The sequence below is a fragment of the Zoogloea sp. GW822-FHT05C07 genome (assembly GCF_058800215.1).
Genome location: NZ_CM179510.1, coordinates 4,019,369 through 4,076,897, shown reverse-complemented (window position 1 = coordinate 4,076,897; position 57,529 = coordinate 4,019,369). Strand labels below are relative to the sequence as shown.

The window sequence follows — 57,529 nt, the reverse complement described above, 5'->3', positions numbered from 1 at the left end:
CGGCGCCGGGGTCGTCATCGGCGAAACCGCCGAAATCGGCCACGACGTCACGCTTTACCACGGGGTCACCCTCGGCGGCACCTCCTGGCGCAAAGGCAAACGCCACCCCACCCTCTCGAGCGGTGTCGTGGTTGGAGCCGGCGCCAAGATCCTCGGCCCGATCACCATCGGAGAACGGGTCCGCGTCGGCGCCAATTCAGTGGTTGTGAAGGAAGTGCCGGCCGACCGCACGGTGGTCGGCATCCCCGGCCGCATCGTGCGCAGCGAAGGCCGCCGCGGCCCCGACGGGCTGGACCTGGACCACCACCTGGTGCCCGACCCCGTCGGCAAGGCGCTGGCCTGTCTGCTCGACCGGGTCAAGGTGCTCGAATCGCGCATGGCCGCCGCCGGGCTCGACCCGGAAGAGTGCGGCGAATGCACCGACAACTGCGACTGCAGCTCGATGATCCAGTCCGCCAAGGAAGAATGCTGAGGCCACCATGGATCTGCTCGACTTCGACGCCGGCCCGCTGTACTTCGACGACCCGATCGCCCCCGAGGTGACCGCGCTGATCAACGAGGCCTCCAACCTGTACCCGGAGCCGGAGACCGAGGCGCTGCTGCTGCGCGCCGAGGAACTGGCCCCGCGCCACCTGGAAGTCATCGTCGCGCTGTACCGCTACTACTTCTACCAGAACCGCCTGGACGCCGCCGATCTCATCGCCGACAAGGCGCTGGCGATCTCCGGCGCAGGCATCGGCTACCCGGCGGACTGGCGCGAGCTGACCATCGAGCAGGTCAAGAGCGGCCTCGAAAGCGCCGCCACCGCGGCCCGCTTCTGGCTGCTGTCGCTCAAGGCCAAGGCCGTGCTGGCCTTGCGCCAGCAACGCATCGCCGATGCCCTGGCGATGCTCGGCAAGCTCGCCGACGTGGATGAGCGCGACCGCCTCGGCGTGCGCCCCCTCATCGAGGTCGCCCAGATCCGCGCCAGCGGCAACATCGTGGCCGTCGATTTCACGGCCCATTCAATCTGAATCCCAACCGTAGCCTAGGAGCCCATCATGAGTGACGTCGATCTCACCCTGGAAGAAGCCCTCGAAGACCTTTCGTCGGCCGAGGAGTTTCTCGACTACTTCGGCGTGGAGTACGACGCCAAGACGGTCCATGTGAACCGCCTGCACATCCTCCAGCGCTACCACAACTACATCAAGGCGCAGGGCCCTGCCCCCACCGACGAAACGCCGGCGCGCGAGTTCTACACCAAGTGGCTGACCCAGGCCTACCTGGACTTCGTGCAGTCCGACGCGCTCACCGAGCGGGTCTTCGTGGTGCTGCAGAAAGCCGCCGGCACCTCCTTCGTGTCGCTGGATAGTCTGACCAATCCCAAGGTCTGACGCCGCCCGTCCAGGAGAACCATCATGCTTCCCCGCTTCGAGTACGGCCAGACCGTCCGCGTTACGCGCAACGTGCGCAACGACGGCACTTTTCCGGGCAAGGACGTCGGTGACTTCCTCATCCGCCGCGGCTCGATGGGTATTGTCCGCGACGTGGGCAGCTATCTGCAGGACCAGCTCATCTACTCGGTGTACTTCCTGCAGGAAGACATGATCGTCGGCTGCCGCGAGGAAGAACTCCTCGGCGAGGACGAGCACTGGGTGGAGAGCAAGTTCGAAGTCCGCGAGAAGGTGCGCTGCGCGATCACCCTCGCGGTCGGCGGCGAGATCCGCGCCGAACCCGGCACCAAGGGCGAGATCATGCGCGTGCTGCGTGACCTGCCCGGCGGCGTCCAGTACCACCTGCACGTGCCCGGCTGGGTGCTGCAGGTACCGGAAAGCGCCCTCGAAACCCTGCCGCTGGAAGAACAAGGCGGCGAGATCGAGGCGGTAGAGGACGAGGAGGACGTGTCATGACCACGCTTGCCGTCGCCCCCGACACCACGCTGCCCTATCTGGTCTTCAAGACCGCCCACGGCATCTACGAGAAGATGCCGGGCGAACTGTCCGAACGGGAACTGCGCCATGTGCGCCAGGTAGCCAGGAAGCAGCTCGACATCGAGTCACTGGTGCTCACCGCGCCGGAAGCCCAGGGCGTCGTCGTACCCCAGCGCACGCTGGACGACGCCTTCCAGGAGATCCGCGGGCGCTACGAATCCGAGCAGGAATTTACCGACGCGCTGGCGGCCCAGCAGCTCGACGAAGCCCTGCTGACCTCCGCGCTGCAACGGGAACTGAAGGTGGAAGCGGTGCTCGACCGCGTCTCGGCCAAGTCCGCCAACGTGGCCGAGCTGGATGTGCAGATCTTCTACCACATGCACCGCGAGCAGTTCATGCGCACCGAGAGGCGTAGCGCCTCGCACATCCTCATCACGATCAACCCGGATCTGCCGGAGAACGCCCCGGCACTGGCCCTGAAGAAGATCAACGAGATCCGCAAGCGCCTGCTGAAGGACCCGAAGCGCTTCGCCGAGCAGGCCCTGAAGCACTCGGAATGCCCGACTGCGATGAACGGCGGCACGATCGGCGACGTGGACCGCGGCAAGCTCTACCCGGCACTGGACGCCGCGCTGTTCGCCGCCAAGGCGGTAGGTGAACTGTCGGAAGTCGTGGAGTCCGAGCTGGGCTACCACATCGTCCGCTGCGACAGCATCCGCGCGGAAGGCGTGGCGCCCTACGCCGAAGTGGCGCCACGCATCCGCCTGGTCATGGAGCAGAACCGCCGCAAGCTGTGCCAGCACGGCTGGTTGAAGGAATTGCAGGAAGCCGCTGCAGCGAAAGCCAAGGAGGCCGAAGCTCTGCAGGAGCACTGAAACGAATGTAGGAATCGGAGGGGGTGAGTGGCGGCACTCATCTTCTCCAGGCTTGGAGCGCACTTTTGGGGACCCTCGGGTCCCCGCTTTTTTTGTGGCGCGGCTTTCCGTTCAAGCGGCCGGCAGCACGCGCGCCACCCAGTCGACGAAGTCCCGCGCCATGTCCGGCGTGATCTCGTGGGCGGCCGGGTAGCGGTGGGATTCAAGCGGCACGCCGAGTTCGCCGAGCCATTGGTCGCTGCGTTCGGCCCAGGCCACCGGCAGCGTGTTGTCCAGGCTGCCATGGGTAACCAACGCCTGCAGGTGCGCCAGCTCGGCCGCCGGGGCAAGCAGCGGGGCGATCTCCGGCAGGATGCGCCCGGACAGGATGCCGAAGCCGGCGACGCTGTCCGGACGGGTCAGCGCCAGGCTCGCCGACATGATGCCGCCCTGGCTGAAACCGGCCACCACGCTACGCCCGGCGGCAATGCCGAGGCGCACCTGCAGGTCGGCGACGAACAACGCCAGCTTGGCGCGGCTCACCTCCGCCGCCTCCGCGTCGATCACCGGGCCATTGGCGGTGAAGCTCACCTGGAAGGCGCAGAAAGCCGACGGGCCGAGGGGAATCGGCGAGCGGACCAGAGCCACCGCCAGCGACGCCGGCAGCAAGGCCGCCAGGCCGGCCAGGGACATCTCGTTGCTGCCGACGCCGTGCAGCAGGACCACCAGGCCCTGCGCCGGGCCGTCGGCCGGGCGCAGGCGGTAGGACAGGCTCAGGTCTTCGATCAGCGGCGGAAGGGTGATGGCTGCATTCATGCGTGTCGTTCCTGTGTGAGGTTGTTGAGGACTGTCGGCCATTACGGCGCCAGGTCGAAGACCAGCACTTCGGCGTTGCGGCCGGCCGTCAGTGCCACCGCGCTTTCATCTGCGAGCAGCGCCGCATCACCGGCCTCAAGAACCTGGCCATTGACGCTCAGCGCACCGCGGATGAGGAACACGTAGGCCTTGCGGGCCGGGTCCAGCGTCAGCGTGGCCGCTTCGGCACCGTCCAGCAAGCCGGCATACAGCCGCGCGTCGGCGTGGATCACAACCGAACCATCGGCACCATCGGGCGACGCCACCAGACGCAGGCGGCCGCGCTTCTCGGCGTCCGCAAAGGTCTTCTGCTCGTAGCCCGGCGCGATGCCCAGCTGGTTCGGTTCGATCCAAATCTGCAGGAAGTGTGTCACCGAATCCGCCGCGTGGTTGAACTCGCTGTGGCGCACGCCGCTGCCGGCACTCATGCGCTGTACGTCGCCCGGCGGAATCACCGTGCCATTGCCCATGCTGTCCTTGTGGGCCAGCGAACCGGACATCACGTAGCTGACGATCTCCATGTTCTGGTGGCCGTGGGTGCCGAAGCCGGTGCCCGGTGCGATGCGGTCCTCGTTGATGACCAGCAGGTTGCCCCAGCCCACGTGGGCGGGATCGTAGTAGCCGGCGAAAGAAAAGGAATGCTGGCTCTTCAGCCAGCCATGGTCGGCGTGGCCGCGGTCTTGGGATTTGCGCAGGGTAAGCATGGGGACCTCCTTGGTTGATGGCTCCACTTTAGCCCTCAGCAAGCCCGGAACGACTCACGCCCTTTGATGTCATCATTCAAACTATTTGAACGATGGAGGCGCCAATGCCGCAAGATCGACCCACCCCGCGGGACTTTCTGACACCCGACGCACTGGCCATGCTGCAGGCCATCGCCGACGCCGGAAGTTTTGCCGCCGCGGCCCGCGCCTGCGGGCTGGTGCCGAGTGCCCTCACCTACCGGGTACGGCGCATCGAAGATGCCCTCGACGTGCTGCTGTTCGACCGCAGCTCGCGCCAGGCCAAGCTCACCGAGGCCGGCCGCGAACTGCTGCGCGAAGGCAGCCGGCTACTGGCCGAGATCGACGCCGTCGCCAACCGGGTGCGCCGCGTCGCCACCGGCTGGGAGGCCAGCTTCACGATCGCGGTAGACAGCATCATCCACCGCACGACGCTGTTCGAACTGTGCCAGGACTTCCTTGCCCTCAATCCGCCGACCCGCCTGCGCCTGCGCGACGAGACCCTGTCGGGCACGCTGGAAGCCCTCAGCTCCGGCCAGGCCGATCTGGCCCTCGGCGTCGTCACCGAATCACCAATCGGTCCGGGCTTCCTGAGCCAGCCGCTGGGCAACCAGCGCTTCATCTTCACGGTGGCGCCCCATCATCCGCTGGCCCGCGAAACCGAACCCCTCAGCGACGCGACGATCCATCGCCACCGGGCTGTGGCGGTGGCCGACTCGGTGCGCCACGGCGACGGGTTGACCATCGGCCTGCTCGGCGGCCAGGACGTATTCACCGTGGCCAGCATGCCGGCCAAGCTGGAGGCCCAGTTGCGCGGCCTCGGCGTGGGCTTCCTGCCCGAATGCCTGGCCCGCCCCTATGTGGAAACCGGCCGCCTGGTGGCGCTGCGTGTCGAACGGGACGAAAGACGCATCATGGTCAGCTACGCATGGCGCCAGGCGCGCAGCGGGAGCAAAGGCAAGGCGCTGAGCTGGTGGCTGGAACGACTGGGCCTGGACAACACACGCCGCGCGCTGCTGGACGGCACACAGGCATTCTCCTGAAGAAGCTGAAGGCAAGTCATCCATCATGGATCGATTACCCGAATCGGTTTTATTTACACACAGTCGGAGACGAGCCGTTAAATAAATCACAACAAACTGAAATTAAACAAAATTTATATCTTGGAACAGAAAATGCTTGACGCATCATGGGACATACAGCCCTGCGCCCCTCCCCTGACACCCACAATCCAATAAGGGAATTCCAAGATGAGCCGTCCTCTTTTCGCCCAGAAGAGCATTGCCGCCACCCTTTCCGGTCTGGCCCTCGCCATGGCCTCGAGTGCCGCATTTGCCGCCCCGGTGATTGCGCCGATCAGTACGAATGCCGGCATCACCACGACCCTGATCAATTCCCTGCTGGCCCCGTCGAGCGGCATTTCCGTGGTCGGTGGCAGCGCCAGCTACCAGGGGACCAACAACGCCGGCTTCCAGCAATCCGGCACTTATAGCGGGTTCAACCTGGCGCCGTCGTCCGGTTCGACCCCGACGCTGAACCTGAACAACGGCATCGTGCTGACCTCCGGCAATGTCAATGTGCCACTCACCAACACGCTCAACAACTTCTCCGGCCAGAGCGGCAGCGGCTCGAACGCGCAATTGAGCACCCTCAGCGCCAGCGCCGGCAATTCGGACGTAACCAATGACGCCAACGTGCTGAGCTTCAATTTCAACGTTGCAGCAGGGATCACCTCGGTGTCGGCGCAATTCGTGTTCGCCACGGACGAATTCCCGACCCAGACGGTGACGGACATCTTCGGTTTCTTCGTGGATGGCGTGAATTACGCCAAGTTCAGCAACGGCCAGTTGATCGCCAACACGCCGGGCAACCCGACCAACTTCATCGACAACCCGGTCGGCGGCGGCCTGTACGACATCGAGTACAACGGCCTGACCCAGGTATTCACCGTCACGGGCCTGCTCGGCGCCGGCAATCCTGACGGCAGCCACACCATCACCATCGGCATCGCCGACACCTTCGACGACATCTTTGACAGCGCCGTCTTCATCAGCAGCCTGAGCGCCGGCAGGGCGACCGGCGGCGGCATCGGCAACGCGGTTCCCGAACCTGCCAGCCTGGCACTCGCCGGCGTCGGCCTCGCAGCAGCGGCAGCCACCCGTCGCCGCAACAAGCGCGGCTGATGCAACGGGGGTGATGCGCTTTTCCCGGCGCGACATTGCGTACGCGCCGGGCCATACACACAGCTTCAGCGGTACACAGCCTTTAGCGGGCCGGCACCATGATGTCCGCTTCGCCTTCCAGCACCACCTTGCCCTTCACCGTGGCCACGGTGTCGAACTTGGCCTTGCGCTTCTCGGGGGTGAGTTCCTTGATCGTGCAGCGCACCGTGACGGTGTCGCCGATCTTCACCGGCGCCTTGAACTTCAGGCTCTGGGACAGGTAGATGCAGCCCGGCCCCGGCAGCTTCATGCCGAACACGGTGGAGATGAAGCCGGCCGACAGCATGCCGTGGGCGATACGGCCACCGAACATGGTGGACGCCGCCAGTTCCTCATTCACGTGCACAGGGTTGAAGTCGCCGGTCACGCCCGCGAAGGCCAGGATGTCGGCCTCGGTGACGGTGCGCGCATACACGGCGCTTTGCCCGACGAACAACTCCTCGTACTTGTAGCCGTAGTATTCCTCGAAGTTCTGCTTTTCTTCGCTCATCGACTGTTCCCTTCTGTGTGTTTTGGTCTTGATTGTGGGTATGCGAACTGTTGGAAAATCGCCGGCGGCCTGACTCCTCCCCAGGCCGCCCACGTGGTTTCCAGCATACTCCAATCGTGTTACGGAATCCGCACGCAATAAGGGTTTCAGCCGCTTTCAGGCGTCTTTCAACAATCCTTGACGCTCGATGAAGGCGATGATGTCGGCAAGCCCCTGGCCGGTCTTCAAATTGCTAAAAATGAAGGGGCGCTCGCCGCGCATCTTCCTGGCATCCCGGTCCATGACGTCCAGCGACGCACCGACCAGCGGCGCCAGGTCGATCTTGTTGATGACCAGCAGGTCGCTCTTGGTGATGCCCGGCCCGCCCTTGCGCGGAATCTTGTCGCCGGCGGACACGTCGATCACGTAGATCGTCAGGTCGGACAGCTCGGGCGAGAAGGTCGCCGCCAGATTGTCGCCGCCGGACTCGACGAAGATCAGCTCCACGTCGGGGAACAGGCGGATCAGGCGATCCACCGCCTCCAGGTTGATCGAGGCGTCCTCGCGGATCGCCGTGTGCGGGCAACCGCCGGTTTCCACACCGATGATGCGCTCGGGCGTGAGGGCCTCGTTGCGCACCAGGAACTGGGCGTCCTCGGCGGTGTAGATGTCGTTGGTGACCACACACAGGTCGTACTTGTCGCGCAGGGCCTGGCACAGGGCCAGGGTCAGGGCGGTCTTGCCGGAGCCGACGGGGCCGCCGATGCCGACGCGGAGGGGTTGGCCTTTCATGGAGCGTTTCCTTCTTCTTGAGTTCTGGAGATGGGGTTCGGGGCCCGGCCGGGCTCAGCCCGCCGCGGTCAGCGCCGCCCACTGGCGGGCCAGCGCCGGATCGTCGGCCAGGAAGGCCGCCAGGTCGCGGGGGTCGGGCCAGTCCGGGTTGGAGAAATCGGAGCGGCAGTGGCGCCGGCTCATGCTCGGGTGCGGCCGCAGCAGATGTCCGTCGCAGGCCGCCTCGGCCGCCGCGGTGATGCCTTCGGCGATCAGCGCGTCGATGAAATCCGGGTCGCGGTTGAGCTTGGATGCGTAGTCCAGGCGCACGCCGGCAAAGTCCTTGCGCGGCCGGTCCCCGAGGCCGACGACACTGACGGTGACCCGCTTGTAGTCGGCCAGGTCGGGCGGCAGCTTCCGCAGTTCGGTCAGCTGGGTCGCGATCTTGTTCACCACATCGATGGAGCGCAGCTCCTGGCCGAGGGACAGGTTGCCGGCCAGCTCGTTGCGCCGGTCGATCTGCTCGGACGGCGTCACCGGACCGCAGGCGCTGCCTTCGTACTGGTTCGGGTTGATCTGCACCACCCACAGCAGGTCGGGCTTGGCGTCCCGCGGGCGGTTGATGAAGAAGTCGTTGATCGGCGGGTTCTGGGAGTACAGGCCGTCCCAGAAGAAGCGCGCTTCGCGGCGGCCCGGCTGGCTGCGGCTGTCCACCTCCAGCGGCGCGGCCACGAAGAGTTCGGGGATGCACGCGCTGGCCAGCAGTTCGTCGAGGCGGATGCCCGCCCCCGGCCGCTCCGGAAAGGTGCGGAAGGCGCTCTGGGGATGGTCGGGGTAGCCGAGCACATCCACCGCGCCGACGAAGAGGTCCAGCCCGTCCCGGCCGAAGAAGCGCTCCGCCTCGGCCGGCAGGCCGACGGTAGTGCGCAGGTCGTCCTTCATGCGGGCCTGCACCAGCGCCGACAGGTATGGCGACGGCGGCACGCTCACGTCCGGCAGCCAGTCCTGCAGCGACAGCGCGAACTGCGCAGCTTTGTTGGTGAAATACTCGCTCCACCACAGGGGCGCCTTGCCGGCCGGGTCGAGGCTGGCCTTGTTGCGGTTCCAGTAGCTCAGCACCCGGCGGGCGCCGTCGGCCCAGCTGTCGGCCTTGCTCCACGCCAGCGCCGCGGTGAGCGCCCCGCCCGAGGTGCCGGACAGACCCTGCAGGCGGAACCAGTGGTTCTCCTGCCCTTCCCTCTTGAAATGCTCGAAGGACAGGAACAGGTAGGCCAGCACACCGGCCGTGAAGGCGGTGTGGGCACCGCCGCCCTGGCAGGCGATGGCAAGACGGGGCACGTCGTCGTCACGGACAGTCACGATGCAAGGCTTCTCAGGAACGGAACAGGCGGGAATACTGCGTCTCGTGGCGGCAACTGGCAATCGCCAGCCCCGGCTGGAAGTTGGACCAGGCCTCCGGCGGGCGCTGCAGCGCGTCGGCGACCCGCTCCGGCACCTGCGCGGCCAGGGACGACAGCAGGCGCTGGCCGGCGGCCTGGCCGAGGGGCACCGCTTTCACGGCCGCCATCACCATGTTCTCCAGCCAGGCCCAGGCGTAGCCGCCCAGCGCGTCGGCCGACGGCACCTGCCAGGCCACCGCGGCGGCGGCCCAGACGGTCGGAAAGACCGGCTCTTCGAGCGTCCTGATGCGCGCAACCCAACCGGGCAACCCGGCGAAGGCCGGCAGATCGACCAGCAGGCGGACCAGCGAGTAGCCCATCTGCACCGTCTCGGCACGCAGCTCGGAGGTTTCGCGGCTGGCCAGGCAGCGGGCGTTGAGCACCGCCACCTCGCCGTCGTCACCGGCCCGCCAGGCGTCCAGCAGGACGGCCAGCAAGGGCAGCTCATAGCCGCCGAAAGCGCCCGCCAGCGCATCGCCAATCCACTCGCCGACCTGGGCCTCGCTCTTCACGGCACCGCAATCGACGACCCACTCCAGGCCCTGCGAATAGGTGTAGGCGCCCACCGGCAGCGCGGGGCTGACCAGCTGCAGCAGGCGCATCAGCGGCAGGCTCACCGGCGGTCTCCGGCGTATGGAAAGACGCTCAGCGGCACAGCACGTCGTCCTTGATCGACGCGGCAACCGCCGCCACCTCGCCGATCAGCGCATCGGACACGCCGAGGCTGGCCAGCGTCGCCGCCAGGTTCTCGACCACCGCGTCGAAGTGGCTTTCGTTCAGCCCCAGCTTGTCCACCAGGCCCTGGTGGGCGGCGCGCATGCCCTGGCCGTTATAGGCCGGGCCGCCACCGAAGGCGTAGGTCAGGAAGGCCTTCTGGTGCCCCCGCTGACGGACCATGTCGGTGTTGGCGAAGAAATGGCTGATGCGCGCATCGGCCAGCACCTTGTTGTAAAAAATGTCGACAGCCGCATCGATGGCGGCCGCGCCGCCAAGGCGTTCGTAAAGCGTGGTCATCAGGAAAGACTCCTATCGTGGTTGAAGGATGCTTGGAGCGGCTCCCAACTCTGGGTCTTGTTATTTGTACTGGTGAATCTTGGCTTCGGTGGCCCCGCGCTCGGCGTGGTGATGGCCGTGGGCGTAGGCGCCGGCTTCCGGCTCGAAGGCGGCGCTCAGGCTGCTCACCGCGGCACCGAGGCCGACCAGCATGGTCTTCAGCACATGGTCGGTCTGGATGCGCAGCCAGCCGTCACCCACCTGCACCGCCACGTGGCGGTTGCCCAGGTGGTAGGCCACGCGGGCCAGCGCGGAGGCGTCGACGCAGCGCGCCTCGAGCAACTCCTCCGGCGCCGACACCACCTCGACGATGCGCCCGTCCTGGGCCTGCAGGCGGTCGCCGCCGCGCAGGATGGTGCCGCGGGGCAGGAACAGGCCGACCTCCTCGCCGTCCGCCAGGCGGGTGCGCAGGCGGCTCTTGGTGCGGGCGTCGAAGTCGAGTTGCAGGCGCGCGGTGGGCGCGGCGTCGCCGGTGTAGATGTTTTCGATCAGCAGCATGGTTCAGAACAGGAAGTAACGTTGGGCCATCGGCAGCACGCTGGCCGGTTCGCAGGTGAGCAGTTCGCCGGCGGCGCGGACCTCGTAGGTTTCCGGATCGACGGTGATGTCGCCCTGCCAGTTGTTGTGGATCATCGCCGCCTTGGTGACGCTGCGGATGCCGCGCACAGCCTCCAGCGGCTTGGCGAGGCCGAGGCCGTCCAGCGCGCCGTTGGCCAGCGCGGCCTGGGACACGAAGGTCAGCGCCGTCTTGAGGCCGCCGCCGAAGGCGCCGAACATCGGCTTGTAATGCACCGGCTGCGGCGTCGGGATGGACGCGTTGGCATCGCCCATGGCCGCCGCGGCGATCATCCCGCCCTTCAGGATCAGGCTCGGCTTGACGCCGAAGAAGGCCGGCTTCCAGATCACCAGATCGGCCAGCTTGCCCGGCTCGATGGAGCCGACCACGTGGCTGATGCCGTGGGTGATGGCCGGGTTGATGGTGTATTTGGCGATGTAGCGCTTGGCGCGGAAGTTGTCGCTGCGCGCCGTGTCCTCTGCCAGCGCGCCGCGCTGGACCTTCATCTTGTGGGCAGTCTGCCAGGTGCGGATGATCACCTCGCCAACCCGGCCCATGGCCTGGGAGTCGGACGAGAACATGGACAGCGCGCCGATGTCGTGCAGGATGTCCTCGGCGGCGATGGTCTCGCGGCGGATGCGGCTCTCGGCGAAGGCCACGTCCTCGGCAATCGCCGGGTCGAGGTGGTGGCACACCATCAGCATGTCCAGGTGTTCGTCGATGGTGTTGACGGTATAGGGCCGGGTCGGGTTGGTGGAACTGGGCAGCACGTTGGACAGCCCGGCCAGCTTGACGATGTCCGGCGCGTGACCGCCGCCCGCCCCTTCGGTGTGGAAGGTGTGGATGCTGCGCCCCTTGAAGGCCGCGGCGGTGGTCTCGACGAAGCCGGATTCATTCAGCGTGTCGGTGTGGATCGCCACCTGGATATCCATTTCCTCGGCGACCGACAGGCAGTTGTCGATGGCTGCCGGCGTGGTGCCCCAGTCCTCGTGCAGCTTGAGGCCGATGACGCCGGCCTCGACCTGCTCGCGCAGAGGGTCGGGCAGGCTGACATTGCCCTTGCCGAGAAAACCGAGGTTCATCGGGAAGGCGTCGGCCGCCTGCAGCATGCGCGCGATGTGCCACGGCCCCGGCGTACAGGTGGTGGCGTAGGTGCCGGTGGCCGGCCCGGTGCCGCCGCCGATCATCGTGGTGACGCCGCTCATCAGCGCCTCCTCGATCTGCTGCGGGCAGATGAAATGGATGTGGGTGTCGATGCCGCCGGCGGTGACGATCATCCCCTCGCCGGCAATCACCTCCGTGGCCGCGCCGACGGCGATCGTCACGCCGGGCTGGATGTCCGGGTTGCCGGCCTTGCCGATGGCGCTGATGCGCCCGTTCTTGAGGCCGATGTCGGCCTTGACGATGCCCCAGTGGTCGAGGATCAGCGCGTTGGTGATGACGGTGTCGGCCACCTCGGCAGCCAGGCGCTGGCCCTGGCCCATGCCGTCGCGGATCACCTTGCCGCCGCCGAACTTCACCTCCTCGCCATAGATCGTGTAGTCCTTCTCCACCTCGATCCACAGCTCGGTGTCGGCCAGGCGCACCCGGTCGCCCACCGTCGGGCCGAACATTTCCGCGTAGGCGCGGCGCGAGATCTTGGCCATTTACAGGGCTCCCATCACATGAGCGTTGAAACCGAAGACCTTGCGGTCGCCCGCCAGCGCCACCAGCTCGACAGTCCGCGTCTGGCCCGGCTCGAAGCGCACCGCGGTGCCGGCCGCGATGTTGAGGCGGAAGCCCCGCGCGGCGGCGCGGTCGAAGTCCAGCGCCGCGTTGGTCTCGGCGAAGTGGTAGTGGGAGCCGACCTGGATCGGGCGGTCGCCGGTATTGGCGACGACGAGGGTCAGCGTGGCGCGGCCGACGTTGAGCTCCAGCTCGCCGTCGAGGGTGTCGATTTCACCGGGGATCATGGGCGGGCCTCAGACGATGGGTTGGTGGACGGTGACCAGCTTGGTGCCGTCGGGGAAGGTGGCTTCCACCTGGATCTCGGGGATCAGCTCGGGCACGCCTTCCATCACGTCGGCGCGGGTCAAAAGTGTGGTGCCGTAGTTCATCAGCTCGGCCACCGTGCGGCCGTCGCGGGCGCCTTCGAGGAGGGCGGCGCTGATGTAGGCCACCGCCTCCGGGTAGTTGAGCTTGAGGCCTCGGGCCTTGCGCCGCTCGGCCAGCAGGCCGGCGGTGAAGATCAACAGCTTGTCTTTTTCGCGGGGGGTCAGTTCCATTCGGGAGCCCTTTCTCGTTCGGTCGGCGCGGCCCGCTGGCCGGCGCCGGAAATGATAGTTGCACGGCCGCGGCGGCGGCCATTGCCGGAAACCGATATCACGTATGCCAGATCCGTGGCACCTCGGCCGGGCGGCCGGCCAGAGCCGGACGCAGCGCCGCCCACAGGGCCACGAACCAGGCCCGTGCCGGCTCGGCGGCCGGCCCCAGGTAGCGCGCCACCAGCAGGCCCGGCAGTCGCGTCACACCGCCCTCGCCCACCGTCGGCAGCACCGCCCGGCAGGCCTCCAGCAGCGCCGCGTCGATGCCCTCCGCCGCCACCAGCAGCGTGCCGGTGACCGGCTGGCCGCGCAGGCCGACCGGCGAATCGAGCAGGCGCGAACCGCCTTCGATGACGCCCTGCTCGCTCCAGATCAAGCGCCCGTCCCGCTCGATGCGCGAAGCCAGGCGCAGGCTGCCGGCGGTCAACCGCTCGCCGGACGCGGTGCGCCCGAGGCACAGCAGGTCCAGCCCGACGAACACCGCATCGCCGTGCAGGCGCACCGTGGTCTCGGTCAAGCCGCGCACCCGGTCGAAGACGATGCTCTCCTGCGGCAGCCATTCGAACACGCCGCCCGCCGCCACCGAGAAATCCAGCCGCTGCGTGGCCAGCGGCCCCTGGCTGCGATACCACTTGCCGGCGCCGGGCGTGGTGACCAGCGCATGGGCGCCCTCGCCCACCCTCACCTGCACGGTGAGCGCATCGCCGCCGGCAATACCGGCCGGCGGATGCAGCATCAGCGCATGGCACACCGCCGGCCCTTCCGGGTAGAGCGCCTTCTGGACCCGCAGCGGGCCCTCGTGCAGGCGGTGGGCCAGCACCGTGCGGCCGTCGGGCGTGGCGTCGAAGCCCAGTTCGAGGCGCGCGCGCCAGCTCAGGTGGTGCCCGGCGTCGGGACGTACGGAAGCCTGCAGTTCGGCAGGCGGACAGGATGCGAGCAACATGGGTCTCAGATTAGCAAACGGTATGCCGGAGAGGCGCGTGGATGCGTGCTTTCGGGGTATTCGGGCGGTTGGCGGCGGCGATTCTAGTGCGCAATGGCCGGACTGTGGGGTGCCGGACGTCTTTGGCGAGGGATACGGCCTCGGGCGCCCGGCAGAATGCGTCATCAAGGAGGCCCCGAAGGCTCGCCCGCAAAGCCCTCGGCGGCGGGGGTGGCACTTTTTGGGGCACGGGCGAAGCCTGGGGTGCTGGGGATGCACCAAAGTGGCTTGCGGGCGGCGCCGGGGGGCTGGGTCATGGGGCGTGTGGTGCTGGAACGCACGGTGTTGGGGCGTTGGTTCGTTGGTTGATGGGTTGGTTAGGGGGAAGGATTTCCATTGTTTTGCTTCGCATTGGCCGGGTCTCGCCCCGGCGGGCGACATCCTTTCTTGTCACACGACAAGAAAGGATGCAAAGAAACGTGCCCCGCTGCCGCGCCCCCTGCGGGGGTGCCCGAGCTCCGGGCGTGCCGGGCGGGGTCTGCGCAAACTCGCCCTGCGGGCTCAAACATGCGCAGCCCGTGTCCGCCCGTCCCACCCTCCACTCGGCGCGTCAGAGGGGGAAAGGAAAGGCAGGTGCTCGACGGCCAGTGCCCATCAACCAGACACGCCAGCCAAGCCACCTAGCAGTTTCAGGAAACGCTCGGCGCTTCCCCAAAGCCCGTCCCGAACCGCCGAGCAGCACAGCGGCAGGCGGGGATGTCCGGCGCGGCTGTCTGAGGAGGCGCAGCCGACGAGTTCCGCGACGGCCGCCTGCTGCGAGCAGCGCAGGGAAGTCGTCCGCACAGCGGACGACCGGTGAGGCACGGGTCGCCTTTCTTGCCTTCTTCTTTGGCGACGCAAAGAAGAAGGTCGCCCGCCGGGGCGAGTCCCGGCCAATCCAAGCCAATAAACCGGAAAGCAGCCCAGCAAGGGCTCCTCTCGCCAAGAGCAATCCCAAAACCACGAAAACGGAAACTTACTTTCCAACTTTCGGCCTCAGAGCTCGAAACTTCGACCCCGCCCCCCGAAACTTCGGGCTCAATCACCGAAACTTCGACCTTAAAGACCGAAGTTTCGACCTCCGAACTCGAAACTTCGAGCATTTCGGCCGAAACTTCGAGCTCGGAGCTCGAACATCGCAGCTCGCAATCCGAACTTTCGAGCTCAATCACCGAAAAACGGATGGTAACCATCCGTCATCGGATGATTGCCTTCCACTGCCGCGCAACAAGCAGGCGACCACGCACAAGAGCGTCCGGCAAGGGCACTCCCCCTAAACCGACAGCATCTCCCTCACCTTGTTGGCCTCCATCTCCTCCCCCCTCCCCGCACTGATGATCTCCCCCCGCTCCATCAGCAGATAGTGATCCGCCAGCGAGCGCGCGAAGTCGTAGTACTGCTCGACCAGCAGGATCGCCATCTCGCCGGTTTCGGCCAGCGCCCGGATCGCGCGCTCGATGTCCTTGATGATGGACGGCTGGATGCCCTCGGTGGGTTCGTCGAGGATCAGCAGCTTGGGCCCCGGGGCCAGCGCGCGGCCGATGGCGAGCTGTTGCTGCTGGCCGCCGGAGAGGTCGCCGCCACGCCGGCGCATCATCTGCCTGAGCACCGGGAACATCTCGAAGATGCGGCTCGGCACCTCGGCACTGGCGGGCCGGGTGGCGAGGCCCATCAGCAGGTTCTCCTCCACCGTCAGGCGCGGGAAGATCTCGCGGCCCTGGGGTACGTAGCCGATGCCGGCGCGCACGCGGCCATAGCTGGGGGCCTTGGTGATGTCGGCGCCGTCGAGGGCGATGCTGCCGGTGGCGGCGGGCACCAGGCCCATCAGGGTCTTGAGCAGCGTGGTCTTGCCCACCCCGTTGCGCCCGAGCAGGGTGGTGACCTTGCCCATCGGCACCTCGAAGCTGAGGTTGCGCAGGATGTGGGAGCCGCCGTAGTACTGGTTGAGGTTGGTGACGGTCAGCATGGTTCAGCGCCCCAGATAGACTTCGATGACGCGGGGATCGGCCTGGACGGTGGCGAGATCGCCCTCCGCCAGCACCGAGCCTTCGCACAGTACGGTGACCTTGCCGCCGAGGGCTTCGACGAAGGCCATGTCGTGTTCGACGACGACCAGCGAGTGCTTGCCCTTGAGGCTGACGAACAGCTCGGCGGTGCGCTCGGTCTCGTCGTCGGTCATGCCGGCGACGGGCTCGTCGAGGAGCAGCAGCTTGGGGTCCTGCACCAGCAGCATGCCGATCTCCAGCCACTGCTTCTGGCCGTGGGACAGCAGTCCGGCGGGCCGGTCGGCCTGGTCGTCGAGGCGGATCAGGCGCAGGGTGTCGGCGATCTTGTCCAGGTCGTCGCCGAACAGCCGCGCGAAGAGGCTCTTCTTGACCCGCTTGTCGGTCTTGAGGGCCAGCTCCAGGTTTTCGAACACGGTGTGGTGCTCGAAGATGGTCGGCTTCTGGAACTTGCGGCCGATGCCGGCGTGGGCGATCTGCGGCTCGGTGAGGCGGGTCAGGTCGATGGTCTGGCCGAAGAAGGCCTTGCCGGCGTCGGGCCGGGTCTTGCCGGTGATGACGTCCATCATCGTGGTCTTGCCCGCCCCGTTGGGGCCGATGATGCAGCGCAGCTCGCCGGCGTCGATCTGCAGGGACAGCTTGTTGAGGGCGCGAAAGCCGTCGAAGCTGACCGTGATGTCGTCCAGGTAGAGCATGACCTTGTGGGACAGGTCGAGCGCACCCGGCGTCAGCACGTGGCTAGTGCTGGCGGCGCCGTCCCAGCCTTCCTTCTGGCCGTCGGCGGGGGCGTTGCGGGAGATGGAGGATTCGACGCGCATCGTCAGGCTCCTTTGGCTGCGGTGCCGTTGGGGATCTTGGAGTCGGGGGCGACCGGAGTGCGCGGCACGGCCGGCACCGCCGCGGCTTCGGCGCGGGCCGCCGCAATGGCGGCCTTCTCGGCCCGGCGAGCCTTGATCTTGGCCCACAGGCCGGCCACGCCTTCGGGCAGATAGAGGGTCACCAGGATGAACAGCAGGCCGAGGAAGAACAGCCAGTATTCGGGGAAGCTGGTGGTGAACCAGGTTTTCGACAGATTGACGATGCCGGCCCCGAAGATCGGCCCGACCAGCGTGCCGCGCCCACCCACCGCCACCCAGATGGCGATCTCGATGGAGTTGGCGACGGACATTTCCGACGGGTTGATGATGCCTACCTGCGGCACGTAGAGCGCCCCGGCCAGGCCGCACAGCATGGCCGACACGGTCCAGATGAAGAGCTTGTAGTGCAGCGGGTTGTAGCCGATGAACATGACGCGGTTCTCGGCGTCGCGGATGGCGGTGAGGACGCGGCCGAACTTGGAGGCGATGAGCGCCTTGCCGAGGATCAGCGTGCCGAGCAGCAGCGTCACCGACAGGCCGAACAGCACCACGCGGGTCTCCGGCGCGGTGATCGAGTAGCCGAGGATGCGCTTGAAGTCGGTGAAGCCGTTGTTGCCGCCGAAGCCGGTCTCGTTGCGGAAGAAGAACAGCATCGCGGCGTAGGTCATGGCCTGGGTGATGATCGAGAAATACACCCCCTTGATGCGCGAGCGGAACGCGAAGTAGCCGAAGATCCAGGCGATCGCGCCGGGCACCGCCACCGCCAGCAGCAGGCACCACAGGAAGCTGTCGGTGCCGGACCAGTACCAGGGCAGCTCCTTCCAGTCGAGGAAGACCATGAAGTCCGGGATGTCGGCGCCGTAGCTGCCGTCGCGGCCGATCTGGCGCATCAGGTACATACCGAAGCTGTAGCCGCCGAGGGCGAAGAACAGCCCGTGGCCGAGGGACAGGATGCCGCCGAAGCCCCAGATCAGGTCCATCGCCACCGCCACCACGGCGTAGCACAGGATCTTGCCGATCAGGGTGATGGCGTAGGTGGAGATGTGCAGCGGATGGCCCTCGGGCAGCATCAGGTGGGCCAGGGGCACCAGCACCCAGGCCGCAACGAAGACCGCCGCCACCGCCAGCCAGCCCCGCGGACCGAGGCCGGCAACAAGTTTCACGCTTACAGGTGTGCGCATGGCGTCCCCCGCTCAGTCGACGAACCGGCCCTTGAGGGCGAACAGCCCCTGAGGTCGCTTCTGGATGAAGATGATGATGAAGACCAGCACCAGGATCTTGGCGATGACCGCCCCGGCCCAGCCTTCGAGGAACTTGGTGACCACGCCGAGGCCCAGCGCCGCCCACACCGCGCCGGCCAGCTGGCCGACGCCGCCGAGCACGACGACCATGAAGGAATCGACGATGTAGCCCTGGCCCATGTCCGGCCCGACGTTGGCGATCTGCGACAGCGCGACGCCGCCGAGGCCGGCGATGCCGGAGCCGATGCCGAAGGCCAGGGTGTCGATGCGCGCCGTCGGCACGCCGACGCAGCCGGCCATCGGGCGGTTCTGCGTGACGGCGCGGACGAACATGCCGAGGCGGGTCTTGTTCATCAGCAGCCACACCACCAGCAGCACGAAACCCGAGAAGGCCACGATGACCAGGCGGTTCCACGGCAGGGACAGGTTCTCGGCCAGCTGCACGCCGCCGGACATCCAGGCCGGGTTGGCCACCTCCACGTTCTGCGCGCCGAACAGCAGGCGCGCCGCCTGAATCAGCACCAGGGACAGGCCCCAGGTGGCGAGCAGGGTTTCCAGCGGACGGCCGTAGAGGTGGCGGATCACCGTGCGCTCCATCAGCATGCCCACCGCCGCGGCGACGAAGAAGGCCACCGGCACCGCGGCGACCACGTAGTAATCGACGAAATCCGGAAAGCGGCTGCGGAACAGGGCCTGCATCGCGTAGGCGGAATAGGCGCCGACCATCAGCAGCTCGCCGTGGGCCATGTTGATGACGCCCATCACGCCGTAGGTGATGGCCAGGCCGAGGGCCGCCAGCAGCAGGATGGAGCCGAGGGAGATGCCGGTGAACACCTGCCCGGCCATGTCGCTCCACACCAGGCGGCCATCGATGGCCTTGATCGCGGTCTGGGCGGCCAGGCGCACCTTCTCGTCCGGCTCGGCGTAGCTATCGCCCTGCTTCTCGATCAGCGGCAGCAGCAGCGCCTTGACTGCCGGGCTGGACGACTGGCCGAGGGTCTGCACGGCCTGCAGGCGGGCCGCGGCGTCGGGGCTGGCGAGGCTGGCCTGGGCCTGCAGTTGCACCAGGATCGGCTTGATGTCGCCGTCCTGCTCCTGCTTCAAGGCCTTGTCGAAGAGCGGCAGCAGCGCTGCGCCGTCGCCCATGTCGGCCAGCAGGGCCTTGGCGGCGGCCAGGCGTTCGGTCTTGTCGGTGGACAGCAGACGCAGCGCCGCGAGAGCGCCATCCACCTGCTGGCGCAGGCTGTTGTTGAGGCTGATGGAGTCCGGGCTAGCGGCCGGCTTCAGCCGCTTGCCGTTGGCGGCGTCCAGCACCTGGTCGCCGGCGACGATCACCAGCTTGTCGCCGGCCACCGCCACCGTATCGTCGGAGAGCGCCTTGAGCAGGCGCGCCGCGTCGGCGTCACCGACTTCGGCGAGCGCCGCCACGGCCCCCTGCTTGGCGTCGAAATCCTCCGACGCGAGGCCCTTCAGCACCTCGGGGGCCACGTCGGCGCGCACCACGCCGGCGCTCAGGCCGAGGGCCAGGCTCAGGATGAATATGAGTCGTTTCATGCTTGCTCCCGAAATCGGAGTGCGGAATCACAGGTTTTCCACCCCGCTGTGGCGGGGCGAAAAAATGGCCGGCTCCGGGCCCGGAGCCCACCGCCGGCCAACAACTGCCCTCTTGAGGAGGTTGGGGATTTCTTACAGCTTCTGCTTGCTCTCGTTGCCGGGGATATACGGGCTCCACGGCTGGGCGCGGATCGGGCCCTTGGTCTTCCACACCACGTTGAACTGGCCGTCGGCTTTGATCTCGCCGATGAAGACCGGCTTGTGCAGGTGGTGGTTGGTCTCGTCCATCTTGAGCGTGAAGCCGGACGGGGCCTTGAAGGTCTGGCCGCCCATCGCGGCGATAACCTTGTCGGTGTCGGTGGACTTGGCCTTTTCGACGGCCTGGGCCCACATGTGGATGCCGACGTAGGTGGCTTCCATCGGGTCGTTGGTGACCACGGTGTCGGCCTTCGGCAGCTTGGCCTTCTTGGCCCAGTCGCGGTACATCTTGATGAACTTGTCGTTGTCGGGGTTCTTCACCGACATGAAGTAGTTCCACGCCGCCAGATGGCCGACCAGCGGCTTGGCATCGACGCCGCGCAGTTCTTCCTCACCCACCGAGAAGGCCACCACCGGCACGTCCTTGGCCTTCAGGCCGGCGTTGCCCAGTTCCTTGTAGAAAGGCACGTTGGAGTCGCCGTTGATCGTCGAGATCACCGCGGTCTTCTTGCCCTCGCCGGCGAACTTCTTGATCTTGGCGATGATGGTCTGGTAATCGGAATGGCCGAAGGGGGTGTATTCCTCCATGATGTCCGCATCGGCGACGCCCTTGCTCTTGAGGAAGGCGCGCAGGATCTTGTTGGTGGTGCGCGGATAGACGTAATCGGTGCCGAGCAGCACGAAGCGCTTGGCCGAGCCGCCTTCCTTGCTCATCAGGTATTCCACCGCCGGGATGGCCTGCTGGTTGGGCGCCGCGCCGGTGTAGAAGACGTTCTTCTCGAGTTCCTCGCCCTCGTACTGCACCGGGTAGAACAGCAGGCCGTTGAGTTCCTTGTAGACCGGCAGCACCGACTTGCGGGACACCGAGGTCCAGCAGCCGAAGGTCACCGCGACCTTGTCCTGGGACAGCAGCTGGCGCGCCTTCTCGGCAAACTTCGGCCAGTCGGAGGCCGGATCGACGACGACCGGCTCGAGCTTCTTGCCGAGCACGCCGCCCTTGGCGTTGATTTCCTCGATGGTCATCAGCGCGGTTTCCTTGAGGGCGGTCTCGGAGATCGCCATCGTGCCGGACAGGGAGTGCAGGATGCCGACCTTGATGGTGTCGGCCGCGTAGGCGCTGGAAGCGATGCCGCCCATCGCGGCGATGGAGGCGGAGATGACGGCAGCCTTGAGGAAGGAACGACGGTTTTGCATCGATGACTCCTTGGTATCAGTTGGGTTTGTCTAATGCGGTGCAGCAATGGAACGCAGATTACGGAGCTCGCCCGATCCCCGGAATACGTCAGATTGCGTAGGTCCTGCGTAGTCACTGCGTACGCCCCGGCAAAACCCGCAAAAGCCCACCAACGCTGGCGCTGCGGCAAATGCCCTCCTATAACGGACGCATGTATCCCGCAAACCCGAAGGAGTTTTTCATGCCCCGCATCCTCGTCTTCGCCGGCAGCAGCCGCCAGGCATCCCTCAATCGCAAGCTGGCCAAGGTGGCCGCGCAAGCCCTGACCGACCTGGGTGGAGACGTCACGCTGATCGAACTGGCCGACTATCCGATGCCGATCTACAACGGCGACCTGGAGGCGGCCGAGGGCATCCCGCCGGCCGCGCGCAAGCTGAAGGCCTTGTTCAAGGAACACCACGCGCTGGTGATCGCCTCGCCGGAGAACAACTCATCGATGAGTTCCCTGCTGAAGAACACCCTCGACTGGATCTCCCGCGCCGATGGCGACGAGAGCGGCCTCGTGCCCTACCGGGACAAGATCGCGCTGCTGCTCGCCGCCTCGCCCGGTGCGCTCGGCGGCATGCGCGGGCTGAAGCATCTGCGCGATTCGCTGGAAGGCCTCGGCGTGCTGGTGCTGCCGCAAACCCTGGCGGTCAGCCACGCCGACCAGGCCTTCGACGCCGACGGGCAACTGGACGAAGCCCGCAGCAAGACCCTGCGCACTCTGGCCGGCAAGCTGCTGATCGTCAGCGGTGCGCTGGGCGGCTGACGGCGGGCCGGGCTCGGCTAGAATCGAGGCAAGTCATTCCGCATTGCCCGGCGCCGCACTGGCGCGGGCACACCATACGCCATGTTCGCTCCATCCCGCCCGATCTACCCCGTTGCCGGTATCCGCGCCATCGAGGCGCTGGCCATCCCCGGCGCCGAACCCCCGCTGATGGAGCGCGCCGGCGCGGCCGCCGCCATGCTGGCCGCCCGCCTCGCCACCGGCGCCGGGCCGGTGCTGATCGCCTGCGGACCGGGCAACAACGGCGGTGACGGTTTCGTGATGGCCCGCGTGCTGCGGGGTGTCGGGCGCCGGGTCGAAGTCGCCTTCGCCGGCGACCCGGCCCGCCTGCCCGCCGACGCCGCTGCCGCCCGTGCCTCGTGGCTGGCCGCCGGCGGCACGACCCACACAGAGCTGCCGCCCGCTCCGCCGGAAGGCTGGGCACTGGTGGTGGACGCGCTGTTCGGCATCGGCCTGCAGCGCCCCCTCGAAGGCCGCTACGCCGACTGGATCGAAGCCCTCAACGCCCAGCCCTGCCCGCGCCTGGCGGTGGACATCCCGAGCGGACTCGACGCCGACAGCGGGCGCCACCTGGGGCCGTGCTTTGCGGCAACTCACACGCTCACTTTCATCGCCCTCAAACCCGGCCTGCTGACGCTGGACGGGCCCGACCAGTGCGGCGAGGTCCACCTCGCCCCCATCGACGTCGCGGCAGAAGCGCTGGCCCCGGCACCCGGCCGCGAGATTTCGCCGGCGCTGTTCGCAGCCCGCCTGCAGCCGCGCCTGCGCAACAGCCACAAGGGCAGCTACGGTGACGCGGCGCTGATCGGCGGTGCGCCGGGCATGGTCGGCGCCGCCGTGCTGGCCGGGCGGGCGGCCGCCCACCTGGGCGCCGGCCGGGTGCTGCTCGGCCTGCTCGACCCGGGCGCGCTGGCGGTGGACATCCTGCGCCCGGAGCTGATGTTCCGCGCCGCCGCCGAGCTGCTGGCCGACCCCGCCATCGGCGCCTTCGCGGTCGGCCCCGGCCTCGGCCAGTCCGACGCGGCCCGCGCCCTCGTACACGACGCGGTGCAGCGCGCCACACCGCTGGTCCTCGACGCCGATGCCCTCAACCTGGTGGCCCGCGACACCGAACTGCAACAGGCCGTCGCCCGCCGCAGCGCACCGACGCTGCTGACGCCCCACCCCGCCGAAGCCGCCCGCCTGCTGGCGTGCACGACACCCGACGTACAGGCGGACCGGCTCGCCGCCGCCGTCCGGCTGGCCGCGCAGCTCAGTGCGTGGGTCGTGCTGAAGGGCTGCGGCAGCGTGGTCGCCAGCCCCGACGGCACCTGGTGGATCAACACCAGCGGCAACCCGGCGATGGCCACCGCCGGCATGGGCGACGTGCTGAGCGGCATCCTCGCCGCGCTGCTGGCCCGCGGCTGGGACGCCCGCGACGCACTGCTGGCCGGCGTACATCTGCACGGTCTGGCCGGCGACGCGTGCTGCGCGGAGCTGGGCCTGGACAGCGGCCTGCTCGCCGACGAAGTCGCCCCCGCCGCCAGGCGCTGCTTCAACGACTGGGTCCGCGGCGGGGCCTGATCCGCCGCCCTTTCACCCCCATTTCGCCCCTATTTCGCCCCCGTCCGACCACCCAACCCAGCATCCCGACGGAACCTCGGCGCACCGGCATACACCAATGCCGTTCCAGCCGTTTCCGCCAACCGCAACCCGAACCCGTGACTCACCCTCCCCAACGCCCTCTGCTGGGCATCGGCCTGACCCTGCTCGCCGTCGTACTGTTCTCGACGCTGGACGTATCCACCAAATACCTCAGCCAGCGCTTCCCGGTGCCGCTGCTGGTGTGGGCCCGCTACACCGTGCACCTGTTGCTGATGGTGGTCTTCCTCGGCCCGCGGCTACGCAGCCGCCTGTTCGTCACCCGCCATCCGATGCAGCACGTGCTGCGCTCGGCGCTGCTGCTGATCACCAGCCTGGGCGGCGTCGCCGCCTTCCAGCGCATGCCGCTGGCCGAAACCACGGCGATCATCTTCGCGTCGCCGGTGATCGTCGTGCTGCTGGCCCGCCCCTTCCTCGGCGAGCGCATCGGCGCGCTGCGCTGGCTGGCGGTGCTGCTCGGCTTCGGCGGCGTACTGATGGTCGCCCGGCCGGGCAGCGGCCTGGTGACCGACGGTGTGATCTACGCACTGGTATCGGCCGGTGCGTATGCGCTGTATCAACTGCTGACCCGCCGCATGGCGGCCACCGAGAGCCCGGTGACGCTGCTGTTCTACACCGCGCTGATCGGCTGCGGCGCGATGAGCCTCGTCATCCCGTGGCTGGACCACGGCCCCACGCCGTCCGGCACTGATTACACGATGATGGCGCTGGTGGGCCTGCTCGCCGGCAGCGGTCACTTCCTGCTCACCCGCGCCTTCCGCGAAGCCCCCGCGTCGCTGCTGTCGCCGATGCTCTACGGCCAGCTGCTGTGGTCCATGCTGTTCGGCTGGCTGGTCTTCCAGCACCTGCCCGACACCGTCGCGCTGGCCGGCATGCTGGTCATCGGCACGGCCGGCGTGCTGATCGCCGTCGACGGCCAGCGCCGCAGCAGCGCCTAGGCACGTCCGGGCTGGCGCTTGTGGGAGCAGGCGCCTTCGCCCGCGGACTGCACTGATCCGACCAGGGGCACAGGAATTCGCCCCCCGGCGCTGCGGAGCTCCTTGAAAAGACCCGCCCAACGCGCCTTTCAGCGCGCCTTCAGCGCCTCGACGGCCGGCGGATAGCGGCCGGCGGCGGAAGCCTTCAACCAGCGCAGGGCCTCGTCCGGATTGCGAGCCTGGCCGGCGCCGGTGTCGAGCATCACCGACAGCGCGTACTGCCCTTCCGGCTCGCCGGCCTCGGCGGCCCGGCGGAACAGGCGCGCCGCCTCGTCGAGATTGCGCGGCACGCCGCGACCGGCCTCGTACAGCCAGGCCAGGCGGGTCAGCCCGCGGGCATCGCCGGCGTCGGCGATCGCCCGGTAGGCACTGAGCGCGTCGGGCAGACTGCCATCCGCCTCCAGCCGGCGGGCCTGGGCAAGCCGCTTGTCCGCCGCGCTCACCGGGCGGGCCGCGGGACCGTCGAGCACCGCGAGCTGCGCCGCCGCCTCGTCGTCGCCCAGGTCCGCCGCCACCTGCAGCCAGTAGCGCGCGCCCGCCGGATCCGGCGCCCCGAGACGGCTGGTCTGCAGGGACAGCCCCAGCCGCAGCGCCGCATTGCGGCTGCCGGCCAGCGCCGCCTTCTCGTAGCGCCGCCGGGCTTCGGCGCCGTCCTTCGCCTCGCCGAGCCCATCCTCGGCAAGGATGCCCAGGTTGAACCAGGCCTCGCCCATACCCTTGTCGGCCAGCGCCCGCCAGATCTGGCGGGCTTCCGCGTAATGGGCCATCTTGAATTCGGCGTAGCCCTTGTAGAGGCCGATGGCCGGCTTGCGCACCACCTCGGCCAGTTCGTCCTCGTCGAGCAGTTCCGCGTGGGCCAGTTGCGCACCGGCCGCCGCATACAGGCACAGGGCCAGCAGCGAGCGCCAGAAGGCGGCTGAAAGTCGGGGCATCGTTGTCTCCATCTGTTGTTGTAATAGGGTCGTCCCATTGTGCCCGAAGCAGGCAAAAACCCGGTCGCCCAGGTTTTTTCGAAGAAAATACAGAAAGTACTTGACGACCCTTTAGGGCCTACCTATAATGCGCTCCTCAACTCACCGGGCGGTTAACTCAGCGGTAGAGTGCCACCTTCACACGGTGGAAGCCACTGGTTCGATCCCAGTACCGCCCACCAGAATTCAGCAAATCAGGCGCCTTCGGGCGCCTGATTTCGTTTACGCCTCCGGCGTCTTCGGTCAGCCGGAATCTCCAGCTCCATCCGGATGATTGCGCCCGCCGCCACCTACCGGATTCCGAAAATAGATCACTGCCGGGCCTCCGGTGATCAAGGCGCGAGCGCCAATATCCTCACACCTAGCAGGGACTAATCCGGCTCAAGGGGCCGGAAAGGTCGGATACTCCCGCCATGGTCTCCCTCCGCCTGTCGCCCCCGCATCAGGCGCTGTCGGCAGCACGACTCGCCGTGCGTGTCGCCCTGGCGCTGCTGGCCTTGTGCCTGATGCTCCATTGTCCGCTTGGCCGCGCGGACGGCGGGCCTGCGCGCCTCGAGCTGGGCACGGACCTGCCCTACCGGGTGCTCGTGGATGAAGCCGGCCGCAGAACCATCGACGAAGTCGCGCAGTTGCCCGACAGCGCGTTCGCACCGGCGCACGGTGGCCTCGCCCTCAGCTACACGCGCTCCACGGTGTGGCTGCGTTTCGAGCGCCCGCCGGGCGGCGGTGCCTGGTGGCTCGAACTGCAGCCGGCAGTGCTCGATTCCGTTCAGCTCTACGAGAAGCATGCCGACGGCTGGCGCATGCGCCAGGCCGGCGACCACCTGCCCTACGGAACACGGGAGCTCGCCCACCGCCTGTTCGCCTTCCAGCTGACGCCGGATCATGCGCCGCATGGCCCGGTCTTCGTCCGTGTCGAAACGAGCAGCGCACCGTACCTGATCGCCCGGCTGCGCTCGCCGGACGCCTTCATCGAGGACGCCGAAAGCGGCGGGCTGCTGTGGGGACTGTACTTCGGCGCACTGTCCATCGCCCTGCTGTTCATGCTGGCGATGGTTGCCATCAATCACAGCCGGCCCTACCTGGCGCTGAGCGTCGCACTGCTCCTCAACGGGCTCTACGTGGCCGACTCCCAGGGCTTCCTGGCCGCGTCCCTGTGGCGCGAACATCCCCAGTGGGGCGATGCCAGCATCGGCCTGCTGGCATCGCTGGCCATCGCCAGCATGCTGTGGGCGCTGCGGGAGTTCGTGATCCGCGTCAGCGCGCCGCGCTGGCTGGATCGTCTCTACATGCTGGCCACCGCCTACTGCGTACTGATTCCGCTGAGCCTGCTGATGGACCGCTACGGCCCGCTGATCCGCATCGCGCTGCTGCTCAACCTGGGCGCCGCCATCGCGGCGCTGGCGCTGCAGCTCCGCCGTGTCAGCGCCTCCCGCAGCCGTGCCGACAGCGTGCTGGCGCTCGCGCTGTTCCTCTACCTGTGCGCGCTGCTGGGTGGCGCCTTGCCGGCGCTCGGCCTCGTCCCGGCCTCCCCACAACTGCTGTCGCTGCGCAGCGGGCTGTTCGTGCTGTTCGCACTGCTGGCCTGCAGCGCCCTGCTGCAGGAGGTCCGCCACACCTACGGGAGTCTGCTGGCCGAGAAGACCCGCGCCCTCGAAACCGCCGGCCAGACCGAAAGGCTGCTCGAATCCTGCGTCGCCGAGCGCACCCAGGCCCTTGCCGTGGCCAACGACAAGCTCGCCGACCGGCAGGCCTTGCTGCAGCAGATCCTCGACACCTCCTTCGTGGCGATCTTCCTGGTGGACCGCCATGGACACATCGCGCTGGCCAACCGGCGCATGGCCGAGATGTTCCAGCGGCCGATGGATAGCCTGGTGGGCAGCGACTACGCCGACCTTGTGCTGCCCACCGAACGGGAGCCCGCCCGCCAGCGGGTCCGGGCCATTCTCACCAACGAAATCCCGGCGGTGGATTTCGACCGCCAGTACCAGCGCGCCGACGGCAGCGTGTTCTGGGGGCACCTCAGTTGCCGGCCCTTCGACAAGGCCGGCGACGGTGGCGTGATCGGCGTCATCGCCGACATCAGCCAGCGCAAGGAGACCGAGGACCACGAACGGCTGCGCGGCCAGATCCTCGAGATGCTGGCCGGCGGCGCGGCGCTGCAACAGATCCTGACCGTCATGGTCACCGGCGTCGAACGACTGCACCCAGGCGTGCGCTGCGGCATCCAGTTGCTCGACAGCGAGGGGCGGCGCTTCCACAAGGGCATCGGCCCGAGCCTGCCGGATTTCTTCAACGCCGCCTGCGACGGCCTGGAGATCGGTATCGGAGTCGGCTCCTGCGGCACCTCCGCCTTCACCGGCGAACGCGTCATCGTCGATGACATCGCCAGCCATCCCTACTGGGCGCCCTACCTGGACCTGGCGGCGCGGGCCGAACTGGGGGCCTGCTGGTCCCAGCCGATCCGCTCCTCATTCCACCGCATCCTCGGCACGCTGGCGATCTACCACCGCACAGCCCATTCACCGGGCGGCGCCGACATCGCGCTGATCGAACAAATGGCCCGCCTGGCCAGCATCGCCATCGAGAAGAGCCAGGCCGAGGCCCGCCTGCGAGAAAGCGAGGAGCGCTACCGCCTGCTCATCGACGCCAGCGCCGAAGGCATCTGCGTGGTGCAGGACGGCTTCATCCGCTTCTGCAACCCGGCCCTGTCCCGTCAGCTCGGTTACAGCGAGAAGGCGCTGCAGACCCGCCCCTTCGGGGACTTCGTCGTCACCGCGGACGAGGCCCGGATCTTCCGCCTCGACAGCGGAGACAGCCCCGGCAACACGCCCGACGAGCGCCACTCGATCCGCATTCTCACGCGCCACCGGGGGGCCCGCTGGTTCGACGTGGGCCGGGCCGGCATCCACTGGAACGAGCGGGCCGCCACCCTCCACTTCTTCATCGACATCACCGAGCGCAAGGAGGCCGAGGACGCGCTGCGCGAGAGCCGGGTGTTCATGCAGGACATCCTCGACTCGGTCCCCAACGAGATCGCCGTGCTCGACCACGCCGGCATCATCGTGATGGTCAATGAAGCATGGCGCCAGTTCTCCACCCAGAACGGCCGCCAGGCAGGCCGCAGCGAACCCAACACCGGCATCGGCACCAGCTACCTCGATGTCTGCAACTGCGCCCCCGGCGCCCCGGCCGACAGCACCGCCAACATGGCCCACAACGGCATCCGCAGCGTGCTCGACGGCCGCCTGCCGACCTTCAGCCAGGAATACCCCTGCCACACGCCCCAGCAGGAACGCTGGTTCACGATGACCGTGACGCCCCTCGGCGGCGGCCGCCGTGGCGCCGTGGTGGTGCATAGCGACATCTCGGAGCGCAAGCGCATCGAGGAGCAGATCCGCAAGCTCGCCTACTACGACAGCCTGACCCAGCTCGCCAATCGGCGCCTGCTCCACGACCGCCTGGCCCTCGCCCAGGCCGCCAGCAAGCGCAGCGGTGAATACGGCGCCGTGCTCCTCCTCGACCTGGACAATTTCAAACCCCTCAACGACGAGCATGGGCACGCCGTCGGCGACCTGCTGCTGATCGAGGTGGCGCACCGCCTGAGCCGCAGCGTGCGGGCGGTGGACACCGTGGCCCGCCTGGGGGGCGACGAGTTCGTCGTCGTCCTCGGCGGCCTGGACGCCGACCAGGACGTATCCCGCCTCGAAGCCCTGGCCGTCGCCGAGAAGATCCGCCAGTCCCTGGCCCGCCCCTACCAGCTGGCGCTGCAGGACGGCGACGGCGCGGGCAGCGTCGAGCACCGCTGCTCGTCGAGCATCGGCGTAGCCCTGTTCCACGGCCTGGGCGTCAGCCAGAACGAGATCCTGAAGTCCGCCGACATCGCGATGTACCGCGCCAAGATGTCCGGGCGCAACGCGGTCCACCTGTACGAATCCATTCCGCTGCCGTCCGGCGGACCGGGCCAGACCGGCTGAGAGCCGGCCCCGGCCCGCTCAGCCCATCCCGTCGAGCAGCCCCGACACCCGCAGCACGCGCCGCTCGACGGCCCGCTCCAGCACCTTCGAGGCCGGCGCGTCGGCCAGCGTGAACCAGCGCCTAGCGCGGGTGATGCCGGTATAGACCAGCTCGCGGGTCAGGATCGGGTTGAGCCCGTCCGGCAGCACCAGCGCCGCGTGCATGAATTCCGAGCCCTGGGACTTGTGCACCGTCAGCGCATACACCGTCTCGACGGCCTGCAGGCGGCTCGGCAGCACCCACTTGACGCCCTGGCTGCCGTCGCCGCTGGGGAAGGCCACGCGCAGCTGCGTGCCGCCGCCTTCCAGCGGCAGTTCCAGCGTGATGCCGATGTCGCCGTTCATCAGGCCCAGGCCGTAATCGTTGCGCGTCACCAGCACCGGCCGGCCGCCGTACCAGCCCTCCTCCGCGGGGATCAGCCCGGCCTCGTGCAGCCAGCCGGCGATGCGCCGGTTGAGGCCTTCGACGCCCCACTGGCCGCGGCGCAACGCACACAGCAGCTGGAACTGGCCGTGGGCGGCGAGCACCTGCAGCGCCCACGTGTCCAGCTGATCCTGGGCCGCGCCGGCGGCCGGGCGCCGTTCCGCCATCTCGCGCAGGAAGTGCCGGTAGCCGCGGGGCCGCTCGCCATCCGCGGCAGCCGGCGCGCCGTTGTCGCCGTCCACCACCAGCCGGCGCAGCGCGGCCTCGCCTTCGCCGCCGAGCGCGATGCGCGCCAGATCGGCATAGCCATGCGCGAACGCGCCGGCTACACGCTCCACCGCGCCGTCGTTCACCGCCGCCGCCAGCTGGCCGATGCCGCTGTCGCCGCTGAAGCGGTGGCTGTGGCGCAGCATCGCGACGGCCTGGTCCAGCGGCGTGCCGGCGGCGTCGATCAAGTCCGCACCCATCGACTCGCCGGTGGCGGCCTCCAGCCAAGTGCGGCTGTCCGGCGTGTAATGCCCTTCGCGGGCGCGCCGGCACAGCTCGCCGAGCACCGCACCGGCTTCCACCGACGCCAGCTGGTCCTTGTCGCCGAGCAGCACCAGCCGCGCCGACGGCGGCAGCGCGGCAAGCAGCGCGGCCATCATCTCCAGGTCCACCATCGACGCCTCATCCACCACCAGCACCTCGAGGGGCAGCGGATTGCCGACGTGGTGGCGGAAATGACGGGTGTCCGGCCGGCTGCCGAGCAGGCGGTGCAAGGTCGTCACCGCCACCGGGATCGCCGCCCTCACCTGCTCGCCGGCCGGCAGGCCATCGAGCTTGAGCTTGGCCACCGCGCCGGCGATGGATTCGTTGAGGCGCGCCGCCGCCTTGCCGGTTGGCGCCGCCAGGCGGATGCGCAGCGGGCGCTCCGGCCGCTCGGCCAGCGCCAGCGCCTGCAGCACCGCCAGCAGGCGCACCACCGTCGTCGTCTTGCCGGTGCCGGGACCGCCGGTGACGATTGCGAAGGCGCTGCGCGCCGCCAGCGCGCAGGCCAGCTTCTGCCAGTCCGGCCCGGCCACGCCCGGCGCCGGCGGAAACAGCACGTCGAGGGCCGCGCGCAGGGCATCCAGCGGCAAGTCGTGCTGGCGTCCGGCCATGGCGGCCAGGCGCTGGCGGATGCCGTCCTGCACGTCCCGCTCGTACTGCCAGTAGCGACGCAGATAGACGCGCTGGCCGACGCGCACGAGCGGCGTATTGCCCGCATCACCGCCGGCCCCACCACCGACCAGTTGCGGAAAATCCAGTGCCGCCAGCCACTGCGCCACAGTCAGGCCGTCGAGCACGTCCACGGGCAGCGGCGGTAGTTCCGCGCCGTCCGCCTCACCGGCCCCTTCGGGCGGCAGGGACAGCGCGAAGCCCGGATCGTGCAGCGTGTCGCCCAGGTCCAGGCAGGCATGGCCGCGGCCGAGCTGGTGGCTGGCCAGCGCGGCGGCGAGGATCAGCAGCGGCGGCGCGGCCGGCGCCTCACGCTGCAGGAAGTCGGCGAAGGCCGCGTCCAGCGCGCGCAGCCAGCCCTGCTCGGCCCAGCGGGCCAGCAGGGCCTTCATCGCGGCCGGGTCGTCGTAGGTACGGAAAGTCATGCGGCCTCCTGGCGGCGGGTGCCGGCGAACAATGCGTCGAGGGTTTCGATCAATTCCCGCGGCGGACGCTCGGCGTGGATGCCGCGGCTGGCGGCGCGGCTGCCGCGCAGGAACAGGTAGAGCGCGCCGCCCACATGGCGGTCGTAGTCGTAGTCCGGCAGGCGCAGCTTGAGCAGGCGGTGCAGGGCCAGCAGGTAGAGCACGTACTGCAGCTCGTAGCGCTCGGCCAACACCGCGTCGCGCATGGCCTCCGGCGTATAGGCCGCGTCGTCGTCGCCGAGGCGGTTGGACTTGTAGTCCACCACGTAATAGCGCCCGTCGTGCTCCACCAGCAGGTCGATGAAGCCCTTCAGCATGCCGTTGAGTTGGCCCTTGTCGAGCACCGGCCGCGCCGCGCCGCCGAGGGTGTGGCTGCGCACCCGCGCGTCCAGCGCCGGCAGGTCCACGTCATGCACGGCGATCCAGAACTCCATCTCGGCGACGCAGTTGGCGAGGCCGGCCAGGGTCAGCGGCGGCGTGGCGCCGTCGCCATCGACCAGCGGCAACTGCAGGTAGGCCAGCATCCACTCGGTCAGCGGATCGATCCAGCGCTCCCAGCCGCGCGCCGCGCAGCGCCGGGCGATGGCGTCGCGCAGCAGGGCCGGCGCCGCGGCGACGCGGGCAAAGCCCTGCTTGGCGGCCCATTCGAACAGATCGTGCAGGAAGGTGCCGACCGCCGCGCCGCGTGGGAAATCGTGCAGTCCGCCCCCGGCGGTCTTGCCGGCCGCCGGCACCGGCGCATCGGCGCGGGCCGTGGCGGCCTCGTGGAAGACGTCCTCCGCCGGCGTGTCCGGCCCCTGCCCGGCGGAGCTGTGCAGCGCCGAATAGCTGGCGATCCACCAGCGCTCGCGCACCGCGCGTAGCGGCTGACGCGCAGCCCCTTCGACGAGTGCCGTGTCGCGGACTTGATAGCGTTCGTCGCTGGCTTCCGGCTCGTCGAACAGCGCGATGCCGTCGACGGCAGCCAGCTCGGCCAGTCCTGCATCGAGCCCACCGCCGAGCAGGTAGCCGAGGGCGCTGCGCTCCAGCCCGTCCAGCGCCGCGGTGCCGACCCAGGTGGCGTAGCGGGCGCGAGTCAGCGCCACGTAGAGCTTGCGCAGGTCTTCGCCGAGGCGCTCCCGGTCGGCCAGCGCCAGCTGGGCCGGGTCGTCGCCCTGCAGGGCCAGCTGCAGCTGGCCGTCGGCGTCGTGCCACTTGAGCGGCAGATCGGTGGACTTGGTAGCGCGGAAGCTGCACGCGAAGGGCAGGAAAACCAGCGGATACTCCAGCCCCTTGGACTTGTGGATGGTCACCACCTTCACAAGATCGGCGTCGCTCTCCAGGCGCACCTGGCGGGTGTCGCCGCCGACCTTGTCCTCCCGGCGCTGTTCGGCCAGGTGGCGGATCAGCGCGTGCTCGCCGTCGAGCAGCAGGCTGGCCTGCTGCAGGAGTTCGGCCAGGTGCAGCAGGTCGGTGAGGCTGCGCTCCCCGGCTCCACCGCCGGCCAACAGGCGCGCCGGCACGCGGAAGTCGTTGAGCAGGCGGCGCAGCATCGGCAGCACGCCCTGGCGCCGCCAGCATTCCCGGTAGGCGCGGAACTGGTCGATGCGTTCGTCCCAGGCCGTCTCGTCCCGGTTGAGGCCATCCAGCTCGGCCCAGTCCAGGCCCAGCGTTGGCGTGGCCAGCGCGGCGCGCAGCAGGCGGCCGTCGTCCGGCTCGGCGCAGGCGGACAGCCACAGCTGCAGTTCCACCGCCTCCGGGCGCCGGAACACCGACTCCTTCTCGGACAGATACACACTGCGCACACCGCGCGCCGCCAGCGCGTCGCGGATCGCCGTGGCCTCGCTGCCGCTGCTGACCAGCACCGCCATGTCGGCCGGGCGCAACCCGCGTGCTTCACCCTTGCCGAAGAAACCGGCCTGGCCCTGCTGGCCGAGCTTGAGCAGACGCACCATCTCGCTGGCGCAGACCTCCGCCATCGCGGACACGTAGTCGGTCTTCGACAGCGCCTTGCCGTCCGCCTTGGGCGGCAGCCGCCACAGGTTCAGCGCCGGCAGTTCGGCACCTTCCGCCTGCAGCACGTCGTCGCGGCCATTGGCCTCGGCGGGCAGGAAGGGCACCGGGTTGCCGGCATCGCTGCGGAACAGGAAGGCGCCGGCTCCATCGCCGCGCTCCTCGGCCAGCGCGAAACAGCGGTTGGCCGCCGCCACCATCGCATGGGTCGAGCGGAAGTTGCGCCGCAGCGTGTAATGCCGACCGGCGGTGGCGGCGCGGGCCGCCAGGTAGGTGTAGATGTCCGCGCCACGGAAGGCGTAGATGGCCTGCTTGGGGTCGCCGATGAGGATCAGCGCGGTGCTCTCGTCGTTGGCGGCGACACGATAGACCGCGTCGAAAATGCGGTACTGCACCGCGTCGGTGTCCTGGAACTCGTCGATCAGCGCCACCGGGAACTGCTCGCGGATCACCTGGGCCAGGCGCGGGCCGTTGGAGCCGCTCAGCGCCGCGTCGAGGCGGGTCAGCAGGTCGTTGAAGCCCATCTTGGCGTGGCGGGCCTGTTCGGCGGCGAAGCGCTGGGCGACCCAGCGGGCGGCGTGGCGCAGCACGTCGTCGCGGGCGTCAGGCAGCGCGGCGAGCTGGGCCTGAAGGCCGGCGATGGCCGCCAACGCCGGATGCCCGGGCACCGGCGCCTTGTCCGTCTTCCACACCTCCGCCATACCCTCGGGCGTCAGGCGCGTCCAGCCGGTGTTGAGCACCGGGCCGAGCTGGGCCGGATCGTCCCGCCAGGCGGCCAGCGCATCCAGCCAAGTGTCGTAATTGTTCTTCTTGAGCTTGGTTCCGTTGATGTGCTTGGCGTCGCGGGCAGCATCGAGCACGGCGCGCAGCTCCTCCACCCAGTCGCTCCACGGCGCTTTCAGCAACGCCAGCTGGCGCTGCTTCTCCGCCTCGGCGGCGGCCACGCAATCAGCCGGCGCAGCCGCCTCGCCCAGCAGGTCGGCGTGCAGCAGGAGCTGCTTCACCTCGCCCTGCAACGCTTCGGGCGACCCCCACCAGCCATTCACCGCGCGGGCCGCTTCCACGTGCAGCGGATACATGAAGCTGCGCCAGTAGTCGCGCACCACCTCGGCCAGCAGTTCGTCCTGGTTGGTTTCGAGGGTCTGCGTAAACAGGCTGTCGCTGTCGAAGGCGTGCTCGCGCAGCATTCGGTTGCACCAGCCGTGGATGGTCGACACCGCCGCCTCGTCCATCCACTCGGCGGCCAGTTGCAGCTTGCGCGCGCAGCCGGGCCAGGCTTCCGGCGGGTAGTCGGCGCGCAGGTCGTAGAGCAGATCCTTGCCGGGCTCGATGTCCGATACCACTTCCGCCGGATCGGCGAGGAAGTAGCCGGCCGCCTCGGCCAGACGGGCGCGGATGCGGTCGCGCAGTTCCTTGGTAGCCGCGTCCGTGAAGGTGACGACGAGGATCTCCGGCGGCGTCAGCGGGCGCCCGAAGGCCGCGCCGTCGGCGCCATGGCCGAGCACCAGGCGCACGTACAGCGCGGCGATCGTGAAGGTCTTGCCGGTGCCGGCGCTGGCCTCGATGAGGCGGCTGCCGGACAGCGGAAAGCGCAGCGGCGCGAGGTCCGCGGGAGTCGAGGAAATCGGGTTCATGCTTGCTCTCCGCCGGCGGCGGCCTTGTCTTTCTTCTTGGCGAAGGTGGCGAGGTAGAGCGGACGCAGCAGGCTGGTCGCCAGCCGCGCGAAGTCGCCGTCCTCTGCCAGCGCCGCAAAACTGGGCCAGGCCCGTTGCAGGTAGGCGCTGGAACCCAGCTCGCCGTCGCTCTGATAACCGTCGCCCTCGTAGGCCGTAGTGGCGTCCTTGCGGGCCTTGTCCATGGCTTCCGCATCCTCGCTGGGGGCGTGCTTCAGCCACGCGAAGGCCGTCTTCACCGCCAGCGGCAGCGGACGACCCTGGCCTTCGAGCCACGCCGTCAGCAGGTTCTCCAGGTGATGGGCGGCCTCCTTCGGGTCCAGCGGATCGAGCTCGACGCTGCCGGCCTTGCTGACCACCAGCGTCGTCAGCGGCCCGCCGGCCACATGGGCGGCCAGGTGGGCAACCCAGTGGCGGACCAGATGGTGACGCTGGTACTGGCCCTTCTTCACCACATCGCTGCTCTCCAGCACCACACGGCCGCGATTGTTGGCGGTGTCCGTGCGGATGCCGGCCAGCCAGTCCTCCACACGCAGGCCGGTGGCCTCGCTGAAATAACGCAATTCCTCGTCTTCGCCGGGCTCGTCCGGCCAGCGTTGCAGGCCTTCTTCGTAGCGCTGGAACAGGTCGTCCATCGGCTTGGCCAGGTCGGCGGCCATCAGCTCGGCGAAGGCTGCGGCGGGCAGTTCGCCTCGCCGGCGCAGGCGGGCCAGGCCATCCTCCAGCGCCTGCGCCCGGTCCTCGTCGGCGTGCACGGCGGCAGCCTGCAGGCCGATCAGTTCGTTCCACAGGCTCCAGCGCTGCAGACCGTCCAGGTCGAAGGGCTCCTGGTCGTCGCTGGCCGGGTCGTCCATGTCGAAATCCACATGCAGGCGCTGGCGGAAGAACTGCTTCACCGGATCGCGCAGGAAGCCACCCAGGTCGGCCAGGCGCAGCGGCTCGTCGCGCTGCAGCGGCGGCAATGCGCCTCCCGCCGCGGGCCGGTCGTCGGCGATGCGCCATTCGTTGGCGTAGGTGAACAGCGGCCCGCGCTGCGGGTCGGCCGGAAAGTAGTCCGGGCTGAAGGGCTGCAGGCGGTGCTCGACGGTCAGCGCCTTGAGCAGCGCGTCCTTGTCGTCCGGCCCTGCTCCGGCCAGCCTCCAGCCGGCAGCCAGGTGATCGCGCAGCTGGCCGACCAGTACCGACGGCGGGCGCACGGTGTTGTCGTTGATGCTGCGCCCGACCCACGAGATCAGCAGGCGCTCCCGTGCCGACAGCAGGGCTTCAAGGAACAGGTAGCGGTCGTCCTCGCGGCGGGAGCGGTCGCCGGGGCGGTAGTCGCGGCCCATCAGGTCGAAGTCCATCGGCACACGGGTGCGCGGATAGTCGCCGTCGTTGAGGCCGAGCAGGCAGACCTGGCGGAAGGGAATCGCGCGCATCGGCATCAGCGTCGCGAAGGTCACCGAACCGGCGAAGAAGCGCTGCGACAGGCTGCCGTCGTCGAGCTGGGCCAGCCAGTGCTCGCCGACCACTGCCAGCGGCAGCGGATCGTCCAGGCGGGCCTGCTCGCAGGCCTGTTGCCAGGTCTCCAGCGCCGCGTCGAGCTGCTGCAGCGTGTAGGCGTCGCCGCTGTCTTCGGCGTCGAAGAAGTCGGCCAGCAGCTGACGCAGTCTCAGGCACCACTCGGGCACGGTGGCCGGGCTGGCGAGCACGCGCCAACTCGCCTCCAGGCGGTCGAGCAGCGTGGCCAGCGGCCCCAGCAGCGCAGCATCGAGGCCGCCGATCTCGTCGTAGGGCTCGATGTCCTGCCACGCGCCGCCGGTGCCCCCCACCGCGTAGCCGAGCAGCATGCGGCGCAGGCCGAACAGCCAGCTGTTGCCGTCCAGCGCGACCGGCAGTTCGAGGCTTTGCCGGTGCTCGGCGTGCAGGCCCCAGCGCACGCGGGCGCCGTGGATCCAGCGGTGCAGCAGCGGCAGGTCGTCCTCGGCGATGGCGAAACGGCGGCGCAGGGCCGGCACTTCCAGCAGGTCCAGCACGTCGCTGACCGCCACCCGCGAAGTCGGCAGCCCCAGCAGCTTGTCGATGGCATTGACCAGCGGATCGTGCTGGCGCCGCCCCTGGTCGGCAATGCTGAACGGGATGAAGCGCGGGTCGCTGCTGTCCATCAGCCCGAACACCGCCTGGATGTGCGGCGCGTAGGCGTCGATGTCCGGCACCATCACGATCACGTCGCGCGGGCGCAGCGTGGCGTCGGCGTTGAAGGCGGAGAGCAGCTGGTCGTGGAGAATCTCCACTTCCCGCTGCGGGCTGTGGGCGATGTGGAAACGGATCGACTCGTCGTCCGGCGCCACCGCCGGCCAGCGGGCCTGCGTCTCGGCCAGCGGGCGCAGGTCGCGGACGTCGTCCTGCAGCTGGTTGAGCAGGCGCTCCTGCCCGTGGGGCGCAAACAGGTCGATGCGCTGGCGGATGTCCACGAAGTGCTGCAGGTAGCCTTCGCGGGCGGAATCGCTGTCGTGCTCGTCGAGCAGGCCGATAAAGTCGCGCCCCTGCTTGCCCCACGCGGCCAGCAGCGGATGGGCGTGCAGGTGCAGGTTCTCGTCCGACACCTCGGCGGGCATGCCGGCGCGGCGACGCTGGCGGTTGTGGGTGGCGCGCAGCAGGTCCTTGTCGGCGACGATGTCGGCCCAGAAGTGCTCGCAAGGGTTATGCACGCACATCAGCACCTGGGTCCACCGGGACAGTGCGGCCAGCACTTCGAGGGACTGGCGCGGCATCGCCGAGATGCCGAAGATCATCACCCGGCGCGGCAGCCCGGCCGGCCGGCCGTCTTCCTCCGGCCACGCCTCGACGCGGCGCAGGAAGGCCTCGTGCACCGCCGCCCGCCCCTGCCCGGCCAGCGCGCCGCCGTCGCCGACGGCCGCCACGTCGTCGAGCAGCGCGCGCCACAGGCTGGCCTGCCAGCGCTGCTCGTCGGGCAGCGGCGGACGATCACCGTTGGCGCGGATCAGCACATCCTCGTCGTCCGCCCAGGCGGCCAGCCAGTCGGCGCGGTACACCTGGTACTGGTCGAACAGGTCAGCCAGCCGTTCGGCGAGCTGGAAGCGCTTGCGCAGGTCGGCGTCGGAGGCCAGGAAGCGGCGCAGCGGCGCGTAATCCGGTGCTGCCATCACTCCCGGCAACAGGCGCATCAGGCGCCACACCAGCAGTGGTTTGTCGAAGGGCGAACTCTCCGGCACCGCGTCGAAGCCCAGTACGGCCCGGTAGGCCTGCCACAGGAAGCGCGACGGCAGCGACATGTCCAGCGCCGCGGCAATGCCGCAACCGCCACCGAACTCCCCGTCCGCGTCCTCAGCCAGCGCCAGGCGCAGCCACTGGGCGATACCGTTGCTGTGCACCAGCAGGGTCTCGGTCTCCAGCGGTGCGAGCGGGTAGCGGCGGCTCCACGTGACGAGCAGGTCGCGCAGCGCTTCGGGGTGGTTGCCATGGACCAGCATCAGGCCGGTGGGCAGCGGATTGGCGATCAAGGAGGTCTCCGGGAGATCAGGGCAGCAATGGGCTCGGTTGAACAAATCGGCGGGCGCATGCATTCGCCCCCACAGCGGAGCAAGCCCGCACGGGCTCACCCTTTGTGACGCACCGCAGCCTCAGCACTGACAGGTTCATGTTCATGACGGGGATTGAGACACGGGCGTACGACAACCCGTGTCGCACGCCCGGGAAACGCCGCTCTCAGGCCAGCATGTCGGCCCAGATGTTGTGCGCCCAGGCCAGCGCGTAGCGGCCTTCCTGTTCGCTGGCCTCGGCAGACACGCCACCGGCGCCGGCCACCGGCAGCACGGTGCGCTGGGCCGCGTCGTACTGGTGCACCGAGCTGACGTGGATCACGTGGCTCGCGTCGACGAAGCTGTAGCAGGTGTTCATCACCACCGGCGCCGGATTGGGCGCCTCGCCGGCGAGCAGGCGGAGGATCGCCGCGGCCGCCACCTTGGCGTGCTGGTTGGCCATGTGGCCGGACTTGGGCATCGTCGGCGCCGGGAAGATCGCATCGCCGAGCACATGCACGCCGGGCGTGTTCACCGACTCAAAAGTCTGCCAGTCGATGTCCACCCAGCGGCCGTTGATGAGCTTGAGGCCAGCCTGGGCCGCGATGGCGCCGGCGCGCTGGGGCGGCACCACGTTGAGCACGTCGGCCTGCACGTTCTCGAAGTCCAGCAGCGCCGTGCGGCTGGCCGCGTCCACCTCGCGCAGCGCGCTGTTGGGGCGGTATTCGAGGATGCCCTTGTAGCGGGCGAAGGCCTGCGTGAACAGCGCCTTCTTGGAGATGATCTCGGCGTTGGCGTCGAGCACCAGCACCTTGGATTTCGGCTTGGCGCGGCGGAAGTAGTCGGCCACCACGCAGGCCCGCTCGTAAGGGCCCGGCGGGCAGCGGTACGGCGCCAGCGGGATGGTCAGCGCATACACGCCGCCGTCGGGCATGGCTTCCAGCTGCGCGCGCAGCGCGACGGTCTGGGCGCCGGCCTTCCAGGCATGCAGGATGCGCGCGCGGGCGGCCTCGCTGTCCAGGCCCGGCACCTGGTCGAACTGGAAATCGACGCCCGGCGACAGCACCAGGCGGTCCCACGACAGCGTGCCGCCGGCAGCCAGGCGCAGCGTGCGCGCCGCCGGGTCGATGGCGGTCACCTCGTCCTTCACCACCTTCACGCCCCAGGTGTCGCGCAGGCCCTCGTAGCCCAAGGTGATGTCGGCCAAGGTCTTGACGCCGCCAATCACCAGGTTGGAGATCGGGCAGGAGATGAACTGCGGATCGCGCTCCACCAGCGTCACGTCCACCGCCCCGCCGCTCCACATGCGCAGGTACTTGGCGGCCGTCGCGCCGCCGTAGCCGCCGCCGACCACCACCACGTGGGCACGGGGCTTGGCGGCCAGCGCACGACCGGACAGCCCCGGCAACAATAAGCTGCCACCGGCCAGGCCAGCAGTCTTCAGGAAATCGCGTCGCTTCAGCATGCCCGGCCCCCTACTTGCGGGCGGCGAAATACGCCGCGATCAGTTCGAGCTGGGCTTCGCTGTAGCCCTTGGCGATCTGCGGCATGATCGTCGCCGGCCGTGTGCCGCTGCGGAACTCGCGCAGCTTCTGCATCAACTCGGGTGCCGGCACGCCGGCCAGCACGGGCATCGTCGCGTCGGGTCGGGCGTGGCCGTCGGTGCCATGGCAGCCGGTGCAGGTGGCGGCCAGGTTGCGGGCCAGGTCGGGATCGGGGGCGGGACTGGCGTGGGCGCTAGCGGCCAGGCCGAACAGCAGGCCGAGGACGGCGCGGCGGGGAGACAGCGTCATCGTTTCTCCATGTCGAGGCGGCCGACGCAAGATGCGATCGGCAAGCCCGCCATTGTTCCCCGCCGGGGCGCCCCGCCGCAAGCCGCGGCTGGCTTCAGCCGGCCAGCGCGGCGTTGTCGTCAACCAGCATGTCGCGCACCGTGTAGCTCTGCTTGCGATCCGGGTAGCGGCATTCGCCGGCCGGGATACCCTCGCCGTTGCAGCCACTGAGCAGCGGGCAGCGGGCGAACAGCTCCGCCGCCCAGTCGGCAAAGGCGCGCACCTTGGGCGACAGGTGGCGGTTCTGCGGGTAGAGCACCGACATCGGCAACGGCGACGGCTTCCACTGGGGCAGGATCTCCTTCAGCGCACCGCTTTCCAGGTGGGGCAGGGCCATGAAGCGGGCCGGCTGGATCAGCCCGAAGTTCTTCAGCCCGCAGGTGATGTAGGCGTCAGAGTCGTTCACCGCGATGCTGCCCTCCATGCGCACCGGCACGCTGACCCCGTCCACCAGAAAATCCCAGTCGAAGTTGCGCCCGCTGACGCTCGAGAAGTAATGCACCGCCCGGTGCTGCTGCAGCTCTTCCAGCGTCGTCGGCTCGCCGTAGCGCTCCAGGTATTCCGGCGAGCCGCAGGTGACGAAGCTCAGGCTGCCGATGCGCCGCGCCACCAGCGTGGAATCCACCAGCTCACCGGCGCGGATCACGCAATCGACGGCCTCCTGCACCAGGTCCACCGGGCGGTCGCCCATGCCGATCACCAGCTCCACGTCCGGGTAGCGGGAATGGAACTCGCACAGGTTGGGAATCAGGATATCCCGCCCGACGGGCCCCGCCACATCCACCCGCAGCCGCCCCTGGGGCCGCCGTGCGGCGTCCTGGAAGGCGGCCTCGGTCTCCTCCAGCTCGGCGAGGATGCGCGCGCAGCGCTCGTAATACGCCGCGCCGTCGGCGGTCAGGCTGACGCTGCGGGTGGTGCGGTTGAGCAGGCGCACCTTCAGGTGATTCTCCAGCCCCTGGATGGTGTTGGTGACGGTGGCCCGCGGCAGGCCGAGGTTGTCCGCCGCACGCGTGAAGCTGTTGGCCTCCACGACCCCCATGAAGACCTTCATGGCCTGAAATCTGTCCATTTTTCCGCCTCCGGCTGACGGCCTCACCAAACGAAGCCTCCAACAATTATTAGTCAACTTCGAATAGTGAAGTCAACTTTCGAATATTTATCCAACACCCATCAACAACCACAATTCAGCCATCGCCCCTGTCTGTCCATTCCGGATCGCTAAGCACATGATGGCTCGCTACGACACTGTTCTTTCCCCTGGCGCCGACGCCTTGCAGGTCGCCGATCTGCGCCTGCCGGGCTTTGCCGGGCCGGTGGACGCCCGTCTTTACCGACCGGCCGACATCGCCGGCCCGGTGCCCGCCGTACTGTATTTCCACGGCGGCGGCTTCGTCGCCGGCGATCTGGACGAAGCAGACCCGATTGCCCGCCGCCTGGCCGCGACGATTCCCGCCGCGGTGCTGTCGGTGGCCTACTCCCTGGCACCGGCCCACCCCTTCCCCGCTGCGCCGGAAGACGCCCACGCAGCCGCCCTGTGGCTGCACGCCCAGGCCGCCACCTACCGCATCGACGCCACCCGCCTGGCCTGCGCCGGCCACGACGCCGGCGCCACGCTGGCCGCCGCCCTCACGCTGATGGCCCGTGACCGCCTTGGCCCGCCCCTCGTCGCCCAAGCCCTGGTCGGCCCGATGCTCGACCCCAGCCAGACCCGCCAGGATCAACGCGCCGGCGCCGCCGAGCCGCGCCCCGACACCTGCGCCCGCTGCTACAGCCAGTACCTGCCGCGGGTCGCCGAGCGCCTCCATCCCTACGCGACGCCCCTCGAATCGCGCCGCCTCGCCGGCCTGCCGCCGGCCCTGATCGCCACCGGCGCCCACGACCGCCTGCGCTGCGAGGCCGAGCACTACGGCGCCGCGCTGATCAACGCCGGCGTGCCGACCCAGGTCACCCGCTACGCCGCCGGCCACGCCGAACTGCCGGCTCACCCGGCGCTACGCGGCGACCTGGCGGCCTTCCTGCGCCACCACCTGTGGCCCGTCCCGGCCTTCCACCCCGATTTCCCGTCATTCCAATCCCTAAAAACAGAGAGGACATCATGACCACGACCGCCACCTCCCGTTCCCTTCCCCGCCGGCGCCTCGTCATCGCCGCTGCCCTGGCCGGCTTCGCGCTGGCCGGCGGCGGCATGGCCGTTTACGCCGCCCACTCCGACGCGCCCGCGCCGGCCACCGCGCCGCAGGCCGCCCAGGTGGACACCGCCCAGGTGGTCAACAAGGCCATCATCGACTGGCAGGACTTCTCCGGCCGCCTGGAAGCGGTTGACCGGGTCGAGATCCGCCCGCAGGTGTCGGGCATCCTGACCCAGGTGCATTTCCGCGACGGCAGCCCGGTGCGCAAGGGCGACGTGCTGTTCACCATAGACCCGCGCCCCTTCGCCGCCGAGGTCGAGCGTGCCGAGGCCCAGCTCGCCGCCGCCGAATCGCGGGTCGGCTACACCGGCTCAGACCTGGCCCGCGCCGAGCGCCTGATCGCCGACAACGCGGTGTCCCGCCGCGACCTGGAAGAGAAGCAGAACGCCGCCCGCGATGCCGGCGCCGGCGTGCAGGCCGCCCGCGCGGCCCTGCGCATCGCCCGCCTGAACCTGGAATACACGTCCATCAAGGCCCCCATCGACGGCCGCATGTCCCGCGCCGAAGTCACCGTCGGCAACCTGGTCAGCGCCAACGGCGGCCCGGCGCTCACCACGCTGGTGTCGTCCAGCCGCATCTACGCGGCCTTCGACGTGGACGAGCAGACCTTCCTGAAGTCGGTGAACCCCGCCCGCGACGCCAAGGGCGCCACCCTGCCGGTGCACCTGGGCCTCGCCGACCAGGACGGCCACCCCTTCGAAGGGCGCATCCACTCGGTGGACAACCGCCTCGACACCACCTCCGGCACGATCCGCGTGCGGGCCATCTTCGACAACGCGGACGGCCGCCTGATACCGGGCCTCTACGCGCGCATCCGCCTTGGCGCCGGCACCCCGCGGGAAGCCGTGCTGATCGACGACCGCGCCATCGGCACCGACCAGGACAAGCGCTTCGTGCTGGTCGTGGACGCCGCCAACAAGACCGCCTACCGGGAAGTGCGCCTCGGCAACCTGCACGACGGCCTGCGCATCGTCGAGGACGGCCTCAAGCCCGGCGAACGCATCGTGGTGAACGGCCTGCAGCGGGTCCGCCCCGGCGACCCGGTGACGCCCCACCCGGTTGCCATGGAAGGCAGCGCGCCGCTGGCCGCCGCCACTGAGCCCCACGCGATGAAAACGCGGATCTGAGCGATCCGCGGGAGACACCCATGAACATATCCAAGTTCTTCATCGACCGCCCGATCTTCGCCGGCGTGCTGTCGATCCTGATCCTGCTGGCCGGCGTGCTGGCGGCCTTCAAGCTGCCCATCGCCGAATACCCAGAGGTGGTGCCACCCTCCGTGGTGGTGCGCGCCCAGTTCCCCGGCGCCAACCCCAAGGTGATCGCCGAGACGGTGGCCGCGCCGCTTGAAGAGAGCATCAACGGCGTGGAAAACATGCTGTACATGCAGAGCCAGGCCAACAGCGACGGCAACCTGACCCTCACCGTCAACTTCCAGCTCGGCGTCGATCCGGACAAGGCCCAGCAACTGGTGCAGAACCGCGTCTCCCAGGCCCTGCCGCGCCTGCCGCAGGACGTTCAGCGCCTCGGCGTGACCACCGCCAAGAGCACGCCGACGATCACCATGGTGGTGCACCTGACCTCGCCGGACGACCGCTACGACATGACCTACCTGCGCAACTACGCGGTCCTGAATGTGAAGGACCGCCTGGCGCGCATCCAGGGCGTGGGTGAAGTGGGCCTGTTCGGCTCCGGCAACTACGCCATGCGGGTGTGGCTCGATCCGGGCAAGGTGGCCGAGCGCGGCCTCACCGCCGCCGAAGTGGTGAAGGCCATCCGCGAGCAGAACGTGCAGGTGGCCGCCGGCGTCATCGGCGCGCCGCCCAACGACCGCCGCACGCCGCTGCAGCTCAACGTGAATGCCCAGGGCCGCCTGAAGGACGAGGCGGAGTTCGCGCAGATCATCCTCAAGACCGCCCCCGACGGCGGCGTCACCCGCCTCGGCGACGTGGCCCGCATCGAGCTGGCCGCCTCGGAATACGGCCTGCGCGCACTGCTCGACAACAAGCCGGCGGTGGCCATCCCGATCTTCCAGACGCCCGGCGCCAACGCCCTCGATGTGTCGTCCCAGGTGCGCCAGACGATGGCCGAGCTGGCCAAGGACTTCCCGCCGTCGGTGCAGTACAGCATCGTCTATGACCCGACCCAGTTCGTGCGGGCCAGCATCAAGGCGGTGGTCACCACGCTGCTCGAGGCCATCGCGCTGGTGGTGCTGGTGGTCATCGTGTTCCTGCAAACCTGGCGCGCGTCGATCATCCCGCTGCTGGCGGTGCCGGTGTCCATCATCGGCACCTTCTCGCTGATGCTCGGCTTCGGCTACTCCATCAACGCCCTGTCCCTGTTCGGCATGGTGCTGGCCATCGGCATCGTGGTGGATGACGCCATCGTCGTGGTGGAGAACGTCGAGCGCAACATCGAGGCCGGCCTGACGCCGCGCGAAGCCACCTACCGGGCGATGCGCGAAGTGTCCGGGCCGATCATCGCCATCGCGCTGACCCTGGTCGCGGTGTTCGTGCCGCTGGCCTTCATGACCGGCCTCACCGGCCAGTTCTACAAGCAGTTCGCGATGACCATCGCGATCTCCACGGTGATCTCCGCCTTCAACTCCCTGACCCTGTCGCCGGCCCTCGCCGCGCTGCTGCTGAAGGGCCACGACGCCAAGCCCGACTGGCTGACGGTGCAGATGCAGCGCTGGCTGGGCGGCTTCTTCGCCCGCTTCAACCGCGTCTTCCAGCGCGGCAGCGAGCGCTACGGCAACGGCGTGCGCGGCGTCATCGGCCACAAGGCCTCGGCGATGGGCGTCTATGGGCTGCTGCTGGCCCTCACGGTGGGCATCTCCTACATCGTGCCCGGCGGCTTCGTGCCGGCCCAGGACAAGCAATACCTGGTCGCCTTCGCGCAACTGCCGGCCGGCGCCTCCCTCGACCGCAGCGAGGCGGTGATCCGCCGCATGGGCGACATCGCCCTCAAGCAGCCCGGCGTGGAGAGCGCAGTATCCTTCCCCGGCCTGTCCATCAACGGCTTCACCAACAGCGCCAGCGCCGGCATCGTCTTCGTGACCCTCAAGCCCTTTGCCGAGCGCAAGGGGGCAGAGCTGTCGGCGGGCGCCATCGCCGGCGCCCTCAACCAGCAGTTCGCGTCCATCCAGGAAGCCTTCACGGCCGTCTTCCCGCCGCCGCCGGTCATGGGCCTGGGCACCCTCGGCGGCTTCAAGATGCAGATCGAGGACCGCGGCAGCGTCGGCTACGCCGAGCTGGACAAGGCCGCCAAGGCCTTCATGGCGGCGGCCAGCAAGGCGCCGGAGCTGGGCCCGATGTTCTCCAGCTACCAGATCAACGTGCCGCAGCTCGACGTGGACCTGGACCGCACCAAGGCCAAGCAGCAGGGCGTGGCCGTCACCGATGTGTTCGACACGCTGCAGATCTACCTGGGCTCCCTGTACGTGAACGACTTCAACCGCTTCGGCCGCGTCTATCAGGTGCGGGCCCAGGCGGATGCCGACTTCCGCGCCCAGCCGGAGGACATCGGCCGCCTGAAGACCCGCAACGCCAGCGGCGAGATGGTGCCCCTGGCGTCCCTGCTGCGGGTCACCCCCAGCTACGGGCCCGAGATGGTGGTCCGCTACAACGGCTTCACCGCCGCCGACATCAACGGCGGGCCGGCGCCCGGCTATTCCTCGGCCCAGGCCGAAGCGGCCGCCGAGCGCATCGCCGCCGAAACCCTGCCGCGCGGCGTGAAGTTCGAATGGACCGACCTTACCTACCAGAAGATCCTGGCCGGCAACGCCGGCATCTGGGTCTTCCCGATCAGCGTGCTGCTGGTCTTCCTGGTGCTGGCCGCCCAGTACGAGAGCCTGACCCTGCCGCTGGCGGTGATCCTGATCGTGCCGATGAGCATCCTCGCGGCCCTCACCGGTGTGTGGCTGACCGGCGGCGACAACAACATCTTCACGCAGATCGGCCTGATGGTGCTGGTCGGGCTGGCCTGCAAGAACGCCATCCTGATCGTCGAGTTCGCCCGCGAGCTGGAACTGCAGGGCCACACCCCGCTGCAGGCCGCCATCGACGCCAGCCGCCTGCGCCTGCGGCCGATCCTGATGACCTCCATCGCCTTCATCATGGGCGTGGTGCCGCTGGTCACCTCCAGCGGCGCGGGCTCCGAAATGCGCCACGCGATGGGCATCGCGGTGTTCTTCGGCATGCTCGGCGTGACGCTGTTCGGGCTGTTCCTGACGCCGGTGTTCTACGTGCTGCTGCGCACCCTCGACAAGCGCCATCCCCTCCACTCGGCGGCCCATCACGAGGCGCTGCTGGTGCAACCGGCCGCCGCCCATGCCGGCCAGGAGTAAGACGATGAACCTGCACACCCTTCCCCTGCCCCGCCGCGCCTTCGGCCTGCTCGCCAGCCTGCTGGTGCTGGCCGGCTGCTCGGTGGCGCCGGCCTACGACAAGCCGGCGCTGAACCTGCCCGCCGCCTACAAGGAGGCGCCCGCCGCCGATCCCAACTGGAAGCCCGCCGAGCCGGCCGACACGGCCGCCCGCGGCGAGTGGTGGACGGTTTTCGGCGATGCCACGCTGGACCGCCTGGAGCGCGACGCGGTGGCCGCCAACCCGGACCTGGTGGCCGCCGCCGCCCGCCTCGGCCAGGCCCGCGCGCTGGAACAGGCCGCCCACGCGGCGCGCCTGCCCCAGGTCGGCATCGGCTTCGGCCCGACCCGCCAACGCCCGTCGCCGGCCTCCCAGGGCCTCGCCGCCGACGCTGACACGCGCACCAGCACCTTGTGGCGCGGCCAGGCCACGGTCGCCTACGAGGTGGACCTGTTCGGCCGCCTGTCCGGCGCCGAGGACGCCGCCCGCCTCGACGCCGAGCGCAGCGGTGCGTTGTTCGGCGCGACCCTGCTGGCCCTGCAGGCCGACGTGGCCCAGGCCTACTTCCTGATCCGCGAGCTGGACGCCGCCCAGGCCTTGTACGTGGACACCGTCAAGCTGCGCGCCGACACCGTGCAGTTGCTGCAGCGCCGCTTCGACGAGGGCGACATCGCCGAACTGGACCTGGCGCGGGCGCGCAGCGAACTGGCCGCGGCGCGCTCCGAATCCCTTGGCCTGGCCCGCCAGCGGGCGGTGGCCGAGCATGCGTTGGCGATCCTCCTCGGCAAATCGCCGGCGGAGTTCAGCCTGCAGGCCATGCCGCTGCGCCGCCTCGCCATCGGCGTACCGGCCGGCCTGCCGTCGGCGCTGCTCGAACGGCGGCCGGACATCGCCGCCGCCGAGCGCGGCATGGCCGCCGCCAACGCGCGCATCGGCGTCGCCAAGTCGGCCTGGTTCCCGCGCTTGTCCCTCACCGGGGCGGCCGGCTACGAGGCCGGCGGCGTCGGCGACCTGTTCAAGTATGCCAGCCGGACCTTCGTGCTCGGCCCGCTGGTCGGCACCGCGCTGAGCCTGCCGATCTTCGACGGCGGCGCCCGCGAGGCCGGCCTCAAGCAGGCCGAGTCAGCCTACGTGGAAGACGCCGCGCGCTACCGCCAGACGGTGCTGCAGGCCTTCCGCGAGGTGGAGGACAACCTGGCCCAGCTGCGCCTGCTCGGCGACCAGCACCGGGAGCAGGACGACGCCGTCGGCGCCGCCGAGCGGGCCGCCCGCCTGGCCCGCCTGCAATACCGGGAAGGCGCGGTGAGCTACCTCAACGTGATCGACGCGGAACGCAGCGTGCTGCAGCAACAACGCCTCGCCGTAGGGCTGGACGGGGAGCGGGCGCGGGCCACCGTCAACCTGATCCGCGCCCTCGGCGGCGGCTGGACGCCTGCATCCGGTTGAACCAATCGGCGCACCGTGCGTTGCCGGTGCTGCTTTGCAACAGGAGGCCGATGCCCTTTAAGCTACGGGGCATCGGCCTTCTTCCTCCGCTCGCCATGTCCCGAATTTCCGCATTCCGCGGGCGCCTCGCCGGCGTCCTGAGCCTGTCCATCCTGTCCGCCCTCGGCGGCTTTGCCACGCCGGCCTTCGCCGGCAAGACCCTCGACGCCATCAAGGCCAAGGGCCAGCTCGCCTGCGGCGTCAGCACCGGCGTCATCGGCTTCTCGGCAGCCGACAGCCAGGGCCAGTGGAAAGGCCTCGACGTGGACGTCTGCAAGGCCCTCGCCGCCGCCGTGCTCGGCGATGCCCGCAAGGTGCGCTGGGTGCCGCTCAGCTCCCAGCAGCGCTTCACCGCGCTGCAGTCCGGCGAGGTGGACATCCTGTCCCGCAATACCACCTGGAGCCTGACCCGCGACGCCGGCCAGGGCCTGCACTTCGCGGGGGTCACCTACTACGATGGTCAGGGCTTCCTGGTCGCCAAAAAGACCAAGGTGACCAGCGCCAAGCAACTGAAGAACGCCGAGGTCTGCGTGCAGTCCGGCACCACCACCGAGAAGAACCTGGCCGACTACGCCCGCGCCCAGGGCATCAAGGTCAAGCCGGTGGTCTTCGACAAGTTCGAGCCGTCCATCAAGGCCTTCTTCAGCGGCCGCTGCCAGGCCTACACCACCGACGCCTCGGCGCTGGCCTTCATCCGCGCCAAGGAAGCCCCCAATCCCGACGACTACCTGATCCTGCCGGAGATCATCTCCAAGGAACCCCTCGGCCCGGCCGTGCGGCGCGGCGACGACGAGTGGTTCGCGATCGTCAAATGGACCGTCAATGCGCTGATCGAGGCGGAAGAGCTGGGCATCACCCAGGCCAAAGTGGACAGCCTGAAGTCGTCCGCCGACCCGGCCGTGCAGCGCTTCCTCGGCGTCGGCGAAGACCTCGGCAAGAACCTCGGCCTCGACCGGGACTGGGCCGCGCGGGCGGTGAAGGCGGTCGGCAACTACGGCGAGATCTTCAACCGCAACGTCGGCCCGGACTCCCCCCTCAAGCTGCCGCGCGGCCTCAACGCCCAGTGGAACAAGGGCGGCATCCTGTACGCGCTGCCGCTGCGCTGATGGCCCGGCCGCAGTCCGCCTCCCGCGCCGTGCAGGCGCTGCTGATCGTCGCGCTGCTGGCCCTGCTCGGCCTGCTGGTGGCGACGACCCGCGCCCATCTGGAGGAGCGCGGCATCCGCAGCGGCTTCGACTTCCTGTTCGAGCCGGCCGGCTTCTCCCTCGGCGAGAGCGTGCTGCCCTTCGAAGCGGGCGACACCACACTGCGGGCCTTCGTCGCCGGCCTGCTCAACACCCTGCGCGTGGCCCTGCCCGGCGCCGCGCTGGCGCTGGGCCTGGGCATCCTGCTCGGCTTCGGGCGGCTGGCCGACAACCCGCTGGTGCGCGGCCTGGCCGGCACCGCCGTCAATGCGATCCGCAACGTGCCGCTGCTGCTGCACCTCCTGGCCTGGTACTTCATCCTCACCGACCTGCTGCCGGCCGCCGACGCGCCGCTTCAGCTGGCCCCCGGCGTGTTCCTCAGCAAGTCCGGGCTGGCCCTGCCGTGGTGGGGCGACAACGGTTTCGAGATCCCCGAACTGGCCGGCTTCGGCATCGACGGCGGCGCCAGCCTGACCCCGGAATACCTGGCCCTGCTGTTCGGCCTGACCATCTACGGCGCCGCCTACATCGCCGAAACCCTGCGCGGCGCCGTGCTCGCCCTGCCCGAGGGCCAGCGCACCGCCGCCCTGGCCCTCGGCATGACGCCGCGCCAGACCTTCCTGCTGGTGCTGCTGCCGCAGGCCTGGCGCGCCGCGCTGCCGCCCACCACCAGCCAGCTCCTCAACCTGTTCAAGAACTCCTCGCTGGCGGTGGCCATCGGCTACCCGGACCTGATGGCGGTGGCTGGCACCAGCCTCAACCAGAGCGGCCGCGCCATCGAATGCCTGAGCATCGTGGTCGCCGTGTACCTGCTGCTGTCCCTGCTCGGCGCCGCCGTCAGCCACCGGCTGGAAAAGCGCAGCCTGCGCGGAGGCCCGGCATGAGCGGCAAGAGCGCTCCCGCCCGGCCGTCCGAAGGGGGCGCTCGTCCAATGAATCTCAGCGCCCTGCGCCGCCGCTTCTTCGGCGATCCCCTCAACGCGCTGCTGAGCCTCGCCGCACTGGCCGCCGCGCTGCTGTGGCTGCCACCGCTGCTGCGCTGGGCCGTGAGCAACGCCCGCCTCGCCCCGGACGCCGCCGCCTGCACCGCGCTGGAACACGGCGGCGCCTGCTGGGGCGTAATCGTCGAGAAAGCCCGCTTCATCCTCCTCGGCCGCTACCCGGACGAAGAAGCCTGGCGCCCCCTCGTCGCCGCCAGCCTGATCGGTGCCGGCTGGCTGCTGGCCGCCTTCCGCCACCTGCCCGGCAAAACGCTGGCCGCCCTGCTGCTGGCCCCGCCGCTGGTCGCCCTGCCGCTGCTCGGTGGCGGCGTGGCCGGCCTCACGCCGGTGCCCACCGAACTGTGGGGCGGCCTGCCGCTGACCCTGCTGCTGACCGGCGCCGGCATGGCCGGCGCGCTGCCGCTCGGCATCGCCGTCGCCTACGGCCGGAGATCACAGCTGCCGGTGCTGCGCGCGGTGCTCACCGCCTGCGTCGAACTGGCCCGCGGCATCCCGCTGGTCGCCGCCCTGTTCGCCGCGTCCTTCCTGCTGCCGCTGTTCTTCCCCGAAGGCCTCGCGCTGGACATGCTGTGGCGCGTGCTGATCGCCATCGTGCTGTTCGCCGCCGCCTACCTGTCCGAGATCATCCGCGGCGGCCTGCAGGCCATCCGCCCCGGCCAGCTCGACGCCGCCGCCGCCCTCGGCTTCGGCTTCTGGCAAACCCAGCGCTGGATCGTCCTGCCCCAAGTCCTGCGCGCCGTCGCCCCCTCCATCGCCAACAGCGCCATCGCCCTGTTCAAGGACACCTCGCTGGTCACCGTGGTCAGCCTCTACGAACTCACCGGCTCCCTCAGCCTCGCCCTCGCCGGCGACCCGGAATGGCGGCCGTTCTACCTGGAGGCGTGGTTGTTCATTGCGGGGGTGTATTGGGTGGGGTGTTGGGTGTTGGGGCGGGTCAGCCGGCGGCTGGGGGCTGACTGAAACGGCGTTTAGCGGCGTTAAAGCCGGCTTTCCGGTTTATTGGCTTACGTTGGCCGGGTCTCGCCCCGGCGGGCGACATCCTTTCTTGTCACACGACAAGAAAGGACGCAAAGAAACGTGCCCCGCTGCCGCGCCCCCTGCGGGGGTCCCCGAGCTCCGGGCGTGCCGGGCGGGGTCTGCGCAAACTCGCCCTACGGGCTCAAACATGCGCAGCCCTTATCCGCCCGTCCCACCCTCCACTCGGCGCGTCAGAGGGGGAAAGGAAAGGCGACCGCTCGACGGCTGGTGCCGCCAAAAACGGCTATGACTGGCGATTCTCTGCAGAAAAGCGCGGTGAACTGCCGCGCCGAAGGGAACGGGTTCATCTCGGACGGTAACGGGCTCAGTACAAAGGTAAGTGAGCCTCCCTCCGACTTGAACCCGCTCAGCTCCCAGCCGAACTTTTTCAGCTCCGAGGGCAGTGGTCTCACCGCCGGAGGAAGCTGGCTCATCTCAGACGGAAGCGGGTCCAGTACAAAGGCAAGCGAGCCTCCCTCGGACTTGAGCCAGCTCAGCTCCCAGCCGAACTATTTCAGCTCCGAGGGCAGCGGTCTCACCGCCGGAGGAAGCTGGCTCATCTCGGACGGGAGCTGGTCCAGTACAAAGATAAGCGAACCTCCCTCGGACTTGAATCGGTTCAGCCCCAGCCTCAGCAAACGCTCGGTGCCCACCCAAAGCCCGTCCTGAACCGCCGAGCAGCGCAGCAGCAGGCGGGGATGTCCGGCGCGGCTGTCTGAGCCGGCAACGCCGGCGAGTTCCGCGACGGCCGCCTGCTGCGAGCAGCGCAGGGAAGTCGTCCGCACAGCGGACGACCGGTGAAGCACGGGTCGCCTTCTTTGCCTTCTTTCTTGGCGACGCAAGAAAGAAGGTCGCCCGCCGGGGCGAGTCCCGGCCAATCCAAGCCAATAAAACGGAAAGCCTCCCAGCAAGGACTAACCCTCCAGCCCAGCAACAGCCTCCCCAAGCATCTCCGCCAACCTTCTCACCCCCGGCCCCGCAAAATCCGGGTCCGCCACCACCAGATACATCTCCAGACACCGCACCTCCGCCCCCCCCAGCGGCAAAATCTTCAACCGCCCATCAGCCAGCTCGGCAGCAATCCGCGGCTCCGGAAACCACGCAAAACCATGCCCCGCGCAGGCCGCCGCGATGGAGGTGGCGATGCTGCTGAAAGTCCAGCGCTGCTCCACTTCCAGGATCAGGCTGCGCTTGTCGCGGGTGGAACTGGTTTCGCGCACGTTGAGGCGGCGGTGCGGGCGCAGGTCCTGTTCACCGAGGGTCCGTCCGAGCTGGTGCAGCGGGTGGTCGGGATGGGCGGCGGCGACGATGCGCATGCGCATCAACGGCCGCCCGAGGAAGCCGGGCGGCACGTGGGGCGTGATGGCGATGTCGGCCTGGCCGGTGAGCAGCGCTTCGCCGGTGCCGCCGAGCACCGATTCGATGACCTCGATGCGCGTGCGCGGAGCTTCCGCACCAAAGCGGGCGAGGCAGTCGAGCAGCACGTCGGGCGGGAAGACGATCTCCACCGCCAGCCCGATCTCCGCCTCCCAGCCGGCAGACAGCTTGCGCGCCGCCTGTTCCAGGTCGCTGGCCTGCTCCACCAGCGCCAGCGCACGCCGGTACAGCATCTGTCCGACCGGCGTCAGCACGGCCTTGCGGCCCTGGATCTCGAAGGCGCGCACGCCGAGCTGGGATTCGATCTTCTGCACCGCGTAGGTGACTGCCGACTGGCTCTTGAACAGCACCTCGGCGGCCTGGGCGTAGCCGCCGGCCTCGACGACGGCGATCAGGGCCCGCCACTGCTCGAGGGCGATGTGCGGAACGGGCGCGGACGGAGGGTTGGGCGCAGCCATATCATCAGCTCATTAGATAGATTTAAACAAAATCTTGTTCTTTTTTATCTTCTCGGTAAATCATTAAATACACACACCAACACATCACCCGGAGAGACCAAATGAGCACCCTTCTGAAGATCAACGCCAGCCTGTTCGCCAATCAGGGCCAGTCCAGCCAGCTCGCCGAGCGCTTCGTGGCCGCCCGCGTCGCCGCTCACCCCGACACCCAGGTGGTGAGCCGTGACCTGGCCGCCAACCCGGTGCCCCACCTGGACGGCGCCCGTTTCAGCGCCTTCCTGGCCAAGCCGGAAGAGCGCACGGCCGAGCAGCAGGCGGTGGTGGACTTCTCGGATGCGCTGGTCGCCGAGCTGATGGCCGCCGACGAGATCGTGATCGGCCTGCCGATGTACAACCTGGGCACGCCCTCCACGCTGAAGGCCTACTTCGACCACGTCGCCCGCGCCGGCGTGACCTTCCGCTACACCGCCAACGGCCCGGAAGGCCTAGTCACCGGCAAGAAGGTGTACGTCCTGGCGACCCGCGGCGGCCGCTACGCCGGCACCCCGTACGACGTCCAGACCGATTACATCAAGATCTTCCTGGGCTTCATCGGCATCACCGACGTGGAATTTGTCTACGCTGAAGGCCTGAACATGGGCGAAGAGAGCAAGGCCGAGGCCCTGGCCGGCGCCCACAAGGCGCTCGAAGCCCTCGCCGCCTGATAGCCCCGACAGACGAGGGGCGGGCACGCCGCCCGGCAGCCCGCACCCTCGCACGGCATCCCCAACCCCAACGGAGACCATCATGACCATCCGCAGCCTCGACAGGATCATTCCCTCCATCCCCGTTTCCGACGGGGCCGGCGTGAAGCTCCGGCGCAGCCTGGGCCAGAGCCCCTTCCTGCGCCTGGACCCGTTCCTGATGCTCGACGAGTTCGCGTCGGACAATCCGGACGACTACATCGCCGGCTTCCCGCCCCATCCGCACCGGGGCTTCGAGACGGTCACCTACATGCTGGCGGGGGATTTCGAGCACCAGGACCACCTGGGCCACAAGGGCCACCTGCGCGCCGGCGGCGCCCAGTGGATGACCGCCGGGCGCGGCATCATCCACTCTGAGATGCCGCTGCAGGAAAAGGGTCGCCTGCACGGTTTCCAGTTCTGGATCAACCTGCCGGCCAAGGAAAAGATGAAGCCGGCCGCCTACCGGGACATCCAGCCGGAAGAGATTCCGAGCGTGGCGGTGCCGGGTGGTGAGGTGAAGGTGGTGGCCGGTGCGCTGGACCGCGCCGACGGCAGCAGCGTGCCCGGCCCGATCCAGGGCATCAGCACCTCGCCGCTGTTCCTCGACGTGCGCCTGGGCGCCGGCGAGCACTTCGCCCAGGGCGTGGCGGACGGCCACACGGCCTTCCTCTACCCCTACGCCGGTAGCCTGTCGGTGGGCACGGACGGCGCCGGCAAGGTGCTGCAGGCCCGTCAGGCCGGCGTGTTGTCGGCCGGCGAGCGCATCGAGGTCACGGCAGGGCCGGACGGCGCCAGCTTCCTGCTGCTGGCCGCCAAGCCCCTCGGCGAGCCGGTGGTGCAGTACGGTCCCTTCGTGATGAACACCCGCGAGGAGATCGAACAGGCCCTCGCCGCCTACCAGGCCGGCGAGCTGGCCTGAGTCCTCCCCAAATGGCCGGAGCCCGGCCGCGTCAAACGACGCGGCCGAGGCGCCAGCCGATCACCGCCGCCACCAGCAGGCCGCCGCCCAGGCAGCCCGCCACGCCGATCCAGCCATCGAACTGCCAGGCCAGCCCGGACAGCGTACCGATCAGGCTGGCTCCCACGTAGTAGCAGCACAGGTAGATCGCCGCCGCCAGGGCTCGCGCCGGCGCCGGACGGCGCCCGACCCAGCTGGCTGCCACCGAATGGCCGGCGAAAAAGCCGAAGGTGAAGATCCCCACGCCGACCACCAGCACCGAAAGTTGCGGTGCCACGCTCATCGCCAGCCCGGCCAGCATCAGCGCCACCATCGCCCGCAAGGTCACCACCCGCCCAAAGCGATCTACCAGCCGCGCACCAAGGTTGGAGGCGACGATGCCCACCAGGTAGAGCAGGAAGACCATGCCGATCTGCGCCGGGCTCAGGGAAAACGGCGGCGCCACGAGGCGGAAGCCCAGGTAGTTGTAGAGGCTGGTGAAGCAGCCCATCAGCAGGAAGCCCATCGCGAACAGCAGGCGCAGGCCGCCATCGGCGAAGGTCTTGCGCGCGTTGCCGAGCACATCTGCCACCGCCACCCGGATCGGCTGGAAATGGCGCGACGGCGGCAGCAGGCGCCAGAACAACAGCGTGGTCAGCATCGACGAAGCCGCCAGACAGACCAGCGCCACGCGCCAGTCCGCGTGTTCCGCGATCAGCGCGGCGAGGAAGCGCCCGCACAGGCCACCCAGCGCGTTGCCGGAGATATACAAGCCCATCGCCCGTGCCAGCGAGGTCGGCGCGAATTCTTCGCTCAGATAAGCCATCGCCACCGCCGGCAGGCCGGCGAGGGTCAGGCCGAGCAGCGCCCGCGACACCAGCAGGCTGTGAAAGTCGCCGGCAAAGGCGCCGACCAGCGTGAACACCGTGGACAGGGACAGCGCACCGACCATCACCGGCTTGCGCCCGATGCGGTCGGCGAGGATCGCCGCCGGGATCAGCGCCGCCGCCAGCGCGATGGTCGCCGCCGACACCGCGCCGCTGGCCGCCGCCGGGCTCAGCCCGAAACCGTGGGCCAGCAGCGGCATCAGCGGCTGCAGGTTGTAGAGCAGCGAGAAGGTGGCGAAGCCGCCGAGGAACAGGGCCAGACAGGCGCGCCGGTATTCGGCGGTGCCGGCGTGCAGCTTGTCGGCGATGACGCTACGTTCGGAAGCGGATTCCGCACGAGGGCGGGACGGAATTTGCTGGGCGGGAAGCTCGCAGCAGGAGGCATCGGTTTGCATGGGGCCATGCTAGTCCCGCGCAAAACCACCAGTCCAATATATATTACCGACCAAATTAATACTTCAAAGATATATATGGAGCTGCGCCATCTGCGTTACTTCGTCGCCGTCGCCGAAGAGCTTAACTTCACCCGCGCCGCCGAACGCCTGCACATCGGCCAGCCACCGCTGAGCCAGCAGATCCAGGCGCTGGAGGAGGAACTGGGCGCGCAGCTGTTCGAGCGCACCAAGCGCCGCGTCGCGCTGACACCAGCCGGCCAGCGCTTTCTCGAACACGCCCGCCGCGTGCTGGAACAAGCCGGGCGCGCGGTGGACGACGTACGCCGGGTGGCCCGCGGCGAGGTGGGCGAGCTGAAGATCGGCTTCACCTCGTCCCTGCCCTTCACCGCCGTGCTGCCCAACGTCGTCCGCCGCTACCGGGAGCAGCGCCCGGACGTGACGCTCAACTTGCGTGAAATGTTCACCCCAGACCAGTACGTGGCCATCGAGGCCGGCGAACTGGACCTGGGCTTCGTGCGCTACACCGGGCTGGAAACGCCGGCCGGCCTCGACGTGCGGGAGATCCACAACGATCCGCTGCGCCTGGTCATCAACGCCGCCCATCCGCTGGCCAGCCGCCCGATGCTGAGCCTCGCCGACCTGCACGGCGAGGGCTTCATCACCTACCCGATCACCGTCGGCACCGGCCTCACCATCCTGCTCCGCGAGCTGTGCCTGAAGGCCGGTTTCGAGCCGCGCATCGTACAGATCGCCGGCGAGGCCACCACACAGATCGGCCTCGTCGCCGCCGGCCTTGGCGTCGCGCTGCTGCCGGCGCCGCTGGAAT

The 57,529-nt window shown here is 69.0% G+C and carries 47 protein-coding genes and 1 tRNA gene (2 of these 48 cut by a window edge); 22 read left to right on the top strand and 26 right to left on the bottom strand.

The annotated features are described in order from the left end of the window. The 5 genes in view from cysE to nifM are tightly spaced (at most 27 nt apart) and all read left to right on the top strand, a layout consistent with a single transcriptional unit that may run on beyond the window. Nucleotides 1-472, top strand: partial view of a serine O-acetyltransferase gene (gene cysE / locus AC3QL2_RS18795; RefSeq protein WP_493240416.1) — the 3' portion only. 209 nt of this gene lie to the left of the window's left edge; the window shows 472 of its 681 coding nt (coding positions 210-681); the start codon falls outside the window, past its left edge; its stop codon occupies nt 470-472. 7 nt (nt 473-479) lie between these two features. Then, nucleotides 480-1,013 carry a hypothetical protein gene (locus AC3QL2_RS18790; RefSeq protein WP_493235172.1) on the top strand — a complete coding sequence of 178 codons (534 nt, stop codon included), beginning with the start codon at nt 480-482 and terminating at the stop codon, nt 1,011-1,013. 27 nt (nt 1,014-1,040) lie between these two features. Beyond that, entirely contained in the window at nt 1,041-1,373 is a 333-nt protein-coding gene (gene nifW / locus AC3QL2_RS18785; protein WP_493235173.1) for a nitrogenase-stabilizing/protective protein NifW, read from the top strand. A gap of 24 nt (nt 1,374-1,397) precedes the next feature. Further along, nucleotides 1,398-1,889: a nitrogen fixation protein NifZ gene (locus tag AC3QL2_RS18780; protein WP_493235174.1), complete on the top strand. Its 492-nt coding sequence runs from the start codon at nt 1,398-1,400 to the stop codon at nt 1,887-1,889. Beyond that, a complete protein-coding gene (gene nifM / locus AC3QL2_RS18775) occupies nt 1,886-2,785 on the top strand; it encodes a nitrogen fixation protein NifM (RefSeq protein ID WP_493235175.1) in 900 nt (299 codons plus the stop codon). The genes AC3QL2_RS18780 and nifM overlap by 4 nt, the downstream gene beginning before the upstream one ends. Nucleotides 2,786-2,896: 111 nt before the next feature. Here nifM and AC3QL2_RS18770 read toward each other — a convergent pair whose 3' ends face one another. Both AC3QL2_RS18770 and AC3QL2_RS18765 read right to left on the bottom strand, forming a co-directional pair. Beyond that, nucleotides 2,897-3,580, bottom strand: coding sequence for an alpha/beta hydrolase (locus AC3QL2_RS18770; RefSeq protein WP_493235176.1), 684 nt, complete (start codon nt 3,578-3,580; stop codon nt 2,897-2,899). Nucleotides 3,581-3,621: 41 nt separating this feature from the next. Then, nucleotides 3,622-4,323: a pirin family protein gene (locus AC3QL2_RS18765; RefSeq protein WP_493235177.1), complete on the bottom strand. Its 702-nt coding sequence runs from the start codon at nt 4,321-4,323 to the stop codon at nt 3,622-3,624. 104 nt (nt 4,324-4,427) lie between these two features. Here AC3QL2_RS18765 and AC3QL2_RS18760 point away from each other — a divergent pair, with 104 nt between their 5' ends. Beyond that, nucleotides 4,428-5,384 (top strand): LysR substrate-binding domain-containing protein, encoded by a 957-nt coding sequence (locus AC3QL2_RS18760; RefSeq protein WP_493235178.1) that lies wholly within the window; start codon nt 4,428-4,430, stop codon nt 5,382-5,384. A gap of 207 nt (nt 5,385-5,591) precedes the next feature. Then, nucleotides 5,592-6,524, top strand: coding sequence for a choice-of-anchor L domain-containing protein (locus AC3QL2_RS18755; RefSeq protein WP_493235179.1), 933 nt, complete (start codon nt 5,592-5,594; stop codon nt 6,522-6,524). Nucleotides 6,525-6,606: 82 nt separating this feature from the next. Here the strand turns inward: AC3QL2_RS18755 and AC3QL2_RS18750 are convergent, their stop codons facing one another. The 15 genes from AC3QL2_RS18750 to urtA all read right to left on the bottom strand — a co-directional run bounded on the left by AC3QL2_RS18750 (nt 6,607) and on the right by urtA (nt 21,162). After that, complete coding sequence (locus AC3QL2_RS18750; RefSeq protein ID WP_079435767.1) at nt 6,607-7,053, bottom strand: MaoC family dehydratase; 447 nt, start codon at nt 7,051-7,053, stop codon at nt 6,607-6,609. Nucleotides 7,054-7,209: 156 nt separating this feature from the next. Further along, nucleotides 7,210-7,824: an urease accessory protein UreG gene (gene ureG / locus AC3QL2_RS18745; protein WP_493235180.1), complete on the bottom strand. Its 615-nt coding sequence runs from the start codon at nt 7,822-7,824 to the stop codon at nt 7,210-7,212. A 54-nt stretch (nt 7,825-7,878) separates the two neighbouring features. Beyond that, complete coding sequence (locus AC3QL2_RS18740; protein ID WP_493235181.1) at nt 7,879-9,162, bottom strand: patatin-like phospholipase family protein; 1,284 nt, start codon at nt 9,160-9,162, stop codon at nt 7,879-7,881. A gap of 13 nt (nt 9,163-9,175) precedes the next feature. Beyond that, nucleotides 9,176-9,844 (bottom strand): urease accessory protein UreF, encoded by a 669-nt coding sequence (locus AC3QL2_RS18735; RefSeq protein WP_493235262.1) that lies wholly within the window; start codon nt 9,842-9,844, stop codon nt 9,176-9,178. Between the two features lie 43 nt (nt 9,845-9,887). Further along, entirely contained in the window at nt 9,888-10,256 is a 369-nt protein-coding gene (locus AC3QL2_RS18730) for a group I truncated hemoglobin (protein WP_493235182.1), read from the bottom strand. Between the two features lie 60 nt (nt 10,257-10,316). Then, complete coding sequence (gene ureE, locus AC3QL2_RS18725) at nt 10,317-10,793, bottom strand: urease accessory protein UreE (protein WP_493235183.1); 477 nt, start codon at nt 10,791-10,793, stop codon at nt 10,317-10,319. 3 nt (nt 10,794-10,796) lie between these two features. Beyond that, the gene (gene ureC / locus AC3QL2_RS18720; RefSeq protein WP_493235184.1) at nt 10,797-12,497 is read right to left on the bottom strand and encodes an urease subunit alpha; all 1,701 of its coding nucleotides are present in this window, start codon (nt 12,495-12,497) and stop codon (nt 10,797-10,799) included. After that, nucleotides 12,498-12,803 (bottom strand): urease subunit beta, encoded by a 306-nt coding sequence (locus tag AC3QL2_RS18715; protein ID WP_493235185.1) that lies wholly within the window; start codon nt 12,801-12,803, stop codon nt 12,498-12,500. Nucleotides 12,804-12,812: 9 nt separating this feature from the next. Next, complete coding sequence (gene ureA / locus AC3QL2_RS18710; protein WP_079435773.1) at nt 12,813-13,115, bottom strand: urease subunit gamma; 303 nt, start codon at nt 13,113-13,115, stop codon at nt 12,813-12,815. 97 nt (nt 13,116-13,212) lie between these two features. Beyond that, nucleotides 13,213-14,097, bottom strand: a complete 885-nt coding sequence (locus AC3QL2_RS18705; protein ID WP_493235186.1) for an urease accessory protein UreD — start codon at nt 14,095-14,097, stop codon at nt 13,213-13,215. A gap of 1,291 nt (nt 14,098-15,388) precedes the next feature. After that, nucleotides 15,389-16,081 (bottom strand): urea ABC transporter ATP-binding subunit UrtE, encoded by a 693-nt coding sequence (gene urtE / locus AC3QL2_RS18700; RefSeq protein WP_493235187.1) that lies wholly within the window; start codon nt 16,079-16,081, stop codon nt 15,389-15,391. A gap of 3 nt (nt 16,082-16,084) precedes the next feature. Next, the gene (gene urtD, locus AC3QL2_RS18695; RefSeq protein WP_493235188.1) at nt 16,085-16,936 is read right to left on the bottom strand and encodes an urea ABC transporter ATP-binding protein UrtD; all 852 of its coding nucleotides are present in this window, start codon (nt 16,934-16,936) and stop codon (nt 16,085-16,087) included. Nucleotides 16,937-16,938: 2 nt separating this feature from the next. After that, complete coding sequence (urtC, locus tag AC3QL2_RS18690; RefSeq protein ID WP_493240280.1) at nt 16,939-18,138, bottom strand: urea ABC transporter permease subunit UrtC; 1,200 nt, start codon at nt 18,136-18,138, stop codon at nt 16,939-16,941. Between the two features lie 30 nt (nt 18,139-18,168). Then, nucleotides 18,169-19,770, bottom strand: coding sequence for an urea ABC transporter permease subunit UrtB (gene urtB / locus AC3QL2_RS18685; protein ID WP_493235190.1), 1,602 nt, complete (start codon nt 19,768-19,770; stop codon nt 18,169-18,171). A 132-nt stretch (nt 19,771-19,902) separates the two neighbouring features. Continuing rightward, entirely contained in the window at nt 19,903-21,162 is a 1,260-nt protein-coding gene (gene urtA, locus AC3QL2_RS18680) for an urea ABC transporter substrate-binding protein (protein WP_493235191.1), read from the bottom strand. Nucleotides 21,163-21,383: 221 nt separating this feature from the next. Here urtA and AC3QL2_RS18675 point away from each other — a divergent pair, with 221 nt between their 5' ends. From AC3QL2_RS18675 to AC3QL2_RS18665, 3 genes are all read left to right on the top strand, one after another. After that, the gene (locus AC3QL2_RS18675) at nt 21,384-21,953 is read left to right on the top strand and encodes an NADPH-dependent FMN reductase (RefSeq protein ID WP_493235192.1); all 570 of its coding nucleotides are present in this window, start codon (nt 21,384-21,386) and stop codon (nt 21,951-21,953) included. A gap of 81 nt (nt 21,954-22,034) precedes the next feature. After that, nucleotides 22,035-23,534 carry an NAD(P)H-hydrate dehydratase gene (locus tag AC3QL2_RS18670; protein WP_493235193.1) on the top strand — a complete coding sequence of 500 codons (1,500 nt, stop codon included), beginning with the start codon at nt 22,035-22,037 and terminating at the stop codon, nt 23,532-23,534. A 137-nt stretch (nt 23,535-23,671) separates the two neighbouring features. Continuing rightward, entirely contained in the window at nt 23,672-24,550 is an 879-nt protein-coding gene (locus AC3QL2_RS18665; RefSeq protein ID WP_493235194.1) for a DMT family transporter, read from the top strand. 128 nt (nt 24,551-24,678) lie between these two features. Here AC3QL2_RS18665 and AC3QL2_RS18660 read toward each other — a convergent pair whose 3' ends face one another. Beyond that, nucleotides 24,679-25,521: a tetratricopeptide repeat protein gene (locus tag AC3QL2_RS18660; RefSeq protein ID WP_493235195.1), complete on the bottom strand. Its 843-nt coding sequence runs from the start codon at nt 25,519-25,521 to the stop codon at nt 24,679-24,681. A 146-nt stretch (nt 25,522-25,667) separates the two neighbouring features. Between AC3QL2_RS18660 and AC3QL2_RS18655 the strand changes: the two genes are divergently transcribed. Together AC3QL2_RS18655 and AC3QL2_RS18650 are read left to right on the top strand one after the other, a co-directional pair. Beyond that, nucleotides 25,668-25,742: transfer RNA gene (locus tag AC3QL2_RS18655), tRNA-Val, on the top strand. Nucleotides 25,743-25,973: 231 nt separating this feature from the next. Then, nucleotides 25,974-29,537 carry a PAS domain S-box protein gene (locus AC3QL2_RS18650; RefSeq protein ID WP_493235196.1) on the top strand — a complete coding sequence of 1,188 codons (3,564 nt, stop codon included), beginning with the start codon at nt 25,974-25,976 and terminating at the stop codon, nt 29,535-29,537. Nucleotides 29,538-29,555: 18 nt separating this feature from the next. On the opposite strand, the gene recD is transcribed toward AC3QL2_RS18650, so the two are convergent. From recD to AC3QL2_RS18620, 6 genes are all read right to left on the bottom strand, one after another. Further along, a complete protein-coding gene (gene recD / locus AC3QL2_RS18645; RefSeq protein ID WP_493235197.1) occupies nt 29,556-31,625 on the bottom strand; it encodes an exodeoxyribonuclease V subunit alpha in 2,070 nt (689 codons plus the stop codon). Continuing rightward, nucleotides 31,622-35,290: an exodeoxyribonuclease V subunit beta gene (gene recB, locus AC3QL2_RS18640; protein ID WP_493235198.1), complete on the bottom strand. Its 3,669-nt coding sequence runs from the start codon at nt 35,288-35,290 to the stop codon at nt 31,622-31,624. The genes recD and recB overlap by 4 nt, the downstream gene beginning before the upstream one ends. Then, nucleotides 35,287-38,832, bottom strand: coding sequence for an exodeoxyribonuclease V subunit gamma (gene recC, locus AC3QL2_RS18635; protein WP_493235199.1), 3,546 nt, complete (start codon nt 38,830-38,832; stop codon nt 35,287-35,289). Before recC ends, recB begins: the two co-directional genes overlap by 4 nt. Before the next feature lie 205 nt (nt 38,833-39,037). Then, the gene (locus AC3QL2_RS18630; protein WP_493235200.1) at nt 39,038-40,315 is read right to left on the bottom strand and encodes an FCSD flavin-binding domain-containing protein; all 1,278 of its coding nucleotides are present in this window, start codon (nt 40,313-40,315) and stop codon (nt 39,038-39,040) included. A 10-nt stretch (nt 40,316-40,325) separates the two neighbouring features. Next, complete coding sequence (locus AC3QL2_RS18625; protein ID WP_493235201.1) at nt 40,326-40,643, bottom strand: c-type cytochrome; 318 nt, start codon at nt 40,641-40,643, stop codon at nt 40,326-40,328. Between the two features lie 94 nt (nt 40,644-40,737). Continuing rightward, nucleotides 40,738-41,751 carry a LysR family transcriptional regulator gene (locus AC3QL2_RS18620; RefSeq protein ID WP_493235202.1) on the bottom strand — a complete coding sequence of 338 codons (1,014 nt, stop codon included), beginning with the start codon at nt 41,749-41,751 and terminating at the stop codon, nt 40,738-40,740. Nucleotides 41,752-41,908: 157 nt separating this feature from the next. On the opposite strand from AC3QL2_RS18620, the gene AC3QL2_RS18615 reads away from it, so the two are divergent. The 7 genes from AC3QL2_RS18615 (at nt 41,909) to AC3QL2_RS18585 (ending at nt 51,867) form a co-directional block, all read left to right on the top strand. Beyond that, nucleotides 41,909-42,781 (top strand): alpha/beta hydrolase, encoded by an 873-nt coding sequence (locus tag AC3QL2_RS18615; RefSeq protein ID WP_493235203.1) that lies wholly within the window; start codon nt 41,909-41,911, stop codon nt 42,779-42,781. Continuing rightward, a complete protein-coding gene (locus AC3QL2_RS18610) occupies nt 42,778-43,998 on the top strand; it encodes an efflux RND transporter periplasmic adaptor subunit (protein ID WP_493235204.1) in 1,221 nt (406 codons plus the stop codon). Before AC3QL2_RS18615 ends, AC3QL2_RS18610 begins: the two co-directional genes overlap by 4 nt. 20 nt (nt 43,999-44,018) lie before the next feature. Further along, nucleotides 44,019-47,219, top strand: a complete 3,201-nt coding sequence (locus AC3QL2_RS18605) for an efflux RND transporter permease subunit (protein ID WP_493235205.1) — start codon at nt 44,019-44,021, stop codon at nt 47,217-47,219. Between the two features lie 4 nt (nt 47,220-47,223). Beyond that, nucleotides 47,224-48,684, top strand: coding sequence for an efflux transporter outer membrane subunit (locus AC3QL2_RS18600; protein ID WP_493235206.1), 1,461 nt, complete (start codon nt 47,224-47,226; stop codon nt 48,682-48,684). A gap of 95 nt (nt 48,685-48,779) precedes the next feature. Continuing rightward, entirely contained in the window at nt 48,780-49,829 is a 1,050-nt protein-coding gene (locus AC3QL2_RS18595) for an amino acid ABC transporter substrate-binding protein (RefSeq protein ID WP_493235207.1), read from the top strand. Then, a complete protein-coding gene (locus tag AC3QL2_RS18590; protein WP_493235208.1) occupies nt 49,829-50,791 on the top strand; it encodes an ABC transporter permease subunit in 963 nt (320 codons plus the stop codon). The genes AC3QL2_RS18595 and AC3QL2_RS18590 overlap by 1 nt, the downstream gene beginning before the upstream one ends. 47 nt (nt 50,792-50,838) lie before the next feature. Next, nucleotides 50,839-51,867, top strand: coding sequence for an amino acid ABC transporter permease (locus AC3QL2_RS18585; protein WP_493235209.1), 1,029 nt, complete (start codon nt 50,839-50,841; stop codon nt 51,865-51,867). 971 nt (nt 51,868-52,838) lie between these two features. Here AC3QL2_RS18585 and AC3QL2_RS18580 read toward each other — a convergent pair. Beyond that, nucleotides 52,839-53,759: a LysR family transcriptional regulator gene (locus AC3QL2_RS18580; protein ID WP_493235210.1), complete on the bottom strand. Its 921-nt coding sequence runs from the start codon at nt 53,757-53,759 to the stop codon at nt 52,839-52,841. Nucleotides 53,760-53,860: 101 nt separating this feature from the next. Between AC3QL2_RS18580 and AC3QL2_RS18575 the strand changes: the two genes are divergently transcribed. Both AC3QL2_RS18575 and AC3QL2_RS18570 read left to right on the top strand, forming a co-directional pair. Further along, nucleotides 53,861-54,463, top strand: coding sequence for an FMN-dependent NADH-azoreductase (locus AC3QL2_RS18575; protein ID WP_493235211.1), 603 nt, complete (start codon nt 53,861-53,863; stop codon nt 54,461-54,463). A gap of 82 nt (nt 54,464-54,545) precedes the next feature. Then, nucleotides 54,546-55,403: a pirin family protein gene (locus AC3QL2_RS18570; RefSeq protein WP_493235212.1), complete on the top strand. Its 858-nt coding sequence runs from the start codon at nt 54,546-54,548 to the stop codon at nt 55,401-55,403. A gap of 31 nt (nt 55,404-55,434) precedes the next feature. Here the strand turns inward: AC3QL2_RS18570 and AC3QL2_RS18565 are convergent, their stop codons facing one another. Then, nucleotides 55,435-56,703 carry an MFS transporter gene (locus tag AC3QL2_RS18565; protein WP_493235213.1) on the bottom strand — a complete coding sequence of 423 codons (1,269 nt, stop codon included), beginning with the start codon at nt 56,701-56,703 and terminating at the stop codon, nt 55,435-55,437. Nucleotides 56,704-56,778: 75 nt separating this feature from the next. On the opposite strand from AC3QL2_RS18565, the gene AC3QL2_RS18560 reads away from it, so the two are divergent. After that, nucleotides 56,779-57,529, top strand: partial view of a LysR substrate-binding domain-containing protein gene (locus AC3QL2_RS18560; RefSeq protein ID WP_493235214.1) — the 5' portion only. The gene runs 143 nt beyond the window's last position; the window shows 751 of its 894 coding nt (coding positions 1-751); it begins with the start codon at nt 56,779-56,781; its stop codon lies off the right edge, out of view.

Coding starts and splice junctions, on each gene's coding strand:
- AC3QL2_RS18790 (WP_493235172.1), top strand. CDS start 480: ATGGATCTGCTCGACTTCGACGCCGGCCCGCTGTACTTCGACGACCCG.
- nifW (WP_493235173.1), top strand. CDS start 1,041: ATGAGTGACGTCGATCTCACCCTGGAAGAAGCCCTCGAAGACCTTTCG.
- AC3QL2_RS18780 (WP_493235174.1), top strand. CDS start 1,398: ATGCTTCCCCGCTTCGAGTACGGCCAGACCGTCCGCGTTACGCGCAAC.
- nifM (WP_493235175.1), top strand. CDS start 1,886: ATGACCACGCTTGCCGTCGCCCCCGACACCACGCTGCCCTATCTGGTC.
- AC3QL2_RS18770 (WP_493235176.1), bottom strand. CDS start 3,580: ATGAATGCAGCCATCACCCTTCCGCCGCTGATCGAAGACCTGAGCCTG.
- AC3QL2_RS18765 (WP_493235177.1), bottom strand. CDS start 4,323: ATGCTTACCCTGCGCAAATCCCAAGACCGCGGCCACGCCGACCATGGC.
- AC3QL2_RS18760 (WP_493235178.1), top strand. CDS start 4,428: ATGCCGCAAGATCGACCCACCCCGCGGGACTTTCTGACACCCGACGCA.
- AC3QL2_RS18755 (WP_493235179.1), top strand. CDS start 5,592: ATGAGCCGTCCTCTTTTCGCCCAGAAGAGCATTGCCGCCACCCTTTCC.
- AC3QL2_RS18750 (WP_079435767.1), bottom strand. CDS start 7,053: ATGAGCGAAGAAAAGCAGAACTTCGAGGAATACTACGGCTACAAGTAC.
- ureG (WP_493235180.1), bottom strand. CDS start 7,824: ATGAAAGGCCAACCCCTCCGCGTCGGCATCGGCGGCCCCGTCGGCTCC.
- AC3QL2_RS18735 (WP_493235262.1), bottom strand. CDS start 9,844: ATGCGCCTGCTGCAGCTGGTCAGCCCCGCGCTGCCGGTGGGCGCCTAC.
- AC3QL2_RS18730 (WP_493235182.1), bottom strand. CDS start 10,256: ATGACCACGCTTTACGAACGCCTTGGCGGCGCGGCCGCCATCGATGCG.
- ureE (WP_493235183.1), bottom strand. CDS start 10,793: ATGCTGCTGATCGAAAACATCTACACCGGCGACGCCGCGCCCACCGCG.
- ureC (WP_493235184.1), bottom strand. CDS start 12,497: ATGGCCAAGATCTCGCGCCGCGCCTACGCGGAAATGTTCGGCCCGACG.
- AC3QL2_RS18715 (WP_493235185.1), bottom strand. CDS start 12,803: ATGATCCCCGGTGAAATCGACACCCTCGACGGCGAGCTGGAGCTCAAC.
- ureA (WP_079435773.1), bottom strand. CDS start 13,115: ATGGAACTGACCCCCCGCGAAAAAGACAAGCTGTTGATCTTCACCGCC.
- AC3QL2_RS18705 (WP_493235186.1), bottom strand. CDS start 14,097: ATGTTGCTCGCATCCTGTCCGCCTGCCGAACTGCAGGCTTCCGTACGT.
- urtE (WP_493235187.1), bottom strand. CDS start 16,081: ATGCTGACCGTCACCAACCTCAACCAGTACTACGGCGGCTCCCACATC.
- urtD (WP_493235188.1), bottom strand. CDS start 16,936: ATGCGCGTCGAATCCTCCATCTCCCGCAACGCCCCCGCCGACGGCCAG.
- urtB (WP_493235190.1), bottom strand. CDS start 19,770: ATGAAACGACTCATATTCATCCTGAGCCTGGCCCTCGGCCTGAGCGCC.
- urtA (WP_493235191.1), bottom strand. CDS start 21,162: ATGCAAAACCGTCGTTCCTTCCTCAAGGCTGCCGTCATCTCCGCCTCC.
- AC3QL2_RS18675 (WP_493235192.1), top strand. CDS start 21,384: ATGCCCCGCATCCTCGTCTTCGCCGGCAGCAGCCGCCAGGCATCCCTC.
- AC3QL2_RS18670 (WP_493235193.1), top strand. CDS start 22,035: ATGTTCGCTCCATCCCGCCCGATCTACCCCGTTGCCGGTATCCGCGCC.
- AC3QL2_RS18660 (WP_493235195.1), bottom strand. CDS start 25,521: ATGCCCCGACTTTCAGCCGCCTTCTGGCGCTCGCTGCTGGCCCTGTGC.
- AC3QL2_RS18650 (WP_493235196.1), top strand. CDS start 25,974: ATGGTCTCCCTCCGCCTGTCGCCCCCGCATCAGGCGCTGTCGGCAGCA.
- recD (WP_493235197.1), bottom strand. CDS start 31,625: ATGACTTTCCGTACCTACGACGACCCGGCCGCGATGAAGGCCCTGCTG.
- recB (WP_493235198.1), bottom strand. CDS start 35,290: ATGAACCCGATTTCCTCGACTCCCGCGGACCTCGCGCCGCTGCGCTTT.
- AC3QL2_RS18630 (WP_493235200.1), bottom strand. CDS start 40,315: ATGCTGAAGCGACGCGATTTCCTGAAGACTGCTGGCCTGGCCGGTGGC.
- AC3QL2_RS18625 (WP_493235201.1), bottom strand. CDS start 40,643: ATGACGCTGTCTCCCCGCCGCGCCGTCCTCGGCCTGCTGTTCGGCCTG.
- AC3QL2_RS18620 (WP_493235202.1), bottom strand. CDS start 41,751: ATGGACAGATTTCAGGCCATGAAGGTCTTCATGGGGGTCGTGGAGGCC.
- AC3QL2_RS18615 (WP_493235203.1), top strand. CDS start 41,909: ATGATGGCTCGCTACGACACTGTTCTTTCCCCTGGCGCCGACGCCTTG.
- AC3QL2_RS18610 (WP_493235204.1), top strand. CDS start 42,778: ATGACCACGACCGCCACCTCCCGTTCCCTTCCCCGCCGGCGCCTCGTC.
- AC3QL2_RS18605 (WP_493235205.1), top strand. CDS start 44,019: ATGAACATATCCAAGTTCTTCATCGACCGCCCGATCTTCGCCGGCGTG.
- AC3QL2_RS18600 (WP_493235206.1), top strand. CDS start 47,224: ATGAACCTGCACACCCTTCCCCTGCCCCGCCGCGCCTTCGGCCTGCTC.
- AC3QL2_RS18595 (WP_493235207.1), top strand. CDS start 48,780: ATGTCCCGAATTTCCGCATTCCGCGGGCGCCTCGCCGGCGTCCTGAGC.
- AC3QL2_RS18590 (WP_493235208.1), top strand. CDS start 49,829: ATGGCCCGGCCGCAGTCCGCCTCCCGCGCCGTGCAGGCGCTGCTGATC.
- AC3QL2_RS18585 (WP_493235209.1), top strand. CDS start 50,839: ATGAATCTCAGCGCCCTGCGCCGCCGCTTCTTCGGCGATCCCCTCAAC.
- AC3QL2_RS18580 (WP_493235210.1), bottom strand. CDS start 53,759: ATGGCTGCGCCCAACCCTCCGTCCGCGCCCGTTCCGCACATCGCCCTC.
- AC3QL2_RS18575 (WP_493235211.1), top strand. CDS start 53,861: ATGAGCACCCTTCTGAAGATCAACGCCAGCCTGTTCGCCAATCAGGGC.
- AC3QL2_RS18570 (WP_493235212.1), top strand. CDS start 54,546: ATGACCATCCGCAGCCTCGACAGGATCATTCCCTCCATCCCCGTTTCC.
- AC3QL2_RS18565 (WP_493235213.1), bottom strand. CDS start 56,703: ATGCAAACCGATGCCTCCTGCTGCGAGCTTCCCGCCCAGCAAATTCCG.